We start from the raw sequence: 55746 nt of genomic DNA on the forward strand, positions 1-55746 counted from the left end.
GCTGGGTCGGCCCTGCTCGGCTATTCTGGAAGTGCCTGCGATTCAATCGAACGATTTCCGAGGCGCCCCCGTTTCGAAATTTCCGAGTTTTCTCCCGGACACTAATTAACGACGGAGGGGCGACGCTCCTGCGGAGCTTTTCTTTGATGGCATTTGGCTCGGCAGGAGTTTCGCCCCACCTTACTGTGCAGACGGTGGGATTGACGACAGATCGACCGGAGACCCGTAGCGCAGATTTTCCATCTGCGGTATCGCCGATTTCCAATCGGCAGGGCGCCGGCAAGTCCCAGCGGGCTCGGACTGGGAGACGCGCCGCAGAATACAATTCTGCGATACGGCAGAGTGCAACTCTGCGCTACGAGCTTTGTCGTCCATCCCGCGGACCAAGCAGTAACTACCTTAACTGATTTGTCCGCTCAATGACGTTGAGTGCCCTGTCCAATTGCGTTAGAAGTCGGCGCATGACATTAACCGCCCTGCGTCCCGGTCTTCGCGACGTCCTACGTTCCACCACGTTCATCGAATCCGCGCGCCTGAACCAACGGCTGGGCGTACGAGTGACCATCGCGACGGAATCATTTCAGCACACCGGCAGTTTCAAGTTCCGCGCCGCTTACAACGTCGCCGCGCAAGTGCCACAGGAGAAGATCATCGCGGCTTCCTCGGGCAACTTCGGCCAGGCCCTGGCGTATGCGTGCCAGCTTTTGGGCAAGTCCTGCATCGTCGTGATGCCGAGCACGTCGGCCAGCGTGAAGGTCGAAGCCGTGCGCGAATACGGCGGCACGGTGGATTTCGTCGATGTCAGCCAGAAGAGCCGCAAAGCGCGCGTAGAGGAACTGGCGCGAATGCATCCCGACGCTTACGTCGCCAGCGCGTACGATGATCCGCTGGTGATCGAAGGCAACGCCAGCCTGGGCGTGGAACTCGCCGCGTTGTCTGGAAAAATCGATGCCGTAGTCGCGCCGGTCGGCGGCGGCGGGCTCACAGCGGGAATTGTCCAGGGCCTGCGCGGCGCCGGCTCCAAAGTGCAGATTTTCGGCGCCGAACCATTGCTCGGCAACGACGCCGCCCGGTCGCTGAGGGCCGGACGCATCGTCGTCAGCGAAAGCGAGCCTCAGACTATCGCCGACGGCGCGCGCACGTTGAGTCTGGGCCAGCACAATTGGGCGATTCTGCGCGAGGGACTCGCGGGAATCGTGGAAGTGCCGGAGGACAAGATCAAAGAAGGCGTGCGGCTGGCCTTTGCGCTGGCCAATCTGAAAACGGAACCCACCGGCGCGCTCAGCCTCGGCGCCGTGTTGGTTCGACCCGAATTGTTTCGAGACCGCGCCGTCTGCTGCGTCGTGAGCGGGGGAAACGTGGATCCCGCCGTGTTCGCTGATATCCTGGCCGAGTGAACCGGAGTCGCTCTCACTCAGGTTTCCCAGGGTAGCTCATTCCGCGCTACGCTGGGCTTGGCGTCGGAATGTCAGTTCCATGAAGGCCCTAGTGATGTGTCTCACAAATGGCTGGAGTTATGTTGCGCCCGATTTGGCCTGGGTTTGGTTGGGCCACCGAGCTCAAGCAACGCAAGCTCGACTAGCCATCAAGCTCGCGGATGGTTTCGACCGTGCCTTTTTCGACCCCGACGGTCAAAGGGACTTCACGGATGGTCTGAACTCGCCGGAGGAACCGGAAAGCCAGGGCTGAAACACGGCTGTCTTGGCCATGGCCTTAACCGATATCCACAGCGAAGACCGGTTGGTCCAGAAAACGTTCGCCGATCACCTGCGCAATGTCCTCGGCTGGGAGAGCGTTTACGCACATAACGAGGAAACGTTTGGACCCAACGGTACCTTGGGCCGTGCGAATGAGCGCGAGGTTGTTCTGGTTTATCTTAACATGCGGGCGGGCTTCGACAACCGGGTTTTGATTCTCGACTCTCTCTACGGATCGCTGCCGCGGCCGCCGTTCACGGAGGAAGAAACTGATGCTTTGGCGGATCGCCTATACAGCTTCGCCTGGCAGCGTAGCAACGCTGGCACGATGTTCGCAGAGGCTGCTTGATCAACACTCGTTGCGTCGGAGCCGCTCTGAAGTGACCCGCTCGACAAAAGAGAAGGCGGGCTTTGGCTCACACACGGAATCGACGCCAAAGCCCGCCAGTGTTCAAGAGCGCAGGCCTATCCCTGCCTCTTGGAAGTCGCTCATTGTTTCAGGCGATAGAATTTCCGGCTTCCCGAGATGGCAATGGCCTTCCCGCTCCCGGCGCCAACGACGTCAGCCCAAGGCCCGGACACGTCGTCCGCCGCTTGCAGCACAGCGCTGCCGGCCCATTCCAGCGTGATGTTCTTGCCATCGGATTTGACGCTGCTGATCTTCGGCCGCTCCGTTGGCGGCGGCGCTGTGACAGGGACAAAGGCGAAGTAATCCTGGTCTGAGTTTGAACCTGCCGTGATGGTCGTGCGAAGCGTGACGTTGCCACCCAGTTTGACGGTAATTGGATTCCCATCGGCATCCGTCATGCGGAAGATCTCAAGCGAATCCCAACCCGCCGTGGCGCGCCCGGGTTTGAAGTAACCCAGGACCTGCTTCACCTGCTGGGCATCGGCCTGGCCTTGGCCGGAGACGATTTGATCGACCCGGATGTTGATTGCCGCGCCGCCCGAGGAGAGATGCCCATACACTTCGTAGTCCTTGGCCGGGGTCGGGAAGTCGCGTGTGTAATTATACCATTCGCCTCCGTCGTTCCAGCCCAGCGTCCACCAAGTCGAGACCTGGAACAAGCCGCGCTCAGCGCCGGCTGAACCGTCTTTCTTGCCGGCAGCGATGCCGGTATCGGGCCGGTAGGCCTGGCCGGCGTTGTCATTGGTGTTCCAGTCGAAGCCTTTGTCATCCGCCGTGCCCTTGGCTTCGTAAGCACCCCCCGGATAAGCTCCACTCAATCCGATGAGCTTCGGATCCTTGATGTATTTCCCGTGTTCGAAGTCCACATCCTCGGCCTCGATGAACAGTGTGCCGGTCACGAATGATTTCTCCGTAATGCGTGTGGTAAAGCCCCAGTTCACCGTGCGAGTTCCGGGCGGCGTGCTCGTGTCGGAGAAAGACAACGTGACGGTGTGTTTGGAGCCTTCCGCAAGTCCGGTGACCTGCGGCGCCGTCACGGTCGTCGTGTCGCCCGCTTTGGTTGCCGAAGCTTTGACGGCAGCGCCATCGAAGACCATCGTTACCGAGGCCGGATTGATTTTGTTGACGCCGTCCACGATGACGGCTTTGAGATCAACGGCTGAAGGTTGGTCAAAACCGTTGACGGGCGGCGTGACCGATGCGACGTACGCCGGCGTGGCGCCAGCCACCGGGCGATACGCTTTCAGCGCTCTGGCGTCGTTCGCATCATTGATTAAATGCCGCACGTTGTCCGTCGTGACGCTGTACCATTCGACGGCCGAGTCGCCGCCGCCTTCCTCGAAGATCATGCGGAACGGATAGATGCCGGCTTTTTCCACCACGAATGTGAAGTCCGTGTTGGCCACGCCGCGGCCGCCATCGAACTGGCCGAGCGTCGTGGAGAACCGGACGCGCGGATCCCCCGAAAAAGAAGTGACGCGGAATCCGTCATCGCTGTTCACGCCCAGGGTAACGGCGCCAGCGGGCAGGTCGAGGTAAGTGATGGCTTCAATGGAGTAATTGTCGTCGTTGCTGCCGTCGTTGGCCAGGCCCGGAGTGTTCTGCTCGGAGTTGTTCGTGAAGTTGTCTTGGCCTCCGGTGTTCCAGTAATCGATAACTTTGGTCTCGATGTAATAGGAATTTCCATAAACCTTTTCGGTGAACCGGGAGGTGTCGGCCTCGTTATCGCCGCGCAGACCGGCCAGTTGTTCCTCCGTCCAGGCTAAGTTGTTGGGTTGGCCGGTGGATTTCCAGGTGCGCACGAGGAATCCGCCCTTGCTCTTGTCCGCCGTGACGGTCGCCGTCGCCGGGATGATGTTGTAATTCGCCACGGTGAACGACCAGGTTTTGGTGAATTTCGCTCCGGTGCTATCCGCGTAGTTCACGGTCGCGGAATGTGTGGAAAGCGGTTTGAAAATCGAAGCCGGTTGAAACTTCGCGGTCGTGGTTGCCCCATCCGTGGTCACGGTTGGAGTTACCGTCGCGCCGTCCAACGAAAGGACGATCGAACCCGATGCGAGTTTGGTCGTGCCATCCACCAAAACGACCTGGATGGAAGAATCGAATCGCGCCGCCTTCACGCCGTCCGAAGGCACGAGCGCCGAGATGCTCAACGGCTGAGGTGTGGCTCCGACCACGGGTGATTCGGGAGGTCCCGGATCGGTTGGGGCCGGCAGGTTGGTGCGTTGCAGGATGAAGGCGTCGAGCGCATTGCCATCCTCGCGCTGGCTGATTCGGATCGTGTAAACGCCGGCTCTGGGGATGTTCCAAACAGCCGGCACTTCACCGCCATCACCACTGTTCACCTCCGGCGCGGCATAGCCATTCCATCCGATGGCCGTGTTTGCGTCGGCATTATCATTGCGAAGCAGAGAGAAATCGGTCGTATTGGGATCCGGACTGTGCCGGTACCAAGCCGGCGACGAAACCTCCACAATCTGGACGTAGAAGGAATCCGCGCCGCCATCCCAACCCACGTCGCGCATGTAGAGTTGGTATTCGCCCGGCGTATTGATCTGCACCTTGTAGTCGATATAGATTTCGGTCCCGACGACGCTGGCATCCGCATTCCGGTTCTGTCCGCCGTCCGGGATGTTCTGGACGACTTTACCGCGCATATTCGAAAACGATTTTCAGCTTGCTCCAATTGGCCTTGCTCCAGGAGGACGAGGCCCAGATTCCCGTGCGCTTCGTGGTTGGTGGGATTGAGCCGCAGGACGGTTTCATATTCCCGTCGCGCATCCGGAAGCTTTTTCTGCTTTCGGAACAGGTAACCGAGCAGAAAGTGAGGTTCCTCCAGATCCGGCCGCAGCGCCACGGCGGTTTGGAGGCGATGGACGGCCTCTGCCTCGCGGCCCAATCCCAGAAACGCTTGCCCCAGACCGCGATGAGCTTCGGGGTCACTGGGTTTGGTCTGGACCCGCCACTCGTATTGACGGAGGCGAACGAGGACTGACAGATCCTCTCGGCGCGGCAGGAGGACTTGAAACCAGAGCTCGGCCATCTCGTCCGTGGTCTCCGGGCCGTACGTCACTCGCCGAGGAGGCTGATGAGGATTTCGCACATTGGCGGCGGAATTGTCGTAGGTGAATTCCATCGAGAGCGTGGTTCCTTTCGGAAGCGGAATTGGCTGCGCATACTGGTAATCGCTCTGCCAGTTGAAATCCCAGTTTCTAATCAGAAGCAGGGGCTGTTTCGTGCCGTTGGCAAGCGTGGCGATCCCGCGCATTTCTTTCGCCAGGTAATGGGCATGAGGCAGCACGGCGAGCACCTCGACATCGACCGGAAGCATAAAACTGTCCTGCGCCCGATAGCTCGATTCGCCGGCAGGAATATCGAGGGCGCGAGACGTGAGCAGGATTTTGAACGGCGTGTGCGTTGCGGGGCGCTCGGTCCAATGAAACCCAACCGTGGCCTGGATGGACTCGGGTTTGCCCGTGGGCCGCAGGTGAAGCTGCAACACCAGGTCGGTGCCTTTATCCAAACGCCAGGCCAGCCCGTCCTGTTCGCGTGTGGGGAGGCGGCCTGGCGTCCAACTCAGGAAATGACCTTCGGGCATCTGTGCGGTCAGAGGCGTGATCATGAAACTGAAACCGGGTTCCGTATCCTGTTCATGGAGCCGCCGCGATTCCCGAGTGGGATCCACCTTGAGGAAAGCGTGGTGGACGGCTTTCAAAGTGCCCGCAAGAAACTCGACCGATTCGACGTATTTGGTCTCGGAAATCGGGAGCGGAATGACGAAGTTCCGATAAACGTCTTTTCCATCCGCTCGGAGGGTGTAGGGCTGAGGCATGGTCACCACCAGGTCCGGGGTCCCCAACTGCCAGCCTTCCGTCCAGGTTGGCGTCGGCGGCAAATCCGCCGCAGCGCCTTCGCGCGCTCCTTCACTCACCCACTGCTGGATCATGCCAATCTGGTCCGCGCTCAATCGTCGCTCGTGAGCAAACGCCACGACTTCGGGTTCAGGCAGCCAGGGGGGCATGAGGCGTCTGGCCGTGACTTCGGCGATTTGTTTGGCCCGTTTCTTCACCTCGGCGTAGCTCAGCAGACTGAACGGCGCCGCCTGGTCAGGTCGATGGCACGCAGCGCATTTCGCGAAGACGATTGGGGCGATGTCTTTCGTGAACGTCAACGTGCCGGGCGGCCGAAGCCGATAGGTCCTGGCTGGCGTGGAATTTCTGCTTCGCGGCCAAAGCAGGATCCCCAGGCAAATCGAGGTGAGGATCAGGACCAGAGCCAGTCTGGCGGGGAATTTGCGCCGGGAGCAGTTTGGGTTTCCAGGGTTGGGACGGTTCGCCGAGTCTGGCGCCCGCGCTCGCTGGCCCGGCTTTTTCATGGGCAGCAAGTTTTGTGGCTTTTGGCTGCGGGCCTCAACCAAAAACTGAATTGCCTTGTAAAGCGAACCCTGTTTGCGGTTAATGACCGCCGGTGAATCTGGCCGTAAATTCAGGTCCCGCGCAATCAACCGTTCGTGAAATGACGTTTTTCTTGAAGGCATCCCATGGCTACTGACGGAAGCCCGACCAGCCATCCCTCTGAGTCCAATTCTCGTGCCTCGCCGGTGAGGACCGCGGGGGCCAGCGCCGCCGAAGCGATCCGCGTGGTGCTGCTCTACAAGCGGCACCTGCCCGCCGACCAATACGTGGTGGAACTCTTGGAGAAGGAACTGGGCACGCACGGGTACCAGGTCTGGATCGACCGTCATCTGACGCTCGGCGTTGAATGGGCCAAGGAGATTGAACAGAAAATCCGCGACGCCCACGCGGTCATCGGTTTGCTTTCCGAGGACTCGTCCCGCAGCGAAATGATCGCGTTTGAAATCGAGAACGCTCATGAATCCTCGCAGCAACAGCAAGGCCGGCCGCGCTTGCTCCCGATTCGTGTGAATTTTACCGGGCCGCTTCCGGAACCGCTCTCCGGCATTCTGGATCCGATTCAATACGTGCTCTGGGAAGATCCCCGCGATGATCAGCGGGTCGTCTCCGAAGTGCTCGCGGCGTTGAAGGGTTTGACGCCGTCCCAGCCGCCGGTGCGAATCGTCCCGACCAAGGGCTTGCGCCTGATGGCGCGGCCCGCGATTCAACCCCGACCGGTCGCGGTCGCTAAAGCTGCTGCTCCCACTATGCCGCTTCCTCTGGAACCCATCGGCGGCGCCGTTCCTCTGAACTCGGAGTTTTACGTGATTCGCTCCGCGGACGGGGAATTGCGCACGGCGCTCACCCGTTACGACAGCATCATCCTCATCAAAGGCGGACGCCAGATCGGCAAGACTTCCATGCTGGCGCGCGGCCTGCAATTCGCCCGCGAACGAGGCGCCAAGGTCGCGCTGACAGATTTTCAAAAGTTCAACGCCTCGAATCTGGAGACGGTCGGGAACTTTTACTTGAGCCTGGCCGAATCGCTCGCGGACCAACTGGAGGTAGGAACGCTCCCCTCTGACGTCTGGGATGAACGCCGCGGGCCGAACGTCAATTTCGAGCGTTACCTCCGGCGCGAGGTGCTGGCCAAGCTCAACGCCCCGCTCATCTGGGGGCTGGACGAGGTGGACCGGCTGTTTGTGTGCTCCTACGGCAGTGAGGTGTTCGGATTGTTCCGGTCCTGGCACAACGAACGCGCGCTCGATCCGTCCGGGCCGTGGGCGGGCCTGACCCTCGCGATCGCTTACGCCACCGAGGCGCACCTGTTCATCACGGACATGAATCAATCGCCGTTCAACATCGGCACGCGCCTGGTCCTGGAAGATTTCACGGGCGAACAAGTGGCGGATCTGAATCGCCGGAACGAAAGCCCGCTCAAAGACCCGGGCGAACTGGATCGATTCCGGCAGTTAGTGGACGGACATCCGTTCCTGGTGCGGCGCGGATTGCACGAGATGGCCACGAAGAAGACTGACATCGCCGCCTTTGAAGCGCAGGCGGACCGGGATGAGGGCATCTTCGGCGATCACCTGCGGCGGATTCTGGTTCTGCTGGCGAGAGACCCCGCGCTCACGGAAGTCGTCAAAGGCTTGCTCCGCGACCAGCCGTGTCCGACGCCGGAAAGCTTCTATCGGCTGCGGAGCGCGGGCGTGATCACCGGCGGCTCACAAGCCGAATCCAAGTTCCGCTGCCAGCTTTACGCCACGTATTTGAAGCGGCATTTGCTGGCGTGATTGGGGGAGCACACGCGCCCTCGCGTGTTTGGACCGGCGCCTCGCCGGTCGAAACCGTCACGGAATTCTGCCGGTGAATGACGACTTTTGCGAACGCATGAATGCAGTCGGCGAGGGCGCCGACCACGGCACGCGAGGGCGCGTGCGCTCCCCATTTCGATGGAACGATTACAGGCGACGGTCGCTACACTAGTCTTACACTAGAGTTCCCAACCTCTTCGATACTCGCGTTTGACAAACTGGGCGGCTTCCGGCGCGTTGGTGGCTTCCATGTGGGGGCCGTCCCAATCCAGTTTCTTGCCCACGCCCACGCGCATCGCCACGCAGCCCAGCAGGATGATTTCGGTGAGGTAGGCTGCGATGTCGAAGTTTGAGTAAGCGGGCGGGCCGCCTCGAATCATGCTCAGCCATTCTGCCTTCTGCCGCTGGTCATCTCCGCCCGGGCCCTCATTGCGCGCGATCGTTTGCGGGACGGTTTTGCAGGCTTCGTGTTGATTCCCCGGGGTGTATTTGTTCTCGGAATCACACATGACAAAGAACCGCGAACCGTAATCGTCCGGTGAAAACACCTTCCCTTTCTCGCCCAAAATCAAACAGCCACTGGCCGGCAAACTGCCGTACACATCGACAATCTCTTTCGTAATCTCCTCGGAGGGACGAAGCGGTTTGATGGATTTGTCCTGGGGACTGCCGTCGTACCACCAGAACTTGAGCGGCGGCAGGCCTTCGCGCTCTGGAAACTCGAACCGAAGGCGCGAGGTCTTGGGATAGGTGTCCGCGTGCATCTCGGAAATCTCTTCGCACTCGACGACATTGGGATAACCCAGTTTGAGCGCGCGAAACGGCATGTTAACGGTGTGGCAAGCCATGTCTCCCAGCGCCCCGGTCCCGAAATCCTGATAACCGCGCCACGCGAACGGATGGTAGCCCTTGTTGTAGGGCCGCATGGGCGCCGGGCCAATCCAGACGTCCCAATCCAAATTCTCAGGCACGGGCAGCGCGTCCACGGGGCGCTCAATGCCTTGCGGCCAGATGGGACGATTGCTCCAGACGTGAAGTTGCAGCGGTTTTCCAATGACGCCGCCCTGAATGACTTCCACCGCCCGGCGCAGGCCGGTGCCGGCGCTGCCTTGATTCCCCATTTGCGTGGCCAGGTTCTTTTCCTTCGCAAGCTGCCGGAGATAACGCGCCTCATAGACCGAATGCACGAGCGGCTTCTGCACATAAACGTGCTTGCCCATCTTCATCGCCATGGACGCCGCGATCGCGTGATGATGGTCCGGCGTGGAAATCGTCACCGCGTCAATCTTGTCGCCGATCTCCGACAGCATATCGCGGTAGTCCTGATACTTTCGGGCGTTGGGATACGTCCGGCCTTGTCGCCGGCGCGCGTTGCCGGAGGCGTCGCTGCTCGGCGCATTGGATGCGGTTCGCGATTCGAGTGTCTTGAGGTCCACATCGCACAACGCATAGATATTTTCCCCAAGCTCCGCGCAATTGTCGGTGTCGCTGGCCCCTTTGCCTCCGGCGCCGATGGCGGCGATGTTGAGTTTGCTGTTGAGGTTCTGTCCGCGAAGGAAGTATGGCCCGGAGAGCGCCGCCGCGCCAATCACGAGGGAAGATTTGGTGAGGAAGTTTCGACGGCTGATGGGAAAGGCCGTCCCGCTGGGAAGGGATGAATTAGGCATGGGTGTTTCCTACGCCCAACGCGTCTTGCGGACAAGGCAATTCTCCGACACGGGCCTGGCTCGGAGCAGTTCGCAGAGAAGATTAAGATCAAGATTAGGATTACGATTCAGCGAGTGCGAGCTATGCCTCAGTTGATGGTGGGGCGAGGCTCCGCAGGAGCGTCGCCCCACGTCGTGAATTGAGGGGATCCAGTGCGAGGCGCTTTTGGCTTCCTTTTTTCGAGCTTCTCGGCGTTCCTTCGCGGCATTCATGTTTGAACTGCTGAAAACGGATCCGCGTTCCAAGGCACGCCTGGGCCGGTTCACCACTCCGCACGGAATCATCGAAACACCGGTGTTCATGCCCGTCGGCACCCAAGGGAGCGTCAAAGCGCTGGACCCGCGCGAGCTGCTGGAGATGGGCACCCAGATCATTCTGGGCAATACCTATCATCTGAGCATTCGTCCGGGGCTGGACATCATCCAGGCTGGCGGCGGGCTTCATCAGTTCATCCACTGGCCGCATCCGATCCTGACGGACAGCGGCGGCTTCCAGGTTTTCAGCCTCGCGAAGATTCGGAAGATTCTCGCGCACGGCGTTGAGTTTCGGTCGCACGTGGATGGCTCATTGCTGAGCCTTGGCCCCAAGGAAACGATGGCGATCCAACGCGCGCTCGGCTCGGACATCGCCATGACGTTCGACGAATGTCCGCCGCATAATTGTTCGCCGCGGGAAGCTCGCGCGGCAGTGGAGCGAACGATTCGCTGGGCGCAAGAATGCCGGGAACAACCCCGCGCCTCCGGCCAGCAAGTGTTCGGCATCGTGCAGGGCGGCTCGAATCCGGCCCTGCGGGAGGAATGCGCCAAAGCAATTGTAGCGCTGGGCTTTGACGGATACGCCATCGGCGGAGTCAGCGTCGGCGAACCGGAGCCGGAGATGTTCGCCGCCGTGGAAATGACCGAGCCGTTCTTGCCGGCGGACCGCCCGCGCTACGCCATGGGCCTTGGAACGCCCGCTCAGATGGTGGAACTGGTCGCGCGCGGGGTGGACATGTTCGACTGCGTCTTGCCGACGCGCGTGGCTCGCAACGGGACGGCCTTTACGACAAAGGGCACCATCAGCATCAAGGCCGGCTACAACAAAGCCGATTGGCGTCCGATTGAAGAAGGATGCGTCTGTTACGCCTGCCGGAATTTCTCACGCGCGTATCTCCGGCACTTGCTGAACGTGAGGGAGATTCTGGGGCTTCGCATGCTCAGTGTTCACAATTCCCACATGTATCTCCAATTGATGAGCGATATCCGTGCTCATCTGACGGCGGGGACTTTCTCGGAGTTCCGGGAACGATTCGTCGCCGGCTACGTGCCGTCGCAAAAGGTGCTGTCCGCGCGCCTGCTCAGCCGGACCGCGGAGGAAGAACGGTGAGTCCAGGAATGATCAAATGCCGAATGCACGAAATGCGGCGGCCTGCGGGCGTGGGTTTCGAGTTTAGTCATTTGGAATTCTTTGGTCATTCGGATTTCGGCATTCGCCTTTCCTCGGCGGGCGCATCTCACCCTCTTGCACTGCTGTGAAATCGGTTGGTTCCCCCTCCCCCTCCCCCCGCTGGGAGAGAATTCTCCCAAGCAAAACTTCGCGCATTGAACCCCTGAACAGATTTTTTAACCACGGATTTCGCGGATGAAGAAACGCTCTTATCCGTGTTATCCGCGTAATCCGTGGTTGAATCAGGTTCGTGGGGAGGGCAACCGACGAAGTTTGGACGAACGCAGACGACGCGATTTCCTCACCCAGCGGGAGCGGACCAAGGTGAGGGAGAAGCCCCGGCACTCGCCGAAGGCGTTCATTTTTGAAGTGAAGCCTGCAAGAAAGTGAAATGCTCCTTCCTCGGCGCGCTACGCTCTTCCCATTTGTCCCGCGGGTGCTAAACTGAGGTCATGAAGCCGACCACTGATTCCTGCGCCTGCCCGGGCTTTCGCAACGTCAGTTTTTCCCGACGCCACCTGTTGAAGGTTGGCGGACTCGGCCTGTTGGGCCTGACCATGCCGCGCTTGCTGCGGGCCGCGGAGTCGCAGAAGAAAGGGCCGCTGGCGAAGGCGAAATCAGTGATCTTCCTCTATCAATTCGGCGGGCCGAGCCACATCGACATGTTCGACATGAAGCCGGAGGCGCCGGAAGCCATTCGCGGATCCCACAAACCCGCTGCAACGAAAGCGGACGGCATCGCGATCAACGAGCGGCTGCCCAGGCTCGCGAAGGTCATGGATAAGGTGACCCTGATCCGGTCGGTGCATCACCACATGAAGAATCACAATCCGGCTTCGTACTACGCGCTCACCGGCCATGCGCCGCCGGTGGATGACATCACCCTGCGCGATTCGCCGGAGTTGTTCCCCGCCCCCGGTTCGGTGATCGATAAACTGGCGCCCGCCGAAGGAGCGATTCCGACTTTTGTCGCGTTGCCGTGGGTGATTGGCGACGGGACGATTACGCCCGGCCAGCACGCCAGTTTTCTGGGCAAAGTTCACGATCCGCTGTTGATCACGCGTGATCCGAGCAAACCCGACTTCAAGCTGCCGGAATTGAACCTACCCGCTTCGGTCACGTACGAGCGTTTGACGCACCGCCGCTCCATTCAAAAGATCATCGACGGCCAGTCGCGCCTTCTCGAATACTCGGCCAAGGCGCGCGGGATGGACGCGTATTATGAAAAGGCCCTGGCCATGCTCGATTCCCCAAAGCTGCGCGAAGTGTTCAATTTGTCCGCGGAGCCGGATGCGGTTCGTGACAGCTACGGTCGCACCGCGTACGGGCAAAGCTGCCTGCTGGCGCGGCGGTTGGTGGAAGTGGGCACGAAGTTCGTCACGGTCCATTTTTCGGCCAACATTGGCGGAGACGTGGGCAGCGGGTGGGATACGCACGGCAACAACGGCAAGAAAATGTTCCCGATCCTGGAGAAATATCATTTGCCGATGACGGACCAGACCTTGCCGACTTTGCTGGAGGAACTCGACCAGCGCGGCTTGCTGGACACCACGCTCGTGGTTTGGATGGGCGAATTTGGGCGCACGCCTAAGATCAACGAGAAAGCCAGCCGCGACCATTGGCCGGACTGTTACACGGTGTTGCTGGCGGGCGGCGGCGTGAAACGCGGATTCGTCTATGGCGCTTCCAACAAGACGGCGTCGTATCCGGCGGAGAACCCCGTTCGGCCTGAAGATCTGGCCGCGACGATTTACTATTTGCTGGGAATCGACCCGCACACGGAAGTCTATGGCATCGATAAGCGTCCGCTTCCGATCTCCGAAGGCACGCCGGTGACCGCGGTCATCGCGTGAAACCTTGACCGCCAACTCCCTGGCTTAATCTCCCGCGCAACTCCTACTCTTCATCATAATCTTAATCCTAATCCCTAAGGGTAGGATTACGAGTTATCAAGCGGGAGGGGCGACGGCCACGACTTCACTGCAACCCGATAGCATTCTACAGCATCTCCCTTTTTCCTTGTCTTTTAGGCGGGGTTTGGTTCTATACCAGCGTTCCTAATCCGAGTGTCAGCGTTCACCAATGCATACTGGCCCAAAATTGTCGGTCGGAATCAACAACCAAGAGGAGTTTTGCCTATGTCAAACATCAACCGTTCTAACGGAGTAATTCCCCCTGCACGTCGCCTCGCGCTGATGTTAGGCGCTAGCCTTGTGTTTTTGCCCTGCGCGCTCAACGCGCAGGAGATCCTGTTTCAAGAAGGCTTCGAAACCGAGGGCGAAGGCACTCGCTACGTCACGGAAGGGAGCGATGTGTATGAAGTGCCCCGGATTCGGTCGGAGATCGGCAATCAGGATCAGGCGGGCCCGATTTACTGGGCGCGAAAATCGAAAGTCTCCATCGTGGGCGTGCCTGGGCCTACCCCGGCTCGCAGAGCGATCATGTATTGGCACCACAGCATCGAGTCGTCCCTGGTGACGCCGGCTTTTCTGGCGCTGTTCGAGTCAACCGTCAAATGGCTCGCGAACAATAAAGCCGGAGCAACGGTGATGTTTTCGCCCGCGCCCAATGGGCCTGGGGACGAAGTTCTTCGCGACCACCTGATGGCGAAGGGCTATAAAATCATCGAGGACGACGGCGCGGATTTGCCGAAGACGCCGAACTTCGATGTCGTCATCAAATCCAGCAACGGCAACACTGGCAATCCGAGCCGTTTCGCGCAATACGCTGCTCCGATGCTGACGTACAATGGCCCCGACCACGACGATGAACTCGTCAGCACCATCGGCGCCACCCAGGCGGATCTGGACCTGGGCGACATTACCATCGCCGCCGCAGGCCACGCCGCGGCGGGTGGCAAGACGGGTTCCTTCAAAGCGGTAACAGGCCCATCGTCCTTCGACAGTATTGGTAGCGATATTCCGGTTGGGGCGGTGACACTCGCGACTTTCGAACGCGCTTCCGCGGCGGATCCCAATGTAAAGCAGAAGGTGCCCTTTATCGTGCTGGTGGAAAGCGGCGCCAACGGCGGCTCGGTCTATGGCGGCGGGCCCTTTGGCGGTCACGAGGGCAACGACTTCTTTGCCGGATCCGCTCTGAATAAGTTTGCCACTGACGTCGCGGTCAAGACGTTGACCTTTACCAAACCCATCAATACTGCCGGCAAGCCCAAACTCAAGCTCACGATCGCGCTCGCCGCGACTTATCTGGACTTTGAAACAGGCGATTATTTCAAAGTGTTCATTGATCCAGATGGCGACGGTCCGCTCGAGATCGACACGAACGCGCCGCTGATTCACTTCACCGCCCCGAGCGCAAACGACAAATACTTCAATGACGTCACGACCAATGCCAAGAAGCCGACTCGGCTCGGCCTGAAGTTCGAGGATGTGACTTACGACATTCCAGGCAATCCTTCAAAGATCGGCATCCGCATCGAAGCGTTGACGACCTGGTGGAACGAAATTGTCGGGTTTGACAACATCCGCGTCACCTCAGGAGACCCAGCACCAACTTCACCCAGCGTTGGAAACCTGACGGGGTTGCTCGCGTATTGGCGCATGGATGAGTCGAGTGGCGACGTGGTCGCTGACTCCAGTGGCAAGGGGAACAACGGAAAAATCGTCAACAATACGGCCGGTTCGTGGGTGAAGGATGCCGTGCGCGGCAACGTCTATAAGGCCACCGGCACGAACGTCATCAACTTCGGAACCATCGTGCCCGCCATGACTCTGACGAGCGACTTCACGTGGTCCCTGTGGGTCAAATCGGACATGACCGGCACAGCTTCCGCGCCCAATAACAATATTGTTTTCGGTAATCGTTACAATGCGTCAGGGGCAGACTTCTCGCCGCGTGAGTTCATCAAATTTACTCCGAGTAACTTTGAATGGCATTTCAACGCGGCCCCCCAAAACATCAACTACACCGACTTCGTCACGAACGTGTGGGCGCACCACCTCGTGGTTAAAAAAGGCAACACGCTGACCTATTACCTGGACGGCAAACAGTCCGGCACGCCCACAACGATCACCGGCACGCCAAAAAACCCGCAGCCTCTGTACCTCGGCGGGCAGGGAACGCAAGAGCGCTGGCGGGGTTTGGCCGATGAAGTGGCCATCTTTGATCGTGCGTTGTCGCCAGCGGAAGCGCAGCAAGTCTATGACCTCGGCAAAGCAGGTTCGGCTTTGGCGCCGCCTCCGCTGAAACTCGGTTTCGAGCGGACGAATACGGGCCTCAAACTCACCTTCGAAGGCACGCTGCAATCCGCAGACGCGTTGACAGGCCCCTGGGCAGACGTGGCCGGAGCGAAGAGTCCCGCGGAGATCGCGTTCTCCGGTAACGCCAAATTCTATCGCATCAAGAAGTAAGTTACTGACACAGCCGGAGCGAAGAGGCCGGGCGAAAGCCTGGCCTTTTTTTTTTGAGACCGGTCCGGTAAACCATCCCGGTGTCGAGTGCGACTCCAGACCTATTGCTGCTGATTCCGGCCTACAACGAGGAACAGCGCATCGGGCCCGTTCTGCGCGCGTACGCCCAACATTTCCGCGAGCACTACGCCGGTAAATTCCAAATCGTCGTCGTCTTGAACGGATGCGTGGATGACACGATGGGCGTCGTCGAGCGGGTGGCCGCCGACTTTCCCGAAATTCGCGCGCTGAATTTCCCGGCGCCGATCGGCAAGGGCGGCGCGTTGATTGAAGGGCTGAAGCTCGCGCCGACGACCGATCTGATCGGCTACGTGGATGCTGACGGAGCAACGGCTCCGGCCGCGTTCCTGGACCTGGTGCGCCACTGCGGCAAAGGGGACTGCGTCATCGGCTCGCGCTGGCTGCCGGGATCGCTGCTCCACCAGAGCCAGTCCAAACAACGGCGAGTGTTCAGCCGGCTGTTTCATGCGTTCGTGCAGTTTCTGTTTCGCATGAACATCAAAGACACGCAATGCGGAGCCAAAGTGATGCGCCGGGAAGCGGTCGAGACGATTCACTCGGCTTTGCGGATCGCGGACGTGGCGTTCGACATCAACTTGCTCTATTCGCTCAAGCGGAGCGGCTATTTGGTGCTGGAAGTTCCCACGGAATGGACCGACCAGTTAGGATCGAAGATCAAGCTGAACAAAGGGGCGCTGGGCATTGTGCTCTCGGTGATCCGGCTCCGCGTGTTCTACTCGCCCTTCTATCGCTGGCTTCGCCCGTTGCGCCCGCTGGAAGCCTGGATCTACAAGAAACTCAGCGCGCCGCAACCGCTGCCCGGACCCGCACCGCCACCACCTCGGCACGAAGATTGACCGGAGTTGAACAGGAGTAAACAGAGCAAACAGAGGTAGATCAGTGGCAAAAGTGATTTCGTAATTTCTTAAAGATGTAAGGCAAACCTCTGGATTGCCAGGACGCCATCGGACGGCGTCAGCCACCTTTTCGGGAAGTTAAGTGACTCTCCCCTCTCTGTTGCCTCCGTTACCTCCTTTTCGAAGCAACTGCTCGCGTCAGCGCTGCGGGAAGATTTGATACAGGAGCAAGTAGATGATCACTCCAGTGACCGAAACGTACATCCAGATCGGCCAGGTCCAGCGCGCGATTCTCTTGTGCGCTTCGAATCGCCCGCGCAACGCGCGCGCGAGCGTCACCAGGACGAGCGGCAAGATCGCGACCGCCAGGACCGTGTGCGTCAACAGAATGGCCAGATAAATGGGGCGAAACCACGCAGGATCCTTGAATACCGTCCGGCCTGCGTAGAAATGATAGACCAGGTAGCAGATCAGGAAGAGCGTTGAAGTCGCGAACGCGCTTACCATGCAGTTGCGGTGGGCGGTCTGGTTCTTGCGCCGGATGAAATAGTATCCGGCGCTGAGGAAGATCGCGCTGAGTGAATTCAGGCAGGCGTTGACCGCGGGCAAATCCGACAGGCTCATTTTCAACCTTCGCGCAAGAGCCGGTCGATGTCATGGAGGATCTGCTTTTTCCATCCCGGCTGCGACGATTCGACCGCCGCCCGGATGCGCGACTGTTTGTCTACCACGACAAACAGCGTGCTGTGCGTGTAGAGGTCGAACTGGTTTGTGCGGAGGGCGGGCGGAGTTTCGACGGCGCTCAGTTTGAGGCTGTTGGTCAGCGCGTGCCGCACCTTGTCCTCCGGCCCGGTCAGAAACCACCACCGATCCGGATTTGCGCCGAACTGTTCCGCATAGCGTTTGAGGATTGCTGGTGTGTCATTCTCCGGGTCCGTGGTGAGTGACAGGAGTTTGACGGGCGCGTTCGCGGGCAGCGCCGCTTGCAGTTCGCGCATTCGCAGGGTCATGCCAGGACACGCCGTCGGACAACGGCTGAAAATCACATCGGCGACCCACACCTGTCCGCGCAAGTTTCCCAGGGAAACCGGGGCGCCCAACTGATTGGTCAACCCGCCGAAGTCAGCCACCTGGCCGTAAACCGGAAGGGGAGCGCGCGATCCCTTGATGTCGGTCCAGAAGAGAAGCACCGCCAGCGTGAGAACGCCGAGAGCGAGGCCGATCAGCCAGGTGAATCGGAATTTTGCAGGCAAATCGGCCACCTACTCGAACGACCCGGACGACGCGCCGCCCGCCTTGCTTTGCTGGGCGACCCAGTTGTCGAAGGCCTGCTGGCTTTCGATGGTGATGAATCCGCCCGCCATAGTCGCATGGCCGGCCCCGCAAAGCTGCGCGCAATTGATCTGGTATTTCCCCTCCTTCTTCGCCTTGAACCAAACCGGGATGCTCAGGCCCGGGATCGCATCCTGGCAGACTCGCAGCGCGATGACCTTGAAAGAGTGAATCACGTCCATCGAGGTCAGATGGATGATGACCGGTTTTCCCAACGGCACATGGACGTCGTTGTAAGTCATGAAATCGTCTTTGCCCTGGGGATCAACCGGGTCGGCGCCGAATTTGTTCGTCGAATTGACCAGGCGCGCGTCTTGTTTCCCGAAGATGTTGTCCTTTCCGGAGTAGCGCGCGTTCCAGCCAAATTGCTGCGCGACGACGCGCAAAACGACTGATTCGCTTTCGCTGGGAGGCCGATCCACCAGTTGCATCCACCAGGGCACGGCCAATCCGAACAGCAAAACCATTTCCACCAGCGCGACCAGTCCTTCGATCCAGGTCGAGCTATGTCCGCGCGCTCCGATATGGTCGGCCTTGGGATTCCGGGTTGTGCGGAAGCGCCAGACCACATAGACAAAATAGGCCATCCAGCCCACGAAGAGAACCGCCATGAGCCAGTGCATGTAAATGATGAGGTTGTCCACCCGTTCGCCGTGCTCGGAAGCCAGCACGGGCAGTCCTAAAAGTTCGCGAATCATCAGACTTTATGAGTTGTGTCAGCAACCGGTTGAGAGGCCGAAACGCTGTTCTCGGTGATCGAAGCAGACCGTTTGGCCAGGTAAATGAAAAAGACAGCGATGGCCGCAAGCACGGAGAGAACCACGGCCAGCAGACTGATCACGCCCCAGTGCAATCCTTTGGCCAGGGCGCTGTCGGATTTGCCGAAGCAAACCGCGCAAGCCAAAACCGGGGTGGACTGCGCCGTGGCCATGAGACAGGCGCAAATCAAACCGAGGCGTGGGATTCGGTGTTTCATAGGTAACTGACGTTTCTCAGTTTCTTGAGGAAATACACGCCGTAGCACACCAGAGCAAGCGCGGCCCCTATGGATACGATCCCCATCCATAAATCGGCTCGTGTGCCCAGGCCCTGGAAGTAGTTGTTCAGGGACCACGCGCCAAAGCCGATCGCGAGCAATGTCGAAGCGGTGATGAAAACGATGTGGATGGCCTTTAAGGACATGGTTCAGTGCGCAGCCGTCTTGGCGGGCGCCTCAAGTGTCTTGATGCTGCCAGTGTGCAACGATCCGTGCGGCATGTCGTCTCGAGCGTAGATCGTGAGATACATCATGCCCGCGAAGAAAAACGCGGTCGCGCCGAGAATGCAGTAAATCATTTTTTTCTCGGACATCAGGTGCATGAAGTAGCCGGCAACCAGAAAAGCCTTCACGGTTGCGATGAGCATCGCCAGGGCGATGGCCAGCGCCACGCTATCGAAATGGAGGTAATTCACCGCCACGGTGATCACCGTGCCGATGAGCAAGGCAATGCCGACGATGGCGTAAATCCGAACGTGTTTTGAAACGGCGTGTGAATCGTGACTCATATATTTCCTGGCAATAAATAAAGGACGGGGAATAGGAAAATCCAGACCAAATCGACAAAATGCCAAAAGAGACCGGAGACCTCGACGCGGTTGATATATCGCTCCGGATCGAGCTTCCAGAGCTTGGCGCCAGGACCCCAGATATAACCGATGACGATCGCGCCTCCGAGCACGTGCAAGGCGTGAAGGGCGGTCAGTGTAAAATAGATTCCGAAGTAAGTGCTGTGCGCCGGAACAAATGAGGAAAGCCGCTGAATCTCGTCGGTCTTGATTGTCAGCGGCTCATGAGGCTTGCCATGGGCCTCGTGTCTCGCGTGGGCCATTTCCTTCGAGGTCATGCGGTAATGATCCGGGTCCGGCAGGAATTTGATGGAGTCCAACTTCATGCTCTGGAGCTTTTGCAGGTTCCACAACATGGGATGTCCACCATTATGCTCAATATGTCCCAGGAGCCGGGTGCCGTCTTTCTTCCAGACTTCGTAGTGCAGGAATTTTTCCCGATATTCGAACGACTTGATGCCGAGGAAGCCCAGCGCGCACAGGATCGTGATGGCTTGCAAGACCCGGTACTTCGCGAAGTTCCCGACTTTGAGCGCCGACCACGACAGCACGACGGTGACGCTGGAAGCAATGAGCACAAAAGTGTTAAAGGTCCCGATCGGGATATTCAGCATCCCATGCACCCAATCTCCAGGCACCGCTCCGATGCGCAGGATGATGTAAGAGGAGAACAATCCCCCGAAGAGCATGACTTCGGACGCGAGGAACAGCCAGATGCCCACCTTCGCGTTGTAAAGGCCAGTGTCCTGGCGGGGGTGAACAATGTGTGGAATTTCCATGAAATGGGGGTATGGAGGTGGGGGGTAAGGTTTGGTTCAGGCCGGCTGGTTCTGCGGCGAGAAATCTTTCGACGAGCCGGGCACGCTGTAGTCGTACGGCCCGCGGTGAGCCTGAGGCGCGGTCGCGAAATTGCCGTGGGGCGGGGGAGTCGGCGTCTGCCAATCCAGTGTGGTGGCATCCCACGGATTGTCCGAAGTGACCTTCTGGCCGTGCTTAATGCTCCAAAAAAAGTTGATGATGAATGGAATTTGGGCCAGCCCAAGACAGACCGCCGCCCACGAGATGGTGACGTTCCAGTGCATGATGCTGTCGGTCAGCCCGCCGATCGCGTCTTTGCCGACCCTGGCCAGAGAGTATTGCGCGCCACCATCCGACATGCGCCGGAGCATGCCCGCCATGCCTTGCGAGAACATAGGCTGGAACACCAGGTTCATGAAGATCAGCGAAAGCCAGAAATGCACTTTGCCCCAGAATTCGCTCATCATCCGCCCGGTGATTTTCGGATACCAAAAATAGATTCCGGCCAGCAGGCCAAAGATCGTTCCCGGCGCGACGACATAATGGAAATGCGCGATCACATAGTAAGTGTCGTGGAGATGAATGTCGCTGTAGTTCAGGCCCAGCGGAAGCCCGGTCAGACCGCCGATGCCAAACATCGGCAAGAATCCCAACGCAAACAGCATCGGCGTGTTGAACCGGATCGATCCGCCCCAGAGCGAAATGAGCAAGCAACTCAAAATGATCACCGACGGGATGGAAATGATCATCGTCGTCGTCTGGAAGAACGTGCTGATCTTGGTCCCCATTCCGGTCAGATACATGTGGTGCGCCCAGACGATGAACGACAGGAACCCGATCGCGAGCACGGAGTAGACCAGGGATTTGTAACCCCACAACGGTTTGCGCGTGTTGTTGGCGATGATCTCCGCGACGACGCCCATCGCCGGCAAGATCAGGACATAGACTTCCGGATGTCCCAGGAACCAGAACAGGTGCTGCCACAACAACGGACTGCCGCCGCCACTGATGCTGGAGAAAGCGCCGCCCGGAGCCAGGCCGGAAGGCAGGAAGAAACTCGTGCCGGCGACCTTGTCCATGAGTTGCATGACCCCGGCGGCCTCCAGCGGCGGGAACGCAAGCAGCAAGAGAAACGCAGTGACAAATTGCGCCCATACGAAGAAGGGCAAGCGCATCCAGGTCATTCCCGGAGCGCGGAGTTGGATGATCGTGGCGATGAAGTTGACCGCGCCTAGCAGGGAGGAAGTGATCAGGAATACCATCCCGATTAGCCAGAACGTCTGGCCCTGGGTCGGAATGTAGGTCGCCAATGGCGAATAAGACGTCCATCCTGCTTGCGCCGCTCCACCGGGGATGAAAAAGCTTGTGAGCATGATGACGCCGCCGAGGACATAAGCGTGGTAACTCGCCATGTTCACGCGCGGGAAGGCCATGTCCGGCGCCCCGATCTGGAGCGGCACGACGAAGTTGCCGAACGCCGCAAAAGCCAGCGGCACGATCGCCAGGAACACCATGATCGTTCCGTGCATCGCGCCGAAGGCATTGTAGAGATCCTGCGACATGGAATAGCCGCGCACCGCGCCAGTGGCCTTGTCCACGACGGGAGATGCCATATCACCCAGAGCGGAGTGCAAAAGTGATCCAACCAGCGGAATGGGTTTGTCCGGATACGCAATTTGCCAGCGCATCATGAGCACCAGCGAAAAACCCACGAGCAGAAACAGCAGCGCCGTAAAACCGTATTGAATCCCGATGACCTTGTGGTCGGTGGAGAAGACGTATTTCCGCCAGAATCCAATGTCTTCGTGGTGAGCTTCATGAGCTCCGGCATGATGAGCTGCTTGAGTGGTCGGCTGCATGGACGAACTGGTTTTTGGTGTTAAAACTTTTAGGTCAAAAATTTTAAGCGCGCAAGTTAACTTCTCGCTCTGGACAGTGTCAACGGGAGAATGCCGGTTGCTCTTTCTACCGCACTTTATCGAGCACCATTAACGTCAACACGCCCGGCAGAAAAATGATCGAGGCAAAAAAAAGTTGCCGCGCGCGGGTTGTTGTCAGGTGTTTGCAGAATCGAATGGCCAATGTCACGAAGGCCAAATTGAGAACCAGCACGCCAGCCAGATACAGATTTCCCGTTACGTTCGCCCAGAATGGACTCAGGCTGGCGATCAGCAGCGCCAGGCTCGACGCCATGACGTGCCGGCGCGTCCGGCTCCCGGTCTCATCGAACACGGGCAGCATGGCGTAACCGGCTTTCTCGTAGTCATCCCTGTAAATCCAGGCGATGGCGAGGAAGTGAGGAATTTGCCAGAGAAAGAGGATCGCGAAGAGCGTCCACGCTCCCAGACTCTCCTCGCCCCGGCTCGCGGTCCAGCCCATGACCGGCGGAAGCGCGCCCGGAATCGCGCCGACGATCGTATTGAGCGTCGTGACCCGCTTGAGCGGTGTATAAACGAAGAGATAAGTGCCGAGCGTGATTGCGCCCAACAAACTGGTGAGCCAATTCACGGCTGTGGCCAGGTAGATCAAGCCCATGATTGAGGCGGCCACGCCGGCAATCAACACGGTTTCCGGCTGAACGCGGCCCGAAGGCAAGGGCCGCCCCGAAGTTCGAGGCATCCGGGCGTCATACTCGCGTTCCAAATGCTGATTGAGCGCCGCCGCCCCGCTCGCCACCAATCCCGTGGCCAACAGCGCGTGGAACAAGAGCATGTAATCCAGTGTGCCGCGGCTTCCGAGGTAGAATCCCACCAGCGTCGTGAGCAACACCAGCGAAGTCAAACGCGCCTTAGCCAGTTCCAGGATGACACCGAAGCCCGCTCGCTCAGCGGATGGAGATGTGGGAATGGAGGGAGCGGAAGCTTTCATGAAGAACTATCCGGTAGTCAGAGCCGTCTCGGTTCGCGGAGCGCGCAAAGCCGCACCAGACTGGCTGGGAAGGTCTTCGGCTTTGCTTCGCGCAAACGAAAATCGCCGCACCGCCAAGCAAAGCAGCCCTCCCGCCACCAAACTCGCCGCGCCAGCCATGACGTGAAGCGTCGCCACATCCGCGGCTTTCCGGCTGAGCACCGTCGCCGCGCCCAACGCAGCCTGGAACGCGATGAGGCCTAACCACGCCAACGAAGCCTTCGACAGCCCGGCACGCCCCCCGAGTTGCAGCCGGCTGAGCCACGCGCATGCCCCCACTGCGAGCAACGTGACGAGCGCTCCGAGGCGATGCGTCATGTGGAGCACAATTTGAAAAGCGGTGATCGGATTCGGATCCGTGAGGTCCATGCGCCGGGCGTTGACCGAATCAATAAACGCGGCGCCGGTCGGTGGCCAGAGCTTGCCGTAGGCCAATGGAAAATCCGGGACCGCCAGGCCGGCGTGCTGGTGCCTCATCGTGGCCCCCAGAATCAATTGCAGGAACACAAGCGACGTCGCGGCGAGCAGGAGATACCGCAAACCTTTGGAGGCGCGATCCCAGGTCTCGTTCGCAGCCATGTTCGCCCACGCCGCGGAGGTTACGAGAGCGATGATGCTGACCAGCAAGAGAAAAAGCTGAGCTGCCGTCGCGTGAACGAAGCCGAGCGAATTCTGAAGGAGCGTGACTCTCAAGCCGCCGAGAACGCCCTGAAGAACCACTCCGAAAAAGGCGGCCACGCCGAGCCAGCGCACCCAACGCCGCGGCTCTTTGATCCAAAGCCAGGCGGCAAGGATGGTCGTGAGCAAGCCGACGAACGAAGCGAAGAGCCGATGCGTGTGTTCGTAGAGAATTCCTCCCATCCAATACGACGGCGGAAAAAGGAACATGTTGTAACCGTAAGTGGTGGGCCAGTCCGGCACCGACAACCCCGCTCCATGACTCGTCACCAGCCCGCCGATTCCAATCAGAATCAGCGTTGCGAGCGCCGTGAAAACAGCGAAACGGTTCAGCCAGAGGCTGTGGTTTGACCGAGTCATTCTTTGCGACGAACGGAAACGCCGCTGCAGCCATGCGCCGCAGCGGCGACTAAAAAACGATGGGAACCGGGGCGCAAGTTACTGCGCTGGTACTTCGACAGTAAAGTCTGCCTTGGCTCCGTCTGCACCGACTTTGATCTTTTGCGTCAGGCCTTTGCCGCCCGCAAGATGAGTCTTGCGATGCACGGCTTCGATCGTGTACTCGCCCGGCGGGACGTTGGCGATTTTGAACGTTCCATCTTTGCCGGAAACCGCGAAGTAGGGGTGATCCACGATGCCCACATAGGAGAACATCCAGGGATGCACATCGCAGCGGAACCGCAAAAAGATTTCCGGGTTGTCGAACACAAACTCCAGCGGCGCCGCATTGGCCGGTTGCGCTTTGTTGTATTCTTTGTTGCCGGCAACGGTCGGCTGCGGATGCACGTTGTGCATGAGGGGATCCGAGTTCTTGACCAGAATCTTTTGCTTCGCCTGCAGGCCGACGACGTAAGGCGTGTACTGGCATTGCACCTGGTCGATGACGACCGGCTGAGCCGGAGGCGGGGCGGGTTTGGCGCCTTCTTTGATGTAGATGAACACATCGGCCAATCCTCCGCTCTTGTCCACGGCGTAAAACGGCATGCGCGGATTCGAAGCAGCGCCCGCGATTTCCGGAATCTTGCCGCAAAACGGGTCGGCCTTTAACGGCATTTCCGGAGCGGGAGGCGGCGTGCCTTTCAAGGTGACTTTCCCCGTGATGTCACCGGCGGAAGCCGTTTGAATCGTTCCCACGCAGGCGGCCACACCCAAAAAACCAATCAATTTCTTCATAGATCTGAATCGAGTATTGCTGCTTAAAATTTCGCGCGCACGATAACACCCGGTTTTTCGAGCAGCAAGCGATTTGTGAAAGTTTTCACAAAGTCGCAAGCGTGTCCATGGTGCGTGCCATTTCCAGCGCCGTGCCCGCGGCTTCGTCGCCACGGTTGTGCGTCTTGCTCAGGCACCGCGCTCGGGCTTGCGCTTCATTCTCCAGCAACAGAACTTCATGAATGACAGGAACGTGGTGAGCGACCTGAATCTGAACGAGCGCCTGGCTGACCGCTTCGCCGATGTGTTGCGCGTGCGTGGTCTCGCCTCGCAGGATGACGCCCAGGCAAATAATGACGGAGAAAGGCCGCCTCGACTGCGCCGCCAGCTTCGCCGCCACCACCGGAATCTCAAAAGCGCCCGGAACGCGCACCACATTGATCTCGCGCGCGCCGGCCCGGGCCAACGTCGCTTTCGCCGCGCGCAGCATCGCGTCCACATAACGTTGGTTGTACCTGGACGCGACGATGGCAAATCGGGCGCCAGGCGGCGCGAGCTTCTTGCGGTTTCGAAGACTCGTTTTCAGCATAGATTCAAGACCATGAATACGGTAGGGCGAGTCCGTCCCCGGCGAGCCGTTCGACGTGCTGGGAACACGTCTGGATCGGCTCGCCGGGGACAGGCTCGCCCTACCGGTTCCATGGAAACGCGTGCTTGCATTAAATCAAATGTCCAAGTTTGTCGCGCTTGGTTTGAAGATACTTTCGATTGTGCGGATTGGGATCCACTCGGATGGGAACTTGTTCCACAATTTCCAGGCCGTACCCTTCCAGTCCCACGACTTTCTTGGGGTTGTTCGTCAGGAGCCGGATGGTCTTGACGCCGAGATCGACCAGGATTTGCGCGCCCAGCCCGTATTCCCGCAGGTCCATCGGAAAGCCGAGCTTCAGATTGGCTTGCACCGTGTCGTAGCCGCGCTCTTGAAGCTTGTAAGCCTTGATTTTTGAAACCAGCCCGATGCCGCGCCCTTCCTGCCGCATATACACAATCGCGCCACAGCCCGCCTCGGCCACCTGGCGCATCGCTTGATGAAGCTGGGGTCCGCAATCGCAGCGCCGGGATCCGAACACGTCCCCGGTGAGACATTCGCTGTGCACCCGCACCAAAACGCCTTTTCTGTTCGCCACGTCTCCCATGACCAAAGCCAGATGATGCTGGCCATCCAGGCAGGAACGATACAAATACAGATCAAAATCTCCGTAATCGGTCGGCATCCGGATCACCTCGACGCGTTCGACCAATTTCTCGCGCGTGCGCCGATGGCCAATGAGCGCCTCGATCGTGCAAATCTTGAGCTTGTGCCGGCGCGCGAGTTTGACCAACTCCGGCAACCGCGCCATCGAACCGTCCTGGCTCATGATCTCGCAAATGACGGCCATGGAGCGCAAGCCGGCCAATCTCACGAGATCGACCGCCGCTTCCGTGTGGCCGGCGCGTTGCAACACGCCGCCCGGTTTGGCGCGCAGCGGAAACACGTGGCCCGGCTGGACCAGGTCGTTGGGCATCGCCGTGGGTTCCGCCATGACTCGGATCGTCTGCGCGCGGTCCGCGGCGCTGATGCCGGTGGTGATGCCGCGCGCCGCGTCCACACTCACCTGGAAATCCGTTTTGAACGTGTCGCGGTTTTGCACGACCATCTGTTCGATCCCAAGCTGTTTCAGCCGGTCGGAAGTCGTGGGCACGCAAATGAGGCCGCGGCCAAATTTCGTCATGAAATTGATCGCTTCCGGAGTCGCGTGCTCCGCGGCCAGGATCAAGTCCCCTTCGTTTTCGCGGTCCGCGTCGTCGATGACGATGACCATCTTGCCGGCGCGCAGGTCGGCGAGGATGGATTCGATCGAATCGAAGGGTTGCTTCATAAATTGGCGATGAAGCTAATGCTCCCTGGCGCAAATTCCAGCTTCGAAATCGAGCGACGCGCGAACGGATTATCCATTCGAAGTCGATCTCAACAGCGATCCTGAATGTCCGGACAAACTTTCAACAGGAGGCCACAGAGATAACAGAGATAGACTCTCGGTTACCTCCGTTACCTCCTGTCAAACAACCCGCCTCTCCCGCCCCGCACGCAATTCAGTAAAGCTTGACCATCGCCGGGCCGGTCTTCATGTTCACCCCCAATACTGAAGCGTCGTTCGGTCTGAGTTTCTCAAGGCGGCGCCAATCTTTTTTGTCTATGCTCTCGAATGAATTCCGGTGGAGCGACCTCCCCGCGCTGAGAAAGGTTCAACCTTACCTCGTGGCCGCAGGGTTGAAATCAGTTGCGTTGCTGTTCGTGCTGTTGGCGGCAAACGGCGCTTTTGCCGCGTCTGAGGAGCCGGAGAAATCCGTGATCCACATCAGCACGTTCAGCCAGCAGCCAGTCTGGAATGAGCCATGGCGATTCACAGGTGTGCAACGCAGCAGCGGTTCCGGGTTCGTCATCAAAGGCAAGCGCATCATGACCAATGCGCACGTGGTCAGTTGGGACCGGCAAATCCTGGTTCGCCGTTACCAGGACCCGCGCCCGTACCTGGCCCGGGTGAAGTTTATCGGACACGATTGCGACCTCGCCATTCTGGAGGTCGACGAAGAGAAATTCTTTGACGGTATGCAGCCGCTGGAATTCGGCGAGTTGCCCAAAGTCCGATCCACCGTGGTGACCTACGGTTATCCGGCCGGCGGAGAGCAGATTTCCTACACGCGCGGCGTCGTCTCGCGCATCGAATTGCAGAACTACGTTCACATCGGCAATCGCACTTATCTGGGCGTGCAAACGGATGCCGCGATCAATCCCGGCAACAGCGGCGGGCCGGTGATTCAGGATGGCCTCGTGGTTGGCGTCGCTTTCCAGGGCATGCCTGGCCTGGAAAACACCGGCTTTTTCATTCCGCCTCCCGTCATCGGCCACTTTCTGAAGGACATCGAAGACGGCACGTATCACGGGTTTCCGCAGGCGGGCATTCGATTGGTGACGCTGCAAAATCCGGCGTATCGCCGCTTCCTGAAGCTTCCCCCGGGCGAGCTCGGAGCGAAGGTCGATTCCATGCTCCAGATTCCGGCCACCCAAAAAGTGCTGAAGGAAGAAGACGTAGTCTTGCAGATTGGGCCTTATACCGTGGGCAGCGACAGCACGATTCTCTTTCAGGGAAACCGCGTGCACGCCGCGATGGCGTTTCAAGAAGCTCAACACGGCGAGAGCATTCCGCTCAAGATCTGGCGAAACGGACAGGAAGTAGAGGCGTCCATCCCCGTTCACGTTTACACGGGCGACCGAGCCATTGGGAATCTCTACGACACGTTGCCGCGCTATTTCATCTATGGCGGAATGATCTTCACGCCGCTCACCCTGGAATACATGAAGACTTTTGGACGCAACTGGGCCGACTCCGCCAACGCCGAATTGGTCTTCGAGCTTTATTATCGCCGCCACGAAGCGCCCTCCGACGTGCGGCCAGAGCCGGTGGTCCTGGTTTCCTTGCTCCCGGATGCCGTCAACGCGAACTTCACGATTCGCGGGCACACACTGGTGGACAAGATCAACGGCATCCGCATTGAGAAACTCGACGACGTGATCCGCGCGTTCGAGACGGCCAAGGCGGCTCAACACATCGTCGAGTTCGTCCCGCACAACACGTTCGAGTGCCTGGATCGCGCGGAGGCGGACAAAGCCAATCCGCGGATTCTCCAAACTTACGGTGTCCCCAACGACCGACGCTTATGAAAGCAAGTCTTTTCCTTGGAGCGCGGGCAGCTTGCCCGCGCGGTGGTACGGCGAGATTTTTGAAAAACTCGCGGGCAAGCTGCCCGCGCTCCTTTAGGGTCTGTGCAAAAATAACTTCCGGTTTTGGCGGGAGCGCCGCCTGGCCGGATGCAAGGCGCGAGGAGGGAGCATCCCCGTTTTGGGGCTGTGACCGACGAGCAACGCCGCAGCCGGCCAGGCGCCGCCCCGCCCCGGAGGGCTGGGGCGATTTCGCTTTCTGGCTTCGTTTCTCCTCAGTCGCAGAGCCCTGGCTATGCTCCTTCGTCGTGCCTCGCCAGAAAGCGAAATCACCTCCAGCAAAACCGGAATTTATTTTTGCACAGACCCTTAGCTCGATTCTTGAGTCATCTGTGCTGAAGGCGGCGCTCCATACCTCCATCTTCCTCATTGGGGCCATGCTGGCTCCCGCAAACGCCGCCCCGGCCGAAAACGGCAAATCCGACTTCGAGCGGTCCGTCGTTGTCCTTGATGTCACGCGCAAGCAATACGATTACTTCCAGCCCTGGACCAAGCGGACCAAGAACACGCACAAGGCGGGTGTGATTCTTCAAGACCGCGAAATCCTTACTACGGCCGATGAAATGTTCGACCGCACGCTCGTTCGAATCCAGAAAGGCGGCCGGGGCCGGTGGTGGACCGGGGACGTGACCTGGATTGATTACCACGCCAACCTCGCCGTCGTGACGCCGACCGATCCCGCATTCTGGGAAGGACTCCAGCCCGTGACGCTGCTCGACAAACCAGCCTCCTACGACGCGCTCCAGATTGTCCGCTGGCGCGAGGGCAAGCTGGAAAACCGCAAAGCCGAGTTCAACCAGTTCACGGTGGACACCGCCCGCCTGAGTTTTGTGTCGGTCCTGGAATTGGAAGTCAGCTCAGAAATCCAGGGCGTCGGCTGGGGTGAGCCCGTTGTGGCCGCGGGCCAGGTGATCGGCATCACCAGCCAGCAAGCCGGCAACAAGTGCACCGCCATCCCCGCCTCGTTCATCCGTCCGGTCCTGGAGACGCGGAAAAACGGCACGTATCGCGGCCTCGGTTTGTTCGACTTCTATTGGCAAGCCGCGGAGAACCCCGCGAGCCTGGATTTCTTGAAGCTGCCCGGCGAACCGCGCGGCGTCATCGTCATTCACGTCCCCACCAAGCCCGGCGCCACGCCCGTGCTCAAGCCGCACGACCTGATCCTGCAGATCGACGGCTTTGACATTGATACTCAGGGCGACTACGCGGATCCCGATTTCGGCCACCTCTTGCTGGAGAATCTATCGACGCGCCGCCATTGGGCGGGCGACGACGTGAAAATGAAAATCTGGCGCGAGGGCAAGGAACTCGACGTGACGTATCGCCTCCCAAAGGCCGAGTACTCCACGACGCTCGTGCCCGACGCGACTTACGATCAGGAACCCGAATATCTCATCGTCGGCGGACTCGTGTTCCAGCCTTTGAACGACTCGTTCCTGAAAGGTTGGGGACCGGAATGGAAACGCCGTTCGCCCTTCCGCCTGTACTACTACAACGAACAGGAACCGACTTCAGAGCGCCGTTCGCTCGTCTTTCTGTCGCAAGTGCTGCCGGACATTTACAACCTTGGCTACCAAAACCTGCAATACCTCGTGCTCGATGAGGTCAACGGAAAGAAGATCGCGAAGCTCCAGGACCTCAAAACCGCTCTGGAAAATCCGGTCGAGGGATTCCACCAGGTCCAATTTGTCCGAAGCGATTCGATGCGCCGCCTGGTTTTGGCCGCGGACGAAACCGAAGCCGCGACGCGGCGTGTGCTCCAGCGCTACGGCATTACGAAAGACTTCTACTTCGTTTCGACGGAGACGCCAAAGAGCGCCGGTGGCGGCGGCCAATAGCCACCGCAAGCCGCGTCGGTTAAGCCTTGGTACCGGAGTTGACACGAATTTCGCGAATTAGCGCGAATTCGACCGTGAGCGGAATACGTGTCGCGCCTCATTGCCTGCATCCTATGAAAACAGGCTTCACGATCTTGGTGATGATCGGAGCGAATTTGACTTCCGCCCTTGGCTTCACTGAGTTGCGGGAACATTTCAACTCGCTCGATCGCTGGGACCTAACTGTGTCGGGCACGGCACTGAATGTGAAGGTGTATGACACCGGCGGCGGCCTCTCGCTCTTGACGTCATCGTTTCCTGGCATGCTTGGGGCGGAGCAGCGGCATGACATCCGAACTCACTCGTCGGACTTCTCCTGGCTTACGGCAGATAACCAACCAGTCACTTACTCGTTTACGATCCGGCGGTTTCCTCCGCCGACAAAGGACAATATGAGGCGCACATCCTTCTTGTAGGTAACAGCGTAAGCCCGGGCGCCGTCGCAGAGACCCGCGAAAGGAACGTGATCTTCTTCCGCATGTTCGACGCGGGCGCGTCCTACGGAGTCGAGCTGTATTACAAAGTGAACCAGGCAGGCAAAAGCGCCTATCCACCGCGTCTGAATGGGGTGGGGACAGAAGTCGTGTCCGCATACGGTGAATCGTCTCCGCTCGGCGCATGGGGCTTCACGCTGCACGGGACAAACGTGACCCTCTTTGGTCCGGGTGGACTGAAGCAGAGTGGGCGGCTCGGTCCGGACGTTCTGGAGGCCTTCCAGAATTCGACCCATGTTTACGTAGGCGTAACCCCAAACTCAACATCCGTCGGGCCGGAGTCAGTGATCTTCTCGAACGTATCCGTCACCGCACCAGTGCCGCTGACTATCCGCAGGACGGCCGAGAACTTCGTGAAGTGCTCTTGGCCGAGTTGGGCCAAGGACTACATCCTCCAGGTCGCGGATTCATTGCCGGAAGCTGCGTGGACGTTTCCGCAGGTGGTCGTCGTTGAAGAAGACCGCAAACTCTCCGTAGTCTATCCCATCCTAGCCACGCCCCAATTCTTCAGGCTCATGCAAACCCCTTCGCCCGAATGAGGCGAACTTACGCATCGTTGTTGTTGGGGGAGTGACGCGAATTTCGCGAATGAGCGCGAATTCCACCCAATAAGCGACTGAGAGGATGCCAAGGCATGAATTCTTTATTCTCTCATTGCTTTCGGCTGAACTCTCGGTTCTGAGGCCTGATTCGCGCCAATTCGTGCAATTCGTGTCGGATCTCCTTTTTGTGGACCCGGCCCTTCCGCCAGCCCCAATTTGTCTCGTGACCCGAAGGAAGGTCTTCTGTTAGCTTCGTGTGGCAGCCAATTGATCTGTTTCCGGACGAAAATGAAGAAACACGTGACAACGCGAGTCTATTCACCCATGAAAAAATTCCTCGGCCTTCTCACTCTGCTCATCGGCGCCGGCGCGGCGGCCGGCGCGGAGAACCTCACGCTCAATAAAGGCGACCACATCTGCATCATCGGCAATACGCTCGCCGACCGCATGCAGCACTTCGGCTGGCTGGAGACGCTGCTCCAAGCGCGTTTCCCGAAGCACGAGCTGGTCATCCGCAACCTCGGTTTTTCCGGCGACGAGTTGGTCATGCGGCTTCGATCCATGGATTTTGGCAAACCGGACGAATGGCTCTCCGGCGTCTCTCCTCATCCGAACCAGAGGAAACACGACGCGGCGCTCTTCGATAAATCCAATCTGAGCGGCACCAATCGCTTCGAGTTGATTAATACGAAAGCCGACGTGATCTTCGCCTTTTTCGGCTACAACGAGTCGTTCGCGGGCGAGGCCGGACTGGGCAAATTCAAGAAGGACCTGGAAGCGACGTTGAAGCACATGTTGGCGCAGAAATACAACGGCCAGTCCACCCCGCGCATCGTCCTCTTCTCTCCCATCGCTCATGAGTTTCTGAAATCGCCCGACTTGCCGGATGGCTCGGAGAACAACGCGCGCCTGAAGCTCTACACCGCGGCCATGGCCGAGGTCGCCAAAGCCAATGGCGTGCTCTTTGTTGATTTGTTTGCGCCCACGCTCGACGTTTACGCGAAAGCAACCCGGCCGCTCACGATCAACGGCGTTCACTTGAACGAGCGCGGCGACCGGCAAGTGGCGCTGGCAATTGAGCGGGCGCTGTTCAGCAACAACGCCGCCACGGCCCTCGATTCCTTCGAGAAACTCCGCCAGGCGGTGCTCGACAAGAATTTTCATTGGTTCAACCACTACCGCGCCACCGACGGTTATTCGACTTTCGGCGACCGCGCGTTCCTGACCTTCGAGAAGGGCAGCGCGCGCAGCGTCAACAAAACTGACCCGGACCGGAAGCTCCCCAGCAATTATGAAGTGCTCCAGCGCGAATTGCTCATGCTCGACGTGATGACCTCCAACCGCGACAAGCGCATCTGGGCCGTCGCTCAAGGACAGGACCTGAAGGTCGATGACAGCAACCTCCCGTCCCCGGTGAAAACGGAATCGAACAAACCCGGGCCACTCCCCGGCGGCAAACATGAGTTCAACACCGCGCAAGACGCCATCAAACGCATAACTCCGGGAAAGAACATGACCGTCTCTCTGTTCGCTTCCGAGGAGCAATTTCCCGATTTGGCCAAGCCCGTGCAAATGGCTTTCGACACAAAAGGGCGTCTTTGGGTGGCGGTCTGGCCCAGTTACCCGCATTGGAATCCGAGAGAACCGTTGAGCGACAAACTCCTGATCCTGGAAGACACCGACGCCGACGGCAAAGCCGACAAACAAACCGTCTTCGCCGACAAACTGCACAATCCGACCGGGTTTGAATTCTGGGGCAACGGCGTGATCCTCGCGCAAGTCCCGGACATCATGTTTTTGAAAGACACCCACGGTGATGACAAAGCTGACGTGCGCGACCGCATCGTCCACGGCATGGATTCCGCCGACACGCATCACTCGGCGAACAGCTTCGTGCTCGATCCCGGCGGCGCGCTTTACTGGCAGGAAGGCACGTTTCACCAAACGCAAGTGGAGTCGCCCTGGGGTCCGCCCGTGCGCTGCTCGAATGCCGGTGTTTTCCGGTTTGAGCCGCGCACGTTCAAGTTCGACGCCTACGTGTCGTACGGATTCGCCAACCCGCACGGGCACGTCTTCGACCGCTGGGGCCAGGATTTCGTGACGGACGGCACCGGCGCGCAGACTTATTGGGCGGCGGCGTTCTCCGGGCACGTCGATTATCCGCAGAAGCATCGAGGCATGCAGACGGTCTATAAGCAACGCACGCGGCCCTGTCCCGGCACGGAGATTCTTTCGAGCCGCCATTTTCCGGATGAATTGCAGGGGAATCTTCTGGTGCCGAACGTCATCGGTTTTCTCGGCATCCTGCAATACAAGTTCGAGGACAAAGGCTCCGGCTTCGGCGCCACGGAGGTCGAGCCGATTGTCTCATCCAACGACCCGAATTTCCGTCCGTCCGACGTCGAGATCGGCCCGGACGGCGCGATCTGGTTCCTCGATTGGCAGAATCCGATCATCGGTCACATGCAGCACAATCTGCGCGATCCCAGCCGCGACCATTCGCACGGCCGCATTTATCGCGTGACCTACAATGGCCGCCCGCTGAGCAAGCCGGCGAAGATTGCCGGAGAACCCATCGAGAAGTTGCTCGACCTGCTCAAAGAGCCTGAGGACCGCGTCCGTTACCGCACGCGCATCGAGTTGAGCGGGCGAAAACCCGCCGACGTCATCGCGGCACTGAGCAAATGGATCACCACGCTGGACACGAAGGACAAGGATTACGAACACCACATGCTGGAGGCGCTCTGGCTGCACCAGAACATGAACGTCGTAAACCAGGATTTGCTCAAGCGCATGCTGCGATCACCCGAACCGCGCGCGCGCGCCGCGGCCACACGCGTTCTTTGTTACTGGCGCGACCGCGTGCTGGATCCGCTCGGCTTGCTCAAGGTGCAAGTGAACGACGATCACCCGCGCGTCCGGCTTGAAGCGGTGCGGGCGTGCAGTTTCTTCAAGACGCCGCAAGCCGCCGACGTCGCGCTCGAATCGCTGAACAAAGACCCGGAACAGAAGGATTACTACCTGAAGTACACGCTGGACGAAACGATGAGCACGCTCGACAAGGTGCTCAAGCAACCGAATCTTTGACGAGCGCCCGGGCGAGTCCGTCCCGGCGAGCCGCTCGACGCGCGTGAAACACGTCCGACTCGGCTCGCTGGGGACAGGCTCGCCCTACCGTCCGGTTCATGGCACGGACCGCAGCCTTCAGGCTGCTTCTGCGCGCTCTCCGGAGTCCAGCCTTGAAGCAGCCTAAAAAAAACTGCTGAGCACGATCCGGTTCATTGACGACAAGTCATTGGCTTGGTCAAACTCAGGCGATTGAATCGCTGCTATCCCATCCGACTTTGACTATGCCTCTCTCCGCATCATCTGCCATGGCCTGGATTCGCCCAGTGGTCCGGATGGTGATTGGGCTCTACTACTCCAAAGTGGAGGTTTCAAACCGCGAACGCATTCCGAGCCGCGGCCCTATTCTGCTGGTCGCCAATCACGCGAATTCTTTGATCGACCCCGTCCTGATTGGGATCGCCACAGCGCGTCCCGTGGGATTCTTTGCCAAGGCGCCTTTGTTCGAGGTTCCGGTGTTCGGCCAGGCTCTGCGAGCGCTGGGCATGCTCCCGGCGCACCGGGGGATGGACGACCCGTCGCAAGTCAAACGAAACGTGGCCACGCTGGCGTCCGGCGCCCGATTGCTCGTCCGCGGCGCAGCGGTCGGGATTTTCCCGGAAGGCAAGAGCCATGACTCGCTCAAGCTCGCCTTGATCCGGTCCGGGCCCGCGCGCATTGCGATGCAAGCGGTGCGCGATGGGGCGCGTGAGTTGAAGGTCATTCCCATCGGCATTAATTACGAACGGAAGGAACGCTTCCGCAGCGCCGTCTGGGTGCGCGTGGGGACTCCGATCGAAGCCGCTTCGTTTCTCGCTCAGTACGGAAGCGAGGAACGCCAGGCGTTGCGGGCGCTGACAACCGAGATCGAACGCCGCATCAAGGACGTGGCCATTCACCTCACGGAGGAGAACTGGGAACCTTTTCTGGGTTTTCTGGAAATTGTCTTTCCGCCTCCCGCCGCCGGCAACTCAGATCCAATCGCTTCCCTGCGCCATCGCAAGGCCGTGGCGGACGCGATCAATCATTTCCTCGCCCGCGATAAACCGCGCGCCGAAACGGTGGCCGCCGATCTGCGGCAACATTTCGCAGGCCTTGCGGAATTTGGATTGGATATGCATGCGCCGGTCATTCGGCTCCGCGGAACGATGCTGTTTGCTTCGTTGGTGGGAAAAGTGATTCTGCTGGCGCTCGGCTTTATTCCCGCCCTGCTCGCGACGTTGCACCATCTCGCGCCCTTCCTGGTGGTGCGCGGAATCGGACGGCGGGTTCAGATGCCCGGCAGAACGACGATCTCGCAAGTCCGGCTCGGCCTGGGCTTGCCGATTTACGCGGCGTGGTACGGAGTCGTGGCGTGGTGGATGGGAAGACAGATTTCTCCCTGGCTGGCGACTATTTGGGTGCTGGTGATGCCGTGGGCCGGCGTATTTTCGCTGAACTACTGGCGGCTGGCGCGCGATACGAGCCGCGCCTGGCGGCAGGAAATCCGCATGCTCTTCCGCGAAGGCGAACTCGAAAAGCTGCGCCGAACTCAGATCGAACTCGGCGAAAGACTTCAGTCTATGGCCGAGGAATACCAAAGTACTGAACGGGGCAAGACGGCCAATGTCGTTAAAACGTTAAGTGGTTAAATCGTTAAACCGGCTGAAGTTGGCCTCAGTGCATCCACGAGTTTTCTGCCGAGGAGCGCGGCGTTCACGCCGCTTCGCGTCGGCAATGCGAGACGCATCTCGCGAGACCGAAGCTTCGGTCTTGCGGACGCTGAAGCCGGCTAAAGCCCGCGCTCCTCACTTCACCAACCTATGAGTTTTTTTGGTTTTGATCCCGAAAGCGTCGCGGCTCGAACTCGAGCCTCGGACGGGTCCCACGAAATACCGACGCTGGCGCAGTCGCTGGTGCACGGGGGCGTCGGGTTCGGCTTCGTGAGTGTGGTGGTTTTCGCGGTCTGGGCGTTTGCCGGGAGGCGGCTCTCCGAAAACCTGGGCGAAGCGGGATTCTACAGCGTGTGCGCGCTTGTGTTCATCGGGCTGGCTGGATTTGATTTGCGCCGGCTTGTGATTGGTCCGGACGCGCTGGGGCGCTTCTACGGGTTGTTCGCCGCCGGGTTTGGAGCGTATGCCGTGTCGTGGTGTCTGGCGTGGTTTCTCGTGCGAGGCAAAGCGGGCGAATGGATCGGATCGCTCGCGGGCAGTGTGGTGTTGGCACTCGTATTCACGACCGCGTTTGCGGCAACCGGAAATCTCCTGCGAGTGGGCCTCGTCCTGTTCCTGGCTCACTCGGCCGGCTATTTCCTGGGAGGATTCATTTACGCCTCTTTCGGTGGAACACCCGGCATGCTGCTCTGGGGCGCCGCGTATGGCCTGGGGTTCGGCGCGGGACTGGGCTACACGTTGTATCACTGCCAGGAGCCGATTCGAACCAGACTCAGCAAGCCGCTCGATTCACACGACGTACCGCCAAGCAGCCGCCGGACGTTTTGAGAGACGAATTTCACGAATTTCCACGAATCCAGATCGCAGTGCTGTCTTTCACCAACGAAGCCTCGGTTGCCTGATGCCTTATGCGCCCTCCGTCGCGCCAATTTGTGAAATTCGTGTCTCCACACAACCACTTCCTGCCGCCCATCACGGATTCCGCGTGGGAAAGTCGCGCTGATACCGTTTTAGCAACTCCGCCGGATCGTTTTTCATGAAATAGAGTTTACCCCGCAGTTTCTTGGTCTTTCCCGCCTTCAATCCGCCGACTCGCGGATCGTTGTGAATGCAGACAATAACGCCCTGGAAAAGTTCCTGCGTGTGATCCCACGCCGTCGCGAGGAGATATTTGCCGTCCGCGGAAAAGCAGCCGATCAAGCCGTTCACCGGTTTCTCCGGGCTGATCGGCCGCGGGTTCACGTCGTCGAGATTGATGCCGGCGGGCACATAAACCTGGCCGCCGCGATAAATCGCTTCCTCGGTTCGCCGGGTCTTATCCAGCGTCGTCAGCCCGCGGTCGGTGAAGATGAAACAGCGCGCGAAGTAATTGCTTTGCTTGAGCCCGGTGAATCGATCCACCCGCATGCACGGCTGGAACCAATCGACATCGACAAACTGATCGCCGCTGTTCTTCAACGTGAGATCGAACGTGACGTCGTCCGCCCCGGCGCGGATTTCATGGAGAACTTCAACGCTCGGTTCGACCTTTGTGCGGAGGCGCAAACGTTTTCCATCAGCGTCCGCCGAGATCAATTCGCTCTTTTGCGGGATGGTGGTCTGGCGCCAGTCGCGCTTGGTGGAACCCGTGCGGCAGAAAGCTTCGAGGTACCAGGTGTCGATTTTTCCTCCCGGAATTTCCGGACCGGTGACGGTGAGCATGTTGTTCGTCCAGCCCATGGTGAGACCCGAAGCCGCATGCAGATTGGCGGTGTCGAGCCCGGCCAGGCTGAGAAGAGCCAGAATCAAGCGCGAGAGAATCTTTGGTGTCATGCCGCCGATTCGATCCCTCGGACGAACGTGCGTCAAGGTCGAACGGAATGATGGAGAGGGCCGCGAGGATTTGTTCCACATGCTGCTGGCGCCGTGCTTTCCGAAGCGGATCACTGGCGCGTTCGACGCCATGTAATAATTCAGAAGCCGTGATAGCCGCGATGACGGGGTCGTGGCGGCGTGCTGCGCAAGGAATCTCTGCATGTCAAACTTCCCTCGCTCTGACAACCGCATAGGGCCGCGCGCGGCGATTTCCCAGGCTTCGTTCAAGTCCTCCTGCGCGCTTCCTGGCGCCGCCGTGGCTCGCGCAGAACCTCACTCAATCGAGGGGAGTAAAGGGCGCGCTGCGGGCCAGGCTTAAGTCCTCTGCGGCAGGAGGCAGGGAAACCGTTCACACCGCCCACGCTGGCGAGTCCTTCAAGCGATAAAGCATTTCACCCGCTTTCGGCACGTGCAGGACTCCTTCGGCTTCGCGATTGGCGAAATCTTCGGCGCGGATGGTCTTGGGATCGCGGTAACTCAGGTTGATTCGCTGGCACACCTCCGGGGGAATCGCGGTCGCCAAAGTCACACGCGCACGCGGCTTTTCGACGCCGCTTTCATACGTCCCCTGGCCATAGACGTGCGTCGAATGCGCGAGCACGCCCCAGGGATAATGTTTGAACTTGTCCCATTGCTTCAGGAAATAGTCGCGGCAATGGTAGCCGACTTCCAGGAGCGCTTTGCCGTGCGTGACGCAGACTTCGGAAATGTGCGGCGCGTAGATGATCAGTTCGCCGCCGTCCGCCAGGATCGGTTCCAGCTTGTACATGCATTTGCCGCCGGTCCAGAGCTCGTCGTACATCTGGGGCGAGCAGGAGAGAATCGTGTGGAATGGTTTCGTTTCGTAAACGATGTGCAATTGCCGGGAAAGCTCGCTGGCGGCGTCCCACGCGGATTCTGGCGTGCCGGCAAAAAGCCCGACCAGCTTTGGGGAAGCTTCCGCCGCATCGACAGAAAGTCGGCTGCGCGGCAACGCAGCCCTACCGGCTTCATCAGAAAACGCCACCACCATGCAAAAGCAAAGCTTCGGAACGGTCACGAGCGACGCTGCGCGGTCCACGACCATTCGAACGGGCGTCCATTTGTTGCCGATGATTCTCGGATTGGTGACCACGGCCCCCAGCCAATGGAAGAAATTCAAAATCTCCGGCCCGCTGACGCCGGGAAACAGATATTTGTTTCCACCGGAAAAGCCGATGACCTCATGCGGGAAGACTGGTCCGGCGATGATGATCTGGTCGTAATCGAACACCAGCCGGTTTACTTCGACGGGAACGTCCATGGCAAACAGGCCGCCGGAGAGTTGCGCGATTTCGGCGGCGGGGATCACGCCGATTTTCTTCAATGCGCTCGGTTCATTCCAGGCGTGGTTGAAGAAGCGCACGCGGCGATAACGATCCGCGCGCTCAGCTTCGGCGATCTCCAACCGCTGGCAGATCGCCGCATCGCACATGGGCTGGTGGGTTCCGAGGGCGATGAGAACGTCAAAGGCTTTCGCAGCTTCAGCAATCTGTTCGTGGAGCGCTTTGAAAAGCAGACCGACCGGAGCGGTGCGCGTGCCATCGGGCACGATCAGCAGGACGCGCTTCCCGCGGTAATCTTTCGCCGGGCACGCTTGCACGACCACTTCGCCAGCCTGGCCGGAATTTAAACCGCCTCGCGTGTCTGCAATCCTTGAAATCATGTTTGTCGATGGCGGAACTCCAGGGCGGAGGCTGGCACGAAGCCGCGATGCGGATAATCCCGTCCGAGTTCAGAGGCATCGGGCCGGACAAACGTCCCCTTTCCCCTCACCCTGCCCTCTCCCCAAGGAGAGGGTTGGCCACTCGCGGCTTCCGTCTGACTGGATCGCGCCCGCTTTCTCCTGCGCAGAATTGTTTGCTCCCTCTCCCCAAGGGAGAGGGTCGGGGTGAGGGGAGAGGCGGCGTCAATGAGCATCTTGACTACAAAGTGCGTTTGATGGGCTGTGAAATCAATTCTGTGGGGGGCTTCAAATCGTCTGCGCCAGAAATCCCCCGTCCACGCGGATGTCCGCGCCGGTCACGTAGCTGCTGGCCGTCGGGCTGGCCAGGAAAACCGCCACGCCAATCAGTTCGCGCGCTTCGCCCATCCGGCCCATGGGCGTGTGGTCCAGAATCGATTTCGCGCGCGCAGTCGGGCTGCCGTCCGGGTTAAACAGGATGCGCCGGTTTTGTTCCGCCGGAAAAAAGCCCGGCGTGATGGAGTTGACGCGCACGCCGTTGCGCGCCCATTCACGCGCCAGAAACTGGGTCAGGTTGAGCACCGCCGCTTTGGCCGCCGAATAGGTGACAACCCGCGACAATGGAATATGCGAAGACACGCTGGCAATGTTGATGACGCTCCCCTTGCCGCGCTGCACCATCGCGGGGCCGAATTCCTGGCAGGGCAGCAGGACGCCCCCGACGACGTTCAAGTCAAAGTTCGCGCGCCAGTCCTCCAAAACGATCTGCTCGAATTTGCGGTCCGGGCTCACGGTGACTTTGATGTCGTTGCCGCCGGCGGCGTTGACGAGGATGGTCGGCGGACCGAGCTGTTTCTCCACTTGCTGGTGAGCCTGGCGCAGGTTTTCGCGGTCCATGGCGTCGGCCGAAAAGAAGCCGCTGTCGGATCCCAGCTTCTTGATGGCGGCGGCTCGGGCCTGACCGCGCTCGGCGTTTCGGCCCAGGACCGCGACGCTGGCGCCCGCCTGAGCCAGGCCTTCGGCAATGGCGCCGCCCAACACACCGGTCGCGCCGATCACGACCGCGACTTCACCTTTCAAATCAAATAAATCCATAACCTTCGCGTGACACAGCTTTTCCCAATCAAGGCAAAGCGTTTCTGAGAATTAACCACGAATGGACCCAGCGCGGCAAGCCACTACCAAGTCGTTACAACGTTAAACCGTTAAATGGGTAGAATCGGTTAAAGACAGGCCTCCGCAGGAGCGTCGCCCCACGCTCGATTGAATTGCCCTATTACATTCCCGGCTCAAGGCCTGAGTCCGTCCGGATCGACGTGCGCCGGCGGTCGAGGAGCAGCGCGACGGACACACGTTTCGCTTGCGCTTGCTCCAGAAGCTCCGCGCGTTTCCTGGGGTCGCTGATGCGCTGAACGGATTGCTGCAATTCCTCCGCCTCCTTCAGCAACTGCAATTCAGGAGGCAGAACACCGGCGCTCTTCAAAAGGGAAAAAATCATGCGATCCGCGACCGGCGTGTTGAAATAGTCCGTCAAATCGAGTGGACGGCCGCGGCCGGGCAAGTTCTCGAATTCGCCGTTTTCCATCGCTTCCTGGATCCGATTCTCGGCAATGAGTTGCGTCCAAATCATAGCGTGCCGCGCGAAAGGTCCGAGATCGAATGTCAGTCTTCGGCCAATGCCTGCTCTTTGTCTTTGAGGAGATAGACGGCGCCGTTGACCACCACCAGCAGAATTCCCAATTCCACACCGAGCTGCAGCAGATTGATTCTGGAGTTGGCCGCGGTCTGCTCGGATTCCACCGCAACCTCAGGAGTCGGCGGGTTCCAGAGCGGATGGAAGCCCAGCGAAGAAACTTGCTGCGCTCCGCCCTCGTCCACGATGAGCCGCCACGGCGGGAACAACGCGGCAAGGACGACAACGAGCATGCCGATGATCCGGACGGTCTTCTGTTTGGAGTTCATGTGGTCGGCGGCATCGTGGCGGCGCGGCGGGGTATTTCAAACAAAAATCACGAAATGAATGGGCCCGTTTCGACCGTGAACCGCACGACGCGGAGGGCCGTTCTCTGGCCCGGCGCGCTTTCAAAAACCTCAAGCCACGTGCCGGAATTGGAGTTCGGCGCTCCGAGTTCATGGAAAGCTCCCAAGGCCATCGAACCGTGCGCGCGGTCCATGACCTGGTAAGGGTCTGTGCAAAAATAACTTCCAGTTTTGGCGGGAGCGCCGCCCCGTCCCGGAGGGCTGGGGCGATTTCGCTTTCTGGCTTCGTTTCTCCTCAGTCGCAGAGCCCTGGCTATGCTCCTTCGTCGTGCCTCGCCAGAAAGCGAAATCGCCTCCAGCAAAACCGGAATTTATTTTTGCACAGACCCTAAGGACGCGTTTCACCGCGTCCCTGAAATTGTTTCTTCGATCGCCGAGTAAAGTCAGGGACGGAGTGGAATCTGTCCCTACCGGTTCATGAGAAGGCCGCGAATGTGGATCTGATGTTCTCAACGTACGGCGGCCTGATAATGCCGCGCTCTGTAATGATGCCGGTGATCAATTCCGGGGGCGTCACGTCGAATGCGGGATTCCAGCACTGCGCGTCCGGCAACGTAATCAGCGATTTGTTGAACACGCGCCGGATTTCATCCTCATTCCGGACCTCGATCGGAATCTCACTCCCGCTGGCAATCGCCAGATCGAACGTGGACAGCGGCGCTGCGACGTAAAACGGCACGTCGTGATATTTCGCCGCTACCGCCAGCGCGTAAGTGCCGATCTTGTTCGCGACCGAACCGTCCGCGGCGATGCGGTCGCCGCCCAGGATGACCAGGTGCACTTGCTTTTGCCGCATAAGCGTTGCGGCCATGCTGTCGCAGATCAACTGGCTGGGAATGTTTGCGGCGGCCAGCTCAAACATAGTGAGCCGCGCGCCTTGCAGGACGGGCCGAGTTTCATCCGCATAGACATGGATGTTTTTCCCGGAACGATGCGCTTGGTAAATCACGCCAAAGGCGGTCCCGATGCCGCCCGTGGCCAGCGCGCCGGTGTTGCAGTGGGTGACGATCCGCGCGTTCTGGGGCACGGCTTGTTGCCCGTGCCTGGCCATGGCTTCGCAGCGCTGCCGGTCGTCGTCGTGCAATTCGATCGCGAAATCGAGCAACCGCTGCGTCAGAAGATCGGGGTTGGTGTCCGTCAGCTTCTCCAGTTTTGAGCGAATCTCTTCCATGGCCCAAAACAGATTCACCGCCGTGGGCCGCGCTGCAGCGAGGTAATCGATCTTCTCTTTGAGCGTTTGAAAGAATTCAGTCCGGGAGCGCGAAGGCGCGGCTCGCATGCCCAGATAGAGTCCGTAGGCGGCAGTGATTCCGATGGCGGGCGCGCCTCGGACGCGGAGTTTCTGGATGGCCTCGAACGCTTCTTCGATGTGCCGCGTTTCGAGATACCGTGTGGTTTCCGGGAGCAGCGTTTGATCCAGGAGTTCAAGAAAGTCCTTCTTCCAGGCAACGGCACGGATCATAGGGAGCGTTGTTTCTCCCACTCGCGGTGAATTGGCCAGCAATTTTTTTTGGACCAAGGAGCGCGGCAGCTTGCCCGCGCGGGTTGCCTGAGGATTTCGCAGATGGTGGGGCGAGGCTCCGGCCGAGCCATGCCATCGAAGAAAAGCTCCGCAGGAGCGTCGCTCCACCATCGTTAGCCGTAGGGCCTGCACGGTTCACGGTTTCGAATATTCCAGTTGGCACTGCGCGCAGCGATGGATTACTGTGCGCCCGAATGTTCTCATTGCCCAAACCCGAAGTCATCATCACTCATGAGAGCGATCTGGACGGCTTGGTTTCCGGGCTGCTGCTCAAGCGGCTCGCCCGAAAACTTTTCGCGGTCGATGTGCCCCTGGAGGCTTATCACAATCACAATTGGCGCCAGCGTAGCCTCCGCGAACAATCCGCCTGGGTCTGCGACATGACTTTCGAGGAACGCCTGGACCGGCCGGAATGGGTCGTCGTCGATCATCACGCGACGGACGCCGCGGCCAAGCACGCCACGCTCATCCACGACGCGGCCAAGTCCGCCGGCTTGCTGTGTTACGAACTTTGCCAGGCGCAAGGCCTGGGCACGCCGCAACTGGACCGGTTGGTGCATCTCAACAACGTCTCGGATTTGTTCCTGGAGGACGACCCGGATTTTATCATCGCCACCGACTACGCGAATCTGGTCAAGACGTATCAGTTCTGGAATCTGTGCGAACTGATCGAGGGCGAGATCGAACGCCTGCTCGGCCATCCGCTGTTGGAAGTGATGGCCGTGAAGCGCCGCGTGGAAGATCCCCTGGGTTATGCCTGGAGCGAAGCCAATGTCACCAAGTTGAGTCCCACCGTCGGATACGTCGATACCGTGGTGGGCAACATCAATCTGATCGTCCATCACCTCCTCGAACGGAAGGCGACGAAGTATCCGGTTTTGATCACGCTGTTCCGCAAGGCCAACGGCATGATCATCGCCAGCCTGCGGAGCCGCAACGGCGAAGCCATTAAGGTGGCGGAGAAACTGCAAGGCGGCGGCCATCCGAATGCCTGTGGCGCCACGCTGCCTCGTTCCGTGCAGCAAATCCCCGATGCGGTCCGTTATTTGCGCCAGGTCCTGAACCCGGCGCCGTTGCGGGAAGCTCCGCTCAACAGCCTGGAAAGTCTCTTCGACGGGATTGAATTGGCGAAGGGGAAATGAAGCTGCCGTTTGAGTTGATGCTGGCAGTCCGCTATTTGCGGCCCAAGCGGACGTTCGTTTCGGTGATCACCCTCATTTCGATCATCGGCGTCATGCTGGGAGTGGCCGTGCTCATCATCGTGATCAGTGTCATGGCGGGGTTCGACCGCCAGTTGCGCGAGAAAATCCTCGGATTCAAGTCGCATCTGCGCGTCGAGGCGAACGGGCCAATGACGGATTACGCGGCATTGATCCACACGATTTCGACCCATCAAGGCGTCAAAGGCGTCGCGCCACTGGTCATGGGACAAGTGATGGTGGAAACTCAGCCGGTGAATGGAGCGCCGCAGTACCTTTTCCCAGCCATTCGCGGAGTCGATCCCGACCCGGACTCGGAGAGCAAGATCAGTATTCTCCCCTCCAGTATCTCCACCGGCAACTATGACGTGCGCGGCAATCGAGTGCTGCTCGGACGAGAACTGGCCGCAAGCTTGAGCCTCAGTGTGGGCGATACGCTGTCCATCTATTCGATGGGCGATCTCCGGCGCGTGCAAAGATTGATCAAGAAAAGCCGGGCCAATGAAGAAGTCGATGAAGGTCTTCTGCCCACGGAATTCGAAGTAGGCGGCATTTTTGACGCCGGCTATTACGAGTTCAACAGTTTCTTCATCGTCTGCTCCATCGCCAACGCGCAAGACTTGTCCGGTCTCGATGATTCCGTGCAAGGCCTGACGGTGACGCTGCTCGATCCCAGCGCCGCCCGGCAAGTCCGGACGGAGCTGCAGGCCGTGCTCGATCCCGGCGTCAGGATCCGGACCTGGGAAGAGGACAACTCCGACATCCTCGATGCGCTGTTGGTGGAGAAGAATGTGATGTTCTACCTGTTGTTCTTCATCATGATCGTCGCGGCGTTTGGCATCACCAGTTCCTTGATCACCTTTGTGGTTCAGAAAACGCGGGAGATCGGAATCCTGAAGGCGCTCGGCGCGTCCGGCAGCCAGATCATGTCGATCTTTTTCAGCCAGAGCCTGCTCGTCGGCGCGATGGGGGTGACGGCCGGGTATGGGCTGGGAATGCTGGCGGTGGCTTATCGGAACGAATTTCTGCTGTTCTTGAGAAGAGCGACCGACTTCGAGCTTTTTCCTTCGCGGATTTACGGGTTCAGCCAGCTTCCGGCGTTGATCGAGGCGGGAGACATTCTAATCATCTGCGGCGGGTCGCTTCTGATTTGCCTGTTGGCCGGGGTGTTTCCGGCCTGGAACGCGGGCCGCTTGAAGCCCGTCGAAGCGCTGCGCCATGAATGAGAGCCGATGCAGGAAGCCTTGATCACTGCCCGAGGGCTGAGAAAGAGCTTTACGCTCGGCAAACGGCGCGTGGACGTGCTCCAGAGCGTGGACCTCGTCGTGCAGCGCGGCGAATTCGTCGCGATCCAAGGCGCGTCGGGCGCGGGCAAAAGCACCTTGCTCCATTTGCTCGGCGGACTGGATGCGCCGAATGAAGGGGAAATCTGGTTTGCCGGGCAGAATCTCGCCAGGCTTTCCGGGAGCGAACTCGACCGCTTTCGGAATCGCAAGGTGGGTTTCGTCTTCCAGGCTTATCATATCCTCCCGGAATTGGACGCGCTGGAGAATGTCTGCCTCCCGGCCCGGATGGCGCGAAGGGATGCCGCCGAAACCGTGAGCCGCGCGCGGCAGCTTCTGGAACGAGTCGGACTCAGCGACCGAATGGACCACAAACCGTACGAACTTTCCGGCGGCGAACAGCAGCGGGTGGCGGTGGCGCGCGCTTTGATCAACGAACCGGAATTGATCCTGGCGGACGAACCGACCGGCAACCTCGATTCGCACACCGGCCAGGAAATCATCGACCTGCTCTGCGCGCTCCGCAGCGAACGCCAGGCGACTTTGATTTTTGCGACGCACGACGCCCGGATTGCGGCGCAAGCCCCGCGCGTGGTCGAACTGGTGGATGGACAGATTCGCGGCTGACCCCAGGCCGGCACGACTGACCGGTAGGGCAAACCTGCCGGTTTGCCGCGCCCCACGGCCGGGAGTCAGTCATGCCCACGAAACACACAACACACACGAAATCGGAACGGGCGATTTCGTGGGCTCCGCGTGTTTCGTGGGATCCAAGTCCATTTCCAAAGTGACAGCTTGAACGCGGCTCCCATTCCGCTCACGCAAGATCAACATCAACGCGTCACGTGTTCGGCGGCGGCTTTGGAGAGCAGCACGTCCAACTGTCCCAAACAGAAGCGCGACCAGGATTCGTAGCCCGCTGAATCCTTCACCGCGTCCGAAAGCGAGATAAACTCCAAAGCGACAATCCCGCTGCGCCCTCGGGCCACATCCTCGTGCGGCACGCGCAGGACGTGCACGACTCCAAAGTGCACCAACCCGACTTCCGTGCTGTCGTCATTGATGAGCGCGACCGGTGTCTCCTGCGCTTCCTCAATGGCGACTTCCTCCATCAATTCGCGCCGCATTCCTTCCTGATACCCGCGGTCGGTGGAGAATAGCCCATGGTCTTCCTCCGAAATGTGCCCGCCGACTCCGACCGAGTATAAGCCGTGTAACCGCGTCTCTTGCCCGCCCTTGCCGCGGCGATACCGCAAGATGCGGTCGCGGCAAATGACCAGGACGTAAGGGATGAGCTGTTTGTAGCGCGGGTCGTGTTCGGCTTCGCTGCGGTTCAGGTAGAGAATGTTCGTGGAGGCCGTCAGCACCGGCAGATATTTCTCAATCTCCAGGCTCAGGCCCTGGAACACGCCCAGGCCTTCGAGCAGTTTTCGCTCAAAACAAAGCACTCGTTCTTCGGTAGCCATTGCGTCATTCGCCTTTCTGTAGTGTAGGGCAGGATTCCAGCCTGCCAGTTCGGGCGGCGTCCTACCGCTCGAACGACAGGGCAAGGATGCCCTTTCAACCGGCAGACAAGATGTCTGCCCTACATTCTCAAGCTCGTTCGGAATGGTGATGGCACTCCCGATTCCCAACGAGCAAAACATATTCTTTTTTGTTCACGGGCTGTTCAGACCTTATTCACAGGCCGTTGCATTGAAGATCATCCACGGTAGGGCGAAGCGTCCTCGCTGAGCCGAACAACCATCGTCCACTCAACGTCGGACCGGCTCGCCCTACCGGTGAAACGGCTCTATTCAATGCAGTTGCTCGGATCTCTCGGCCGGTGCCGTGTCCGGCGTTTCGGGCGGTTGCCGCACGGGGAAGAAGATCGAGAAGGTGCTGCCCTGGCCTTCCATCGTTTCGACGCTCAGGCCATAGCCCATCTGCTTGGCCAGCTCGTACACCATCGATAAACCCAGGCCCGTCCCGCGGCGCGTGGAAAACGCTTTGGTCGTAAAGAACGGCTCGAAGATCCGCGGCAAAACTTCCGGCGCGATCCCCGATCCGGAATCTTGAACCGCCACCACGACGTAACTCGGCGCTATCGCCGGCGCCAGCGCCAGCCCGGCCGGGAGTTCCAGCCGCATTTCGAAGCGCACGGCCAGTTCGCCCCTGCCCATCATGGCGTCGGCGCCATTGAGGATCAGATTGAGGAGCATTTGCTGGATCATTTCCCGGACCCCCGGCACGCGCGGCATGGAAGGACCGGCTTCGACCCGCACGCTCACTTCCTGAAGAAAGCGGTCACCCAGCAGCTTCAGCGTGTCGTCCACCATCTCCCGCAGATCGCACCACACCAGATTCTTTTCCGTGATCTGGCTGAGGCCCAGCATCGATTTCACAATGCCGCTGCCCTGTTCCACGACGGTTTTGATCCGGTTGACGCGGGTGCGAATCTTCTCTTTGTCTTCCAGGTGACCTTCGATGATTTGCGCGGAGCCTTTGATGATCGAGAGAATGTTGTTGAAGTCATGGGCAATGCCCGCGGCCAGCGTCCCCAGCGCTTTCATTTTCTGGCTCTGCAACAGTTCCTGATTCGCCCGTTCCAACTCGCGCGTGCGTTGCGCCACGATTTTCTCGACCTCCGCGTAGCTGCGAATGAGCTGGAGATGCCGGTTCACGGCCAGCCCGGCGAAAAACAGAACCAACACCAACCCGACGGTCAACGAACCCATGACTCGGGGTTCGCGGTACCACGGCACGACGACGGAGAATTCCACAAAAGAGAAGAGCGGGTCCGGGTTTCGATTGCGATCCATGGCGCGCACCTCGACGCGGTGTTTGCCCGCGCGGAGGTTGGCGAACGATTGCGTCAACGCGTTTGTGTAAGGCGACCATTGGCCTTCGTCGAACCGGTAGGAGAAGAGCAAGCGCTCCGCCGGAGTATAGCGCCATTTGTCGATCGCGTGAAATTCAAGCGTGACGGGGCTTTCGCTGGACGGCTGGCGGCCGTAATCCACGCGAGGCGGCAAGGTGCGCGGCGGATGCGGATCCGCATTCGGATGGTGCCGGCTGACGCCCCGGGCCGTGCCGGCCCAAATCCGTCCGGCGCGGTCTTCGCACACCTCGGAGACGGCTTCGCTCGGCAGCCCTTCCTCGACGCCATTCGCGACCCAGGAGCCGTCCGCGTAGGAGTACAAGCCGCTCGAAGTTGCCGCCCAAATCTTGCCGTCGCGCGCCCGAATCAAATTGGAAACGCGCCCCAGGCCGCCGCGCTGAATCGACCAGCGTTTGCCGTCGAACTCCCAGATCTTGTCCGCGCCGCCGCACCACAGTTTTCCGTCCGGCCATTCGAGCAGGCACAGGGCTCGCCCGCCAATCCATCCCTGCGCGGGATCGAAGGTTTGCCAGCGCCCGCCTCGGAAAGCGCTGACACCGCCCGTGCCTCCGATCCAGAGATCGCCGTTCTGGGTTTCGTGCGCGAAAAACAGGTCGCCGTTCAAACTCCCGTCGGGTGGCGCTTCGATTCCGGGAAGAAAATTTTCTCCGTCAAAAATCTCCAGCCGGCACACCTCGCCGGAAGCGGGATTGCCGGCGCTGGTTTGCGCCCAGACGGATCGATCTTTGTGCGGGCCGATCAAGCGGACGAACTGCCGGGTGGGATGCGCGACAAAGCGGAACCGCCCGGACGCCGGATCGAAGACGAGCGCGCGGCCATTCGCTGCCACCGCCAGTTTTCCCTCGCGCAACGGGTAAAGCGCGTCGGTGGGTTGAAAATCCGCTTCAAAGCCTTCCGGCCACTTCACCCGCTGCCAGCGCCCCTCTCGGAGGAACAGCAATAAATCAGCGGTCGCAAACCAAAGCGTGCCGTCCGCCTCTTCCAGCGCGGCGTGTGCGAGAGATCCCACACCGTCCAACGCCGCCGGCGTGCGCCACAAATAAGGGGCGCACCGCACCAGGCCTTCGCTCGTGCCCAGCCAGAACACGCCATTCGTATCGGTGGCGACATCGCTGTATTGGCCGAGCCAGATAAGATGGCGATGAAAGCTCCCTTCCGGCTCGCGCTCGAACCGCAGGAGCGAATTGATCGTGTACCCCCAGACGCTCTGGTCCCAGCCAGGCCAAGCTTGCCTAAGAATCGCGTCCTCTACGATGCGCTTTTGCCAGTTGGTGCCGTCGAATTGGAGGAGCACTCGCCGGTTGGAAGCTTGCCGATCCATCGCGACCGTGGTGATTCCGCCGCGGTCATCTTCGAAAGGGCGCTGCAGATTCTCCACTTGCAAGCGGCCACCAATAATCTGCGTTTGCCAGACGGAATCGCGGTTGATCTGCCGGAGCGGTCCGCTAATCTTGGCCAGCCCGTGCGCTCCGGTAATCCATACGCCCCCGTCGCGGGCCTCGGCCATTTCAAGAAACTTGCCGAGCCCGGTTTCGCTGACGTGTTTGATCTCGGTAGTTTCCCGCCGCGTGGCGTCGTATTCCATCAGCCGCGTCGAGAGCAAAAACAGCGTCCGGCCCTGGAAAACAGGGAGCAACGGGATTTGCCGAATCTGCCGCAGCACGTCCGACTGAATCTCCGCGCGGATTTCCGGAACGGGGTGGTGGCCCCATTGTTTTCCGTCGTACATGATCAATCCGTTGGTCGAGAGCGACCACAACTGCCGTCCCGTCCGGCTTTCGTAAACGCGGAAAGAATCGCGGCCCGGCGAAGCCAGACTCCGGAAAGTGTATCCGTCGAACACGCTGATTTCATCTGCGTCTGCGTGCTTGACCCAGACGTTGCCCCGCTGGCTGAGCGTGATCGCCACCGCGTGCGAATCCTTCAGGCCGTCCGACGCGCGGAAGATTTGCCAGTGGGCCGTCTTCTCCGCGCGGACACCGACGGCGAAGCACGCGTAGATCAACCACCGAGCAGCGCAAACATAACCCTTCAGTAATCGCTGGTGGAGCCTGCTCCTTACACGAATCTGTGGACGGTGGCCGCCAATCCCAAGGGGATTGCGCCCTCCAGCCCAGGGTTGCGTGTAAGGAGCAGCGTGGAGCGAGGTTCCCGCCAAGCCGTCCGTCGATGGCGATTGGCTCGCGCCTGCGCCGCAGGAGCGGCTTCGTCGTCGCGAAGGCGCGAAAACGCTCGCCCCACCTTCAGTGAGGGAATCAGCGCAGATTCGAGGTCGCTCTGTCATCTTACGAAGCATTCCGCACGTGCGAGGGAAGGGTTACTTTGGTTAAGTGGTTAAGTGGTTAAAAGAGCTAAATACTGTGCAGACCGTGGGATTGACGACAGATCGACCGGAGAACCGTAGCGCAGATTTTCAATCTGCGGTATCGCCGATTTCCAATCGGCAGGGCGCCGGCAAGTCCCAGCGTGCTCGGACTGGGAGACGCCCCGCAGAATACAATTCTGCGATACGGCAGAGTGCAACTCTGGGCTACGAGCTTTGTCGTCCATCCCGCGGACCAAGCAGTAAGTTAAATCGTTACAACGTTACAGCGGCGTCACCGCCCCAGCGCTTCAACTCTTTTAACGAATTGACTCATTTAACCCATTTAACCATGTAACTGCTTACGCCGCCAGCGCCCCCGTGCAACTGCTGCCGCAACCCGCCGTGCAAGCCAGACAATGAGAGCCCGTCTGGATGGGCTGGCCATCCAGGGAAGCCGGTTTGATATCCCACAGGTAAAGCGGGCTCCCGTTCCGGATCTGCATGCCGAGCATTTGATTGAAATCGCAATCGTAAATCTCCCCCTGATATCCGACGCTCAACGTCGTGCGGCACATCAGCCCTTCCACCGTCTGCGGATTGAAACTGTTCGCCAGCAGATCGAGATACTCGTCCCACTTCCCTTGCTGGCGCAGGTCGGCCGCGAAACGCGCGATCGGCTGGTTCGTCAGCGTGAAGAGCCGATGGAACACGATGCCGAACTCCTGCCGCAGCGCTTCCCGGTAATCCGCTTCCAACTCCGCTTGCGGCCCCGGCAATTTCGGGCCGAGCGGGTTATAGACCAGATTCAGCGGCAGGCGCGTCCCGTAGCCAACGGCATTGAGTTTCCTGAGCGCAGAGATGCTTTTCTCGAACACGCCGTTGCCGCGCTGTTTGTTGACGTTCTCCTTCGAGTAGCACGGCAGCGAGGCGATCACTTCGACTTCATTTCGCGCCAGGTATCCGGGCAAATCCGCAAACTCCGGTAATTCGAGAATGGTCAGGTTGTTGCGGTCGATGACGTGGGCGCCGATCGCGCGGCTGGTCTCGACGAAGAACCGGAAATGCTCGCTCAACTCCGGCGCGCCACCGGTCAGATCGACGACGCCCGGGTGATGTTCTGAAATCCATTCGCCGACGCGGCGGGCGGTTTTGGCGTCCATCATTTCCGTCCGCCACGGCGCGGCATCGACGTGGCAATGGCGGCACGCCTGGTTGCACTTCCGTCCCACGTTGATCTGGAGCGTGTGCAACGCCGTTCGCCCAAGCGCCAAACCGTGCGTCTTCAGCTTTTCATCAAAGTGGTTCATTTCCCCGATTGGTCAACCTGATGTTTTGGGCTCTTCAACGCTTCGACGCAGCGGCAGAAACACAAGAATCACCTCGCGCCGCGCCCGGACCCTCCGTCCGTCACGCGCAATCAGCCCCATCTCCGCCAGCGCGTTCAAGTCGCGCTGGACGGTTTTTGGTGTCTTGCCGGCGTATGCTTTCGCCAGCCTTAGAGTCAGTTCTGATATCTTCCCAATCTCCGTCCACTCCTCGCCATCACCCAGATCCAGCGCCAAATGCCGCTGCCGGGTGTCAGACGGGCTGTTCCGGTTTTGAAAACGCTCATGCACAAAATTGCGCCACACGACATCCCACTGTTGCATCCAGATCTTCTCAAGCTGTTCACGCAGGCCGTCCACAAACCCGCGCACCGCGTAGCCGATGAATGGCACGATGTCTCCGCCGGATTTGCTCGTGTAATCAAGTTGCCGGTAATACTCCGCCCTCGTCTGGTTGTAATGGTTGCTGAACAAATGCGCGGCCGGTGACGGCACGCCCGCCGACAGCAGGATGTGAAATTCCAGCAAGCGCGCTGTGCGCCCGTTGCCATCGCCGAACGGGTGAACCCACGCCAGATAAAGATGCGCCACGACCGACCGCAGGATCGCGTATACCGTGTCTGTGCCGGTTGGCGAATTGTCCGGCGCCTGGAAGTCCGGGCCGTTAAGCCATTCGCACAGCCGGTCAATCAGATACGGGCAATCCTCCGCCGGCGCGCCGCGATAAACGTTGCCGACCACCACCGAATGCGTGCGCAGTTCGCCCGGCTTTACGTCATCTTTCACTGGCAGCTTTTCGAGCACCTGCCGGTTGTAATCGCACAAAAGCTTGGCCGAAAGTTCCGGCAGCGTGCCCTCCGCCAAGTGCTTGCTGATGCCATTGCACGCCGCGATGATGTTCTCGACCTCCTGCTTCAGGTATTGCTTCGATGGCGGAACGACCAGCTTCCCTTCGACGGCCTTCAGGACTTCCTCTTCTGAAAGCGTGTTGCCCTCAATGGCGGTCGTGGCCGCCGCGCCTTTGGCGAGATAAAGCTGATGCAGCGTCTGCGCTGTGGCCGGGCGCAACGGCACGCGCGAAATGTGCTCACACTTCGACGACGCCTCGCCGAGCGAAAGCCATAGTTCCGCTCCCGCCTTGCCGAGGTTCAACCGAAAGGAAATCCAAGGATGTGTCTGATCAAATGTCCGCATACATGTCCAGCAACATTACCAGATTACTTCCTTAAAACAAATACGTTCTGGAAGATCATTCAAAATACGTCCCAAAACATGTCCACTTACAGTGTCCGGTAGTTTGACTGAAACGCTGGTTGCGTTTCGAGTTTAACGACGGCGGTCTTGTGCGTGAGGACGCGACTCAGAAACAACCAAAACATCCCGGGGTTAACAACTCGCGCCATTCCCGCCGTCGCAGCACCGGCTGGCTTCCGTTGTAGTCTTGTAGTCCTGGCCTTTGGTTTCCTTCGGATGCCGCGCGCGCATGCCGGAGCAATCAAACGGTTTCGCGCGTTCCGACGGGACTTGGGCCAGAGGTTCAATGAACGCAAAATGACTCTGGTACGGTTCCCTTTTGTAAAGCTGATAGCTCTTGTCGCAAACCGCGTAGCGCCGGCCCCGTTCCATGCGGTGGCCATCGTCGTCGAGGACTTCCTTGAACGGGCCTAAATAAATCACGGCCTGATTCCGATCGACGCACGGCCCTTGTTTTCCCTTGAACGCCTGCACCGTGACCGAACGGAATTCAATCCCCTCCACGGTCCGCCATGGCGGGTCGTCACGCTTCAAAATCTGGAGTCCGTAGAAACCCGCGTCCCCAAAGGCGCTCAGGAATCCATCTTCGGTGAAGGCGCCGGAAATGCAGCCGCTCCACAATTCCGGGTCGTTCTGGAGGCGCTCCGGGATTTCTTCGTCGGAAACAATGTCGGAAATCACCGCGCGGCCGCCTTTGCGAAGCACGCGAAAGATTTCCTGGAAGAGCTGCTGCTTGGACTTCGGTTCCACCAGATTCAATACGCAATTCGAAATCACCGCATCGACTGAGTCACTGGCCACGAGCGGTCGCCGCGCGCGCAGCTCCTCCGCCAGTTCATCGGCGGCGAGAAACGAAGCGGCGTTCGAGATCGGATGTTGCTGAAGCTGGCGATCCAGAAGCTCCAGATCCAGCGCCAAATCCTGAATGCGGCCCTTGCGGAATTCGACGTTGGAATACCCCAGCCGCTCGGCGACCAACGGCGCATTGCGGCGCGCCACGGCCAGCATTTCGTCAGTCATATCGACGCCGATGACTTTGCCCTGCGAGCCGACGACCTGCGCCGCGATGAAACAAATCTTTCCCGCGCCGCTGCCCAGATCGAGGACCGTTTCGCCGGCGCGAAGGTATCGGCTGGGATCGCCGCAGCCGTAATCCTTCTCGATCACCTCGGCGGGAATCACCTCCAGGAAGCGTCGGTCGTAATCGATCGGACAACACAGGGCTGCTTCCGGCGCCGCCGCCGCCGCGCGGTAGCGCTGTTTCACTGCGCCTTCTTTGGTTGTTGCGCTCATAGCTTGAAAAAATTAAGCGGGGCTCGCCCGGTTTGCATGCCTTTTCTCGGCCTGAAGGTGGACCAGCGTGGACAAGCTTCTCAAAGGCTCTCCCGGAGGGAGACCTGAAAATCGCCCGGCAGTTCCCTGCCGGGTTCTGGCCACCAGCCACCCAAGTCCCGCAGGGACGGCTGATTTACTTCTCCAGAGAGCGTTCGTCGTCGTCAATCCGTGCCTCTTCAACAGCGCAACGAATTCCTCCTGAAAGGTCATTTTGCGGTGGTGTGCCTCCTAGTGAGACCCTATCCGAAAAGGGGGTCGTCGGCACCGTGTGGTGACACTCTCGTGTTCGGCTGAGCCGGATTTTTGATTCAGATCAGCCCCGCGCAGCTATCACGGGAATTCAATGCG

At 59.5% G+C, this 55746-nt stretch carries 43 protein-coding genes; 17 read left to right on the plus strand and 26 right to left on the minus strand.

Features of this window, described 5'->3' with window-relative positions:
* Positions 1 to 419: 419 nt before the first annotated feature.
* Together FJ398_02615 and FJ398_02620 are read left to right on the plus strand one after the other, a co-directional pair.
* Positions 420 to 1397, plus strand: a complete 978-nt coding sequence (locus FJ398_02615; protein ID MBM3836852.1) for a threonine/serine dehydratase — start codon at positions 420 to 422, stop codon at positions 1395 to 1397.
* A gap of 310 nt (positions 1398 to 1707) precedes the next feature.
* A complete protein-coding gene (locus FJ398_02620) occupies positions 1708 to 2046 on the plus strand; it encodes a hypothetical protein (GenBank protein MBM3836853.1) in 339 nt (112 codons plus the stop codon).
* 2401 nt (positions 2047 to 4447) lie between these two features.
* On the opposite strand, the gene FJ398_02625 is transcribed toward FJ398_02620, so the two are convergent.
* Entirely contained in the window at positions 4448 to 6850 is a 2403-nt protein-coding gene (locus tag FJ398_02625) for a tetratricopeptide repeat protein (GenBank protein ID MBM3836854.1), read from the minus strand.
* On the opposite strand from FJ398_02625, the gene FJ398_02630 reads away from it, so the two are divergent.
* On the plus strand, positions 6647 to 8296 hold the full coding sequence (locus FJ398_02630) for a toll/interleukin-1 receptor domain-containing protein (protein ID MBM3836855.1): 1650 nt from the start codon (positions 6647 to 6649) through the stop codon (positions 8294 to 8296). The two genes, FJ398_02625 and FJ398_02630, sit on opposite strands and share 204 nt — an antisense overlap.
* A gap of 200 nt (positions 8297 to 8496) precedes the next feature.
* On the opposite strand, the gene FJ398_02635 is transcribed toward FJ398_02630, so the two are convergent.
* Positions 8497 to 9984, minus strand: coding sequence for a Gfo/Idh/MocA family oxidoreductase (locus FJ398_02635; protein ID MBM3836856.1), 1488 nt, complete (start codon positions 9982 to 9984; stop codon positions 8497 to 8499).
* A gap of 250 nt (positions 9985 to 10234) precedes the next feature.
* On the opposite strand from FJ398_02635, the gene tgt reads away from it, so the two are divergent.
* From tgt to FJ398_02655, 4 genes are all read left to right on the plus strand, one after another.
* On the plus strand, positions 10235 to 11389 hold the full coding sequence (tgt, locus tag FJ398_02640; GenBank protein MBM3836857.1) for a tRNA guanosine(34) transglycosylase Tgt: 1155 nt from the start codon (positions 10235 to 10237) through the stop codon (positions 11387 to 11389).
* 512 nt (positions 11390 to 11901) lie between these two features.
* Positions 11902 to 13302, plus strand: coding sequence for a DUF1501 domain-containing protein (locus tag FJ398_02645; GenBank protein ID MBM3836858.1), 1401 nt, complete (start codon positions 11902 to 11904; stop codon positions 13300 to 13302).
* 285 nt (positions 13303 to 13587) lie between these two features.
* Positions 13588 to 15819 (plus strand): LamG domain-containing protein, encoded by a 2232-nt coding sequence (locus tag FJ398_02650; GenBank protein ID MBM3836859.1) that lies wholly within the window; start codon positions 13588 to 13590, stop codon positions 15817 to 15819.
* A 74-nt stretch (positions 15820 to 15893) separates the two neighbouring features.
* Positions 15894 to 16736, plus strand: a complete 843-nt coding sequence (locus tag FJ398_02655) for a glycosyltransferase (GenBank protein MBM3836860.1) — start codon at positions 15894 to 15896, stop codon at positions 16734 to 16736.
* Positions 16737 to 16934: 198 nt separating this feature from the next.
* Here FJ398_02655 and FJ398_02660 read toward each other — a convergent pair whose 3' ends face one another.
* The 13 genes from FJ398_02660 to FJ398_02720 all read right to left on the minus strand — a co-directional run bounded on the left by FJ398_02660 (position 16935) and on the right by FJ398_02720 (position 27127).
* Positions 16935 to 17360: a DUF420 domain-containing protein gene (locus FJ398_02660; GenBank protein MBM3836861.1), complete on the minus strand. Its 426-nt coding sequence runs from the start codon at positions 17358 to 17360 to the stop codon at positions 16935 to 16937.
* A gap of 2 nt (positions 17361 to 17362) precedes the next feature.
* A complete protein-coding gene (locus FJ398_02665) occupies positions 17363 to 17998 on the minus strand; it encodes an SCO family protein (protein MBM3836862.1) in 636 nt (211 codons plus the stop codon).
* Positions 17999 to 18766: a cytochrome c oxidase subunit II gene (locus FJ398_02670; protein ID MBM3836863.1), complete on the minus strand. Its 768-nt coding sequence runs from the start codon at positions 18764 to 18766 to the stop codon at positions 17999 to 18001. It lies immediately after the preceding gene.
* On the minus strand, positions 18766 to 19044 hold the full coding sequence (locus FJ398_02675; protein ID MBM3836864.1) for a hypothetical protein: 279 nt from the start codon (positions 19042 to 19044) through the stop codon (positions 18766 to 18768). Before FJ398_02675 ends, FJ398_02670 begins: the two co-directional genes overlap by 1 nt.
* Positions 19041 to 19250, minus strand: a complete 210-nt coding sequence (locus FJ398_02680; GenBank protein MBM3836865.1) for a hypothetical protein — start codon at positions 19248 to 19250, stop codon at positions 19041 to 19043. The genes FJ398_02675 and FJ398_02680 overlap by 4 nt, the downstream gene beginning before the upstream one ends.
* A gap of 3 nt (positions 19251 to 19253) precedes the next feature.
* Complete coding sequence (locus FJ398_02685) at positions 19254 to 19613, minus strand: hypothetical protein (protein ID MBM3836866.1); 360 nt, start codon at positions 19611 to 19613, stop codon at positions 19254 to 19256.
* On the minus strand, positions 19610 to 20452 hold the full coding sequence (locus tag FJ398_02690) for a heme-copper oxidase subunit III (GenBank protein ID MBM3836867.1): 843 nt from the start codon (positions 20450 to 20452) through the stop codon (positions 19610 to 19612). The genes FJ398_02685 and FJ398_02690 overlap by 4 nt, the downstream gene beginning before the upstream one ends.
* Before the next feature lie 36 nt (positions 20453 to 20488).
* The gene (locus FJ398_02695) at positions 20489 to 22330 is read right to left on the minus strand and encodes a cytochrome C oxidase subunit I (GenBank protein ID MBM3836868.1); all 1842 of its coding nucleotides are present in this window, start codon (positions 22328 to 22330) and stop codon (positions 20489 to 20491) included.
* A gap of 106 nt (positions 22331 to 22436) precedes the next feature.
* A complete protein-coding gene (gene cyoE / locus FJ398_02700) occupies positions 22437 to 23339 on the minus strand; it encodes a protoheme IX farnesyltransferase (protein MBM3836869.1) in 903 nt (300 codons plus the stop codon).
* A gap of 6 nt (positions 23340 to 23345) precedes the next feature.
* The gene (locus FJ398_02705; GenBank protein MBM3836870.1) at positions 23346 to 24416 is read right to left on the minus strand and encodes a cytochrome oxidase biogenesis protein CtaA; all 1071 of its coding nucleotides are present in this window, start codon (positions 24414 to 24416) and stop codon (positions 23346 to 23348) included.
* Positions 24417 to 24494: 78 nt separating this feature from the next.
* Complete coding sequence (locus FJ398_02710) at positions 24495 to 25229, minus strand: hypothetical protein (protein MBM3836871.1); 735 nt, start codon at positions 25227 to 25229, stop codon at positions 24495 to 24497.
* 85 nt (positions 25230 to 25314) lie between these two features.
* A complete protein-coding gene (gene ribH, locus FJ398_02715) occupies positions 25315 to 25797 on the minus strand; it encodes a 6,7-dimethyl-8-ribityllumazine synthase (GenBank protein MBM3836872.1) in 483 nt (160 codons plus the stop codon).
* Between the two features lie 130 nt (positions 25798 to 25927).
* Positions 25928 to 27127: a bifunctional 3,4-dihydroxy-2-butanone-4-phosphate synthase/GTP cyclohydrolase II gene (locus tag FJ398_02720; protein MBM3836873.1), complete on the minus strand. Its 1200-nt coding sequence runs from the start codon at positions 27125 to 27127 to the stop codon at positions 25928 to 25930.
* 317 nt (positions 27128 to 27444) lie between these two features.
* Here FJ398_02720 and FJ398_02725 point away from each other — a divergent pair, with 317 nt between their 5' ends.
* The 7 genes from FJ398_02725 to FJ398_02755 all read left to right on the plus strand — a co-directional run bounded on the left by FJ398_02725 (position 27445) and on the right by FJ398_02755 (position 37526).
* Positions 27445 to 28971 carry a trypsin-like serine protease gene (locus FJ398_02725; GenBank protein MBM3836874.1) on the plus strand — a complete coding sequence of 509 codons (1527 nt, stop codon included), beginning with the start codon at positions 27445 to 27447 and terminating at the stop codon, positions 28969 to 28971.
* Positions 28972 to 29405: 434 nt separating this feature from the next.
* Positions 29406 to 30866, plus strand: coding sequence for a serine protease (locus FJ398_02730; protein MBM3836875.1), 1461 nt, complete (start codon positions 29406 to 29408; stop codon positions 30864 to 30866).
* 113 nt (positions 30867 to 30979) lie between these two features.
* Complete coding sequence (locus FJ398_02735; GenBank protein ID MBM3836876.1) at positions 30980 to 31321, plus strand: hypothetical protein; 342 nt, start codon at positions 30980 to 30982, stop codon at positions 31319 to 31321.
* Between the two features lie 47 nt (positions 31322 to 31368).
* Positions 31369 to 31938 carry a hypothetical protein gene (locus tag FJ398_02740; protein MBM3836877.1) on the plus strand — a complete coding sequence of 190 codons (570 nt, stop codon included), beginning with the start codon at positions 31369 to 31371 and terminating at the stop codon, positions 31936 to 31938.
* Positions 31939 to 32229: 291 nt separating this feature from the next.
* Positions 32230 to 35028: an azurin gene (locus FJ398_02745; protein MBM3836878.1), complete on the plus strand. Its 2799-nt coding sequence runs from the start codon at positions 32230 to 32232 to the stop codon at positions 35026 to 35028.
* Positions 35029 to 35291: 263 nt separating this feature from the next.
* Positions 35292 to 36677, plus strand: coding sequence for a hypothetical protein (locus FJ398_02750; GenBank protein ID MBM3836879.1), 1386 nt, complete (start codon positions 35292 to 35294; stop codon positions 36675 to 36677).
* A 171-nt stretch (positions 36678 to 36848) separates the two neighbouring features.
* On the plus strand, positions 36849 to 37526 hold the full coding sequence (locus FJ398_02755) for a hypothetical protein (GenBank protein ID MBM3836880.1): 678 nt from the start codon (positions 36849 to 36851) through the stop codon (positions 37524 to 37526).
* Positions 37527 to 37670: 144 nt separating this feature from the next.
* On the opposite strand, the gene FJ398_02760 is transcribed toward FJ398_02755, so the two are convergent.
* The 6 genes from FJ398_02760 to mtnA form a co-directional block, all read right to left on the minus strand.
* Positions 37671 to 38510 (minus strand): hypothetical protein, encoded by an 840-nt coding sequence (locus tag FJ398_02760; protein ID MBM3836881.1) that lies wholly within the window; start codon positions 38508 to 38510, stop codon positions 37671 to 37673.
* Positions 38511 to 38901: 391 nt separating this feature from the next.
* Entirely contained in the window at positions 38902 to 40236 is a 1335-nt protein-coding gene (locus tag FJ398_02765; protein ID MBM3836882.1) for a DUF2088 domain-containing protein, read from the minus strand.
* A gap of 306 nt (positions 40237 to 40542) precedes the next feature.
* On the minus strand, positions 40543 to 41349 hold the full coding sequence (locus tag FJ398_02770) for an SDR family oxidoreductase (GenBank protein MBM3836883.1): 807 nt from the start codon (positions 41347 to 41349) through the stop codon (positions 40543 to 40545).
* A 181-nt stretch (positions 41350 to 41530) separates the two neighbouring features.
* Positions 41531 to 41884: a DUF1992 domain-containing protein gene (locus FJ398_02775; GenBank protein MBM3836884.1), complete on the minus strand. Its 354-nt coding sequence runs from the start codon at positions 41882 to 41884 to the stop codon at positions 41531 to 41533.
* Positions 41885 to 41916: 32 nt separating this feature from the next.
* A complete protein-coding gene (locus FJ398_02780) occupies positions 41917 to 42216 on the minus strand; it encodes a hypothetical protein (GenBank protein ID MBM3836885.1) in 300 nt (99 codons plus the stop codon).
* 493 nt (positions 42217 to 42709) lie between these two features.
* The gene (gene mtnA, locus FJ398_02785; protein ID MBM3836886.1) at positions 42710 to 43753 is read right to left on the minus strand and encodes an S-methyl-5-thioribose-1-phosphate isomerase; all 1044 of its coding nucleotides are present in this window, start codon (positions 43751 to 43753) and stop codon (positions 42710 to 42712) included.
* Between the two features lie 257 nt (positions 43754 to 44010).
* Here mtnA and FJ398_02790 point away from each other — a divergent pair, with 257 nt between their 5' ends.
* From FJ398_02790 to FJ398_02800, 3 genes are read left to right on the plus strand one after another with little or no spacing between them, the layout of a single operon-like run.
* Entirely contained in the window at positions 44011 to 44958 is a 948-nt protein-coding gene (locus FJ398_02790; protein MBM3836887.1) for a DHH family phosphoesterase, read from the plus strand.
* Entirely contained in the window at positions 44955 to 46241 is a 1287-nt protein-coding gene (locus FJ398_02795) for an ABC transporter permease (protein ID MBM3836888.1), read from the plus strand. Before FJ398_02790 ends, FJ398_02795 begins: the two co-directional genes overlap by 4 nt.
* A 6-nt stretch (positions 46242 to 46247) precedes the next feature.
* Positions 46248 to 46925, plus strand: a complete 678-nt coding sequence (locus tag FJ398_02800; GenBank protein MBM3836889.1) for an ABC transporter ATP-binding protein — start codon at positions 46248 to 46250, stop codon at positions 46923 to 46925.
* Positions 46926 to 47131: 206 nt separating this feature from the next.
* Here FJ398_02800 and FJ398_02805 read toward each other — a convergent pair whose 3' ends face one another.
* The 5 genes from FJ398_02805 to FJ398_02825 all read right to left on the minus strand — a co-directional run bounded on the left by FJ398_02805 (position 47132) and on the right by FJ398_02825 (position 55356).
* A complete protein-coding gene (locus FJ398_02805; GenBank protein MBM3836890.1) occupies positions 47132 to 47764 on the minus strand; it encodes a hypothetical protein in 633 nt (210 codons plus the stop codon).
* A gap of 330 nt (positions 47765 to 48094) precedes the next feature.
* Positions 48095 to 51475 (minus strand): hypothetical protein, encoded by a 3381-nt coding sequence (locus tag FJ398_02810; protein ID MBM3836891.1) that lies wholly within the window; start codon positions 51473 to 51475, stop codon positions 48095 to 48097.
* 368 nt (positions 51476 to 51843) lie between these two features.
* Entirely contained in the window at positions 51844 to 52791 is a 948-nt protein-coding gene (locus FJ398_02815) for a radical SAM/Cys-rich domain protein (GenBank protein ID MBM3836892.1), read from the minus strand.
* Positions 52792 to 52803: 12 nt separating this feature from the next.
* A complete protein-coding gene (locus tag FJ398_02820) occupies positions 52804 to 54003 on the minus strand; it encodes a Fic family protein (protein MBM3836893.1) in 1200 nt (399 codons plus the stop codon).
* Between the two features lie 192 nt (positions 54004 to 54195).
* The gene (locus tag FJ398_02825; protein ID MBM3836894.1) at positions 54196 to 55356 is read right to left on the minus strand and encodes a methyltransferase domain-containing protein; all 1161 of its coding nucleotides are present in this window, start codon (positions 55354 to 55356) and stop codon (positions 54196 to 54198) included.
* Positions 55357 to 55746: the final 390 nt, after the last annotated feature.

The organism is Verrucomicrobiota bacterium (assembly GCA_016871535.1).
Lineage (GTDB): Bacteria > Verrucomicrobiota > Verrucomicrobiia > Limisphaerales > SIBE01 > VHCZ01.

Coding starts and splice junctions, on each gene's coding strand:
- FJ398_02705 (MBM3836870.1), bottom strand. CDS start 24,416: ATGACTCGGTCAAACCACAGCCTCTGGCTGAACCGTTTCGCTGTTTTC.
- tgt (MBM3836857.1), top strand. CDS start 10,235: ATGTTTGAACTGCTGAAAACGGATCCGCGTTCCAAGGCACGCCTGGGC.
- FJ398_02765 (MBM3836882.1), bottom strand. CDS start 40,236: ATGATTTCAAGGATTGCAGACACGCGAGGCGGTTTAAATTCCGGCCAG.
- FJ398_02690 (MBM3836867.1), bottom strand. CDS start 20,452: ATGGAAATTCCACACATTGTTCACCCCCGCCAGGACACTGGCCTTTAC.
- FJ398_02615 (MBM3836852.1), top strand. CDS start 420: ATGACGTTGAGTGCCCTGTCCAATTGCGTTAGAAGTCGGCGCATGACA.
- FJ398_02780 (MBM3836885.1), bottom strand. CDS start 42,216: ATGAACTCCAAACAGAAGACCGTCCGGATCATCGGCATGCTCGTTGTC.
- FJ398_02720 (MBM3836873.1), bottom strand. CDS start 27,127: ATGAAGCAACCCTTCGATTCGATCGAATCCATCCTCGCCGACCTGCGC.
- FJ398_02725 (MBM3836874.1), top strand. CDS start 27,445: ATGCTCTCGAATGAATTCCGGTGGAGCGACCTCCCCGCGCTGAGAAAG.
- FJ398_02775 (MBM3836884.1), bottom strand. CDS start 41,884: ATGATTTGGACGCAACTCATTGCCGAGAATCGGATCCAGGAAGCGATG.
- FJ398_02630 (MBM3836855.1), top strand. CDS start 6,647: ATGGCTACTGACGGAAGCCCGACCAGCCATCCCTCTGAGTCCAATTCT.
- FJ398_02675 (MBM3836864.1), bottom strand. CDS start 19,044: ATGAAACACCGAATCCCACGCCTCGGTTTGATTTGCGCCTGTCTCATG.
- FJ398_02815 (MBM3836892.1), bottom strand. CDS start 52,791: ATGAACCACTTTGATGAAAAGCTGAAGACGCACGGTTTGGCGCTTGGG.
- FJ398_02670 (MBM3836863.1), bottom strand. CDS start 18,766: ATGATTCGCGAACTTTTAGGACTGCCCGTGCTGGCTTCCGAGCACGGC.
- FJ398_02745 (MBM3836878.1), top strand. CDS start 32,230: ATGAAGAAACACGTGACAACGCGAGTCTATTCACCCATGAAAAAATTC.
- FJ398_02620 (MBM3836853.1), top strand. CDS start 1,708: ATGGCCTTAACCGATATCCACAGCGAAGACCGGTTGGTCCAGAAAACG.
- FJ398_02710 (MBM3836871.1), bottom strand. CDS start 25,229: ATGAAGAAATTGATTGGTTTTTTGGGTGTGGCCGCCTGCGTGGGAACG.
- cyoE (MBM3836869.1), bottom strand. CDS start 23,339: ATGAAAGCTTCCGCTCCCTCCATTCCCACATCTCCATCCGCTGAGCGA.
- FJ398_02685 (MBM3836866.1), bottom strand. CDS start 19,613: ATGAGTCACGATTCACACGCCGTTTCAAAACACGTTCGGATTTACGCC.
- FJ398_02730 (MBM3836875.1), top strand. CDS start 29,406: ATGCTGGCTCCCGCAAACGCCGCCCCGGCCGAAAACGGCAAATCCGAC.
- FJ398_02735 (MBM3836876.1), top strand. CDS start 30,980: ATGAAAACAGGCTTCACGATCTTGGTGATGATCGGAGCGAATTTGACT.
- FJ398_02635 (MBM3836856.1), bottom strand. CDS start 9,984: ATGCCTAATTCATCCCTTCCCAGCGGGACGGCCTTTCCCATCAGCCGT.
- FJ398_02820 (MBM3836893.1), bottom strand. CDS start 54,003: ATGCGGACATTTGATCAGACACATCCTTGGATTTCCTTTCGGTTGAAC.
- FJ398_02750 (MBM3836879.1), top strand. CDS start 35,292: ATGCCTCTCTCCGCATCATCTGCCATGGCCTGGATTCGCCCAGTGGTC.
- ribH (MBM3836872.1), bottom strand. CDS start 25,797: ATGCTGAAAACGAGTCTTCGAAACCGCAAGAAGCTCGCGCCGCCTGGC.
- FJ398_02825 (MBM3836894.1), bottom strand. CDS start 55,356: ATGAGCGCAACAACCAAAGAAGGCGCAGTGAAACAGCGCTACCGCGCG.
- FJ398_02680 (MBM3836865.1), bottom strand. CDS start 19,250: ATGTCCTTAAAGGCCATCCACATCGTTTTCATCACCGCTTCGACATTG.
- FJ398_02810 (MBM3836891.1), bottom strand. CDS start 51,475: ATGCTTCGTAAGATGACAGAGCGACCTCGAATCTGCGCTGATTCCCTC.
- FJ398_02795 (MBM3836888.1), top strand. CDS start 44,955: ATGAAGCTGCCGTTTGAGTTGATGCTGGCAGTCCGCTATTTGCGGCCC.
- FJ398_02660 (MBM3836861.1), bottom strand. CDS start 17,360: ATGAGCCTGTCGGATTTGCCCGCGGTCAACGCCTGCCTGAATTCACTC.
- FJ398_02800 (MBM3836889.1), top strand. CDS start 46,248: ATGCAGGAAGCCTTGATCACTGCCCGAGGGCTGAGAAAGAGCTTTACG.
- FJ398_02625 (MBM3836854.1), bottom strand. CDS start 6,850: ATGACGGTCGATCCAGACCTGGTACCCGTGCGTGCCCAGTTCCTTCTC.
- FJ398_02645 (MBM3836858.1), top strand. CDS start 11,902: ATGAAGCCGACCACTGATTCCTGCGCCTGCCCGGGCTTTCGCAACGTC.
- FJ398_02805 (MBM3836890.1), bottom strand. CDS start 47,764: ATGGCTACCGAAGAACGAGTGCTTTGTTTTGAGCGAAAACTGCTCGAA.
- FJ398_02770 (MBM3836883.1), bottom strand. CDS start 41,349: ATGGATTTATTTGATTTGAAAGGTGAAGTCGCGGTCGTGATCGGCGCG.
- FJ398_02650 (MBM3836859.1), top strand. CDS start 13,588: ATGTCAAACATCAACCGTTCTAACGGAGTAATTCCCCCTGCACGTCGC.
- FJ398_02760 (MBM3836881.1), bottom strand. CDS start 38,510: ATGACACCAAAGATTCTCTCGCGCTTGATTCTGGCTCTTCTCAGCCTG.
- FJ398_02755 (MBM3836880.1), top strand. CDS start 36,849: ATGAGTTTTTTTGGTTTTGATCCCGAAAGCGTCGCGGCTCGAACTCGA.
- FJ398_02695 (MBM3836868.1), bottom strand. CDS start 22,330: ATGCAGCCGACCACTCAAGCAGCTCATCATGCCGGAGCTCATGAAGCT.
- FJ398_02790 (MBM3836887.1), top strand. CDS start 44,011: ATGTTCTCATTGCCCAAACCCGAAGTCATCATCACTCATGAGAGCGAT.